Annotated in this window: 52 protein-coding genes, 2 pseudogenes and 2 riboswitches (2 of these 56 only partly in view); of the genes and pseudogenes, 16 read left to right on the forward strand and 38 right to left on the reverse strand. The window is 50.1% G+C overall.

Going from position 1 to position 57,671, the window contains the following annotated elements; translation table 11 throughout:
- The 3 genes from JNE38_RS20075 to JNE38_RS20085 all read right to left on the reverse strand — a co-directional run.
- Positions 1-683: the 5' portion of a hypothetical protein gene (locus JNE38_RS20075; protein WP_203352936.1), read on the reverse strand. The gene continues 202 nt to the left of window position 1, outside the view; only the first 683 of its 885 coding nucleotides appear in the window; its start codon is at positions 681-683; its stop codon lies off the left edge, out of view.
- 267 nt (positions 684-950) lie between these two features.
- Positions 951-1,424, reverse strand: a complete 474-nt coding sequence (locus JNE38_RS20080; protein ID WP_203352937.1) for a DinB family protein — start codon at positions 1,422-1,424, stop codon at positions 951-953.
- 159 nt (positions 1,425-1,583) lie between these two features.
- The gene (locus JNE38_RS20085; protein ID WP_203352938.1) at positions 1,584-2,516 is read right to left on the reverse strand and encodes a manganese-dependent inorganic pyrophosphatase; all 933 of its coding nucleotides are present in this window, start codon (positions 2,514-2,516) and stop codon (positions 1,584-1,586) included.
- A 388-nt stretch (positions 2,517-2,904) separates the two neighbouring features.
- Here JNE38_RS20085 and JNE38_RS20090 point away from each other — a divergent pair, with 388 nt between their 5' ends.
- Complete coding sequence (locus JNE38_RS20090) at positions 2,905-4,194, forward strand: alpha/beta hydrolase family protein (protein WP_203352939.1); 1,290 nt, start codon at positions 2,905-2,907, stop codon at positions 4,192-4,194.
- Positions 4,195-4,301: 107 nt separating this feature from the next.
- Here the strand turns inward: JNE38_RS20090 and JNE38_RS20095 are convergent, their stop codons facing one another.
- The 5 genes from JNE38_RS20095 to JNE38_RS20115 all read right to left on the reverse strand — a co-directional run bounded on the left by JNE38_RS20095 (position 4,302) and on the right by JNE38_RS20115 (position 9,139).
- Positions 4,302-4,838: a GNAT family N-acetyltransferase gene (locus JNE38_RS20095; RefSeq protein ID WP_203352940.1), complete on the reverse strand. Its 537-nt coding sequence runs from the start codon at positions 4,836-4,838 to the stop codon at positions 4,302-4,304.
- A gap of 97 nt (positions 4,839-4,935) precedes the next feature.
- The gene (locus tag JNE38_RS20100) at positions 4,936-5,142 is read right to left on the reverse strand and encodes a CLC_0170 family protein (RefSeq protein ID WP_203352941.1); all 207 of its coding nucleotides are present in this window, start codon (positions 5,140-5,142) and stop codon (positions 4,936-4,938) included.
- A gap of 32 nt (positions 5,143-5,174) precedes the next feature.
- On the reverse strand, positions 5,175-6,413 hold the full coding sequence (locus tag JNE38_RS20105; RefSeq protein WP_203352942.1) for a Ger(x)C family spore germination protein: 1,239 nt from the start codon (positions 6,411-6,413) through the stop codon (positions 5,175-5,177).
- Positions 6,382-7,503 carry a GerAB/ArcD/ProY family transporter gene (locus tag JNE38_RS20110; RefSeq protein WP_203352943.1) on the reverse strand — a complete coding sequence of 374 codons (1,122 nt, stop codon included), beginning with the start codon at positions 7,501-7,503 and terminating at the stop codon, positions 6,382-6,384. The genes JNE38_RS20105 and JNE38_RS20110 overlap by 32 nt, the downstream gene beginning before the upstream one ends.
- Positions 7,451-9,139: a spore germination protein gene (locus tag JNE38_RS20115; protein WP_203352944.1), complete on the reverse strand. Its 1,689-nt coding sequence runs from the start codon at positions 9,137-9,139 to the stop codon at positions 7,451-7,453. The genes JNE38_RS20110 and JNE38_RS20115 overlap by 53 nt, the downstream gene beginning before the upstream one ends.
- A 311-nt stretch (positions 9,140-9,450) precedes the next feature.
- Here JNE38_RS20115 and JNE38_RS20120 point away from each other — a divergent pair.
- Positions 9,451-10,329 (forward strand): annotated as a pseudogene (locus JNE38_RS20120) (S8 family peptidase); the annotation flags it as partial.
- A 65-nt stretch (positions 10,330-10,394) separates the two neighbouring features.
- On the opposite strand, the gene JNE38_RS20125 reads toward JNE38_RS20120, so the two are convergent.
- From JNE38_RS20125 to JNE38_RS20140, 4 genes and pseudogenes are all read right to left on the reverse strand, one after another.
- On the reverse strand, positions 10,395-10,886 hold the full coding sequence (locus tag JNE38_RS20125) for a sigma-54-dependent Fis family transcriptional regulator (RefSeq protein WP_203352946.1): 492 nt from the start codon (positions 10,884-10,886) through the stop codon (positions 10,395-10,397).
- Positions 10,887-11,860: pseudogene (locus JNE38_RS20130) on the reverse strand (sigma 54-interacting transcriptional regulator); the annotation flags it as partial. It abuts the gene before it with no gap.
- Between the two features lie 182 nt (positions 11,861-12,042).
- Positions 12,043-13,248 carry a methionine gamma-lyase gene (gene megL / locus JNE38_RS20135; RefSeq protein WP_203352948.1) on the reverse strand — a complete coding sequence of 402 codons (1,206 nt, stop codon included), beginning with the start codon at positions 13,246-13,248 and terminating at the stop codon, positions 12,043-12,045.
- 277 nt (positions 13,249-13,525) lie between these two features.
- On the reverse strand, positions 13,526-14,845 hold the full coding sequence (locus JNE38_RS20140; RefSeq protein WP_203352949.1) for a hemolysin family protein: 1,320 nt from the start codon (positions 14,843-14,845) through the stop codon (positions 13,526-13,528).
- Between the two features lie 469 nt (positions 14,846-15,314).
- On the opposite strand from JNE38_RS20140, the gene JNE38_RS20145 reads away from it, so the two are divergent.
- Positions 15,315-15,656: an ArsR/SmtB family transcription factor gene (locus JNE38_RS20145; RefSeq protein ID WP_428993668.1), complete on the forward strand. Its 342-nt coding sequence runs from the start codon at positions 15,315-15,317 to the stop codon at positions 15,654-15,656.
- Between the two features lie 12 nt (positions 15,657-15,668).
- Positions 15,669-16,184 carry an SRPBCC family protein gene (locus JNE38_RS20150; protein WP_203352950.1) on the forward strand — a complete coding sequence of 172 codons (516 nt, stop codon included), beginning with the start codon at positions 15,669-15,671 and terminating at the stop codon, positions 16,182-16,184.
- 136 nt (positions 16,185-16,320) lie between these two features.
- Here JNE38_RS20150 and JNE38_RS20155 read toward each other — a convergent pair whose 3' ends face one another.
- From JNE38_RS20155 to JNE38_RS20195, 9 genes are all read right to left on the reverse strand, one after another.
- Complete coding sequence (locus tag JNE38_RS20155) at positions 16,321-17,535, reverse strand: MFS transporter (protein WP_203352951.1); 1,215 nt, start codon at positions 17,533-17,535, stop codon at positions 16,321-16,323.
- Between the two features lie 219 nt (positions 17,536-17,754).
- Positions 17,755-20,985 (reverse strand): UvrD-helicase domain-containing protein, encoded by a 3,231-nt coding sequence (locus JNE38_RS20160; protein WP_203352952.1) that lies wholly within the window; start codon positions 20,983-20,985, stop codon positions 17,755-17,757.
- Complete coding sequence (locus JNE38_RS20165; RefSeq protein WP_203352953.1) at positions 20,978-23,827, reverse strand: PD-(D/E)XK nuclease family protein; 2,850 nt, start codon at positions 23,825-23,827, stop codon at positions 20,978-20,980. Before JNE38_RS20165 ends, JNE38_RS20160 begins: the two co-directional genes overlap by 8 nt.
- A 171-nt stretch (positions 23,828-23,998) precedes the next feature.
- On the reverse strand, positions 23,999-25,180 hold the full coding sequence (locus JNE38_RS20170) for a M24 family metallopeptidase (protein WP_203352954.1): 1,182 nt from the start codon (positions 25,178-25,180) through the stop codon (positions 23,999-24,001).
- Positions 25,181-25,208: 28 nt separating this feature from the next.
- Positions 25,209-26,177 carry an ABC transporter ATP-binding protein gene (locus JNE38_RS20175; protein ID WP_203352955.1) on the reverse strand — a complete coding sequence of 323 codons (969 nt, stop codon included), beginning with the start codon at positions 26,175-26,177 and terminating at the stop codon, positions 25,209-25,211.
- Positions 26,167-27,168, reverse strand: coding sequence for an ABC transporter ATP-binding protein (locus JNE38_RS20180; protein WP_203352956.1), 1,002 nt, complete (start codon positions 27,166-27,168; stop codon positions 26,167-26,169). The genes JNE38_RS20175 and JNE38_RS20180 overlap by 11 nt, the downstream gene beginning before the upstream one ends.
- Positions 27,169-27,182: 14 nt before the next feature.
- Positions 27,183-28,094 carry an ABC transporter permease gene (locus JNE38_RS20185; RefSeq protein WP_203352957.1) on the reverse strand — a complete coding sequence of 304 codons (912 nt, stop codon included), beginning with the start codon at positions 28,092-28,094 and terminating at the stop codon, positions 27,183-27,185.
- Between the two features lie 11 nt (positions 28,095-28,105).
- Positions 28,106-29,023, reverse strand: coding sequence for an ABC transporter permease (locus tag JNE38_RS20190; protein WP_203352958.1), 918 nt, complete (start codon positions 29,021-29,023; stop codon positions 28,106-28,108).
- Positions 29,024-29,053: 30 nt separating this feature from the next.
- Positions 29,054-30,625 carry an ABC transporter substrate-binding protein gene (locus JNE38_RS20195; RefSeq protein ID WP_203352959.1) on the reverse strand — a complete coding sequence of 524 codons (1,572 nt, stop codon included), beginning with the start codon at positions 30,623-30,625 and terminating at the stop codon, positions 29,054-29,056.
- Positions 30,626-30,848: 223 nt separating this feature from the next.
- On the opposite strand from JNE38_RS20195, the gene JNE38_RS20200 reads away from it, so the two are divergent.
- Together JNE38_RS20200 and JNE38_RS20205 are read left to right on the forward strand one after the other, a co-directional pair.
- On the forward strand, positions 30,849-32,741 hold the full coding sequence (locus JNE38_RS20200) for a helix-turn-helix domain-containing protein (protein ID WP_203352960.1): 1,893 nt from the start codon (positions 30,849-30,851) through the stop codon (positions 32,739-32,741).
- A gap of 126 nt (positions 32,742-32,867) precedes the next feature.
- Positions 32,868-33,248, forward strand: a complete 381-nt coding sequence (locus JNE38_RS20205) for a DoxX family protein (protein ID WP_203352961.1) — start codon at positions 32,868-32,870, stop codon at positions 33,246-33,248.
- On the opposite strand, the gene JNE38_RS20210 is transcribed toward JNE38_RS20205, so the two are convergent.
- On the reverse strand, positions 33,236-33,601 hold the full coding sequence (locus JNE38_RS20210) for a PAS domain-containing protein (RefSeq protein WP_203352962.1): 366 nt from the start codon (positions 33,599-33,601) through the stop codon (positions 33,236-33,238). The two genes, JNE38_RS20205 and JNE38_RS20210, sit on opposite strands and share 13 nt — an antisense overlap.
- A 45-nt stretch (positions 33,602-33,646) precedes the next feature.
- Positions 33,647-33,976, reverse strand: a complete 330-nt coding sequence (locus tag JNE38_RS20215) for a PAS domain S-box protein (protein ID WP_203352963.1) — start codon at positions 33,974-33,976, stop codon at positions 33,647-33,649.
- Positions 33,977-34,280: 304 nt separating this feature from the next.
- Here JNE38_RS20215 and JNE38_RS20220 point away from each other — a divergent pair, with 304 nt between their 5' ends.
- The 4 genes from JNE38_RS20220 to JNE38_RS20230 all read left to right on the forward strand — a co-directional run bounded on the left by JNE38_RS20220 (position 34,281) and on the right by JNE38_RS20230 (position 37,439).
- The gene (locus JNE38_RS20220) at positions 34,281-35,525 is read left to right on the forward strand and encodes a hypothetical protein (RefSeq protein WP_238933388.1); all 1,245 of its coding nucleotides are present in this window, start codon (positions 34,281-34,283) and stop codon (positions 35,523-35,525) included.
- A complete protein-coding gene (locus JNE38_RS30745) occupies positions 35,431-35,820 on the forward strand; it encodes a vanadium-dependent haloperoxidase (RefSeq protein WP_238933389.1) in 390 nt (129 codons plus the stop codon). The genes JNE38_RS20220 and JNE38_RS30745 overlap by 95 nt, the downstream gene beginning before the upstream one ends.
- A gap of 184 nt (positions 35,821-36,004) precedes the next feature.
- Complete coding sequence (locus JNE38_RS20225) at positions 36,005-36,496, forward strand: GNAT family N-acetyltransferase (protein WP_203352964.1); 492 nt, start codon at positions 36,005-36,007, stop codon at positions 36,494-36,496.
- 121 nt (positions 36,497-36,617) lie between these two features.
- Positions 36,618-37,439: a DUF92 domain-containing protein gene (locus JNE38_RS20230; RefSeq protein ID WP_203352965.1), complete on the forward strand. Its 822-nt coding sequence runs from the start codon at positions 36,618-36,620 to the stop codon at positions 37,437-37,439.
- Positions 37,440-37,513: 74 nt separating this feature from the next.
- On the opposite strand, the gene JNE38_RS20235 is transcribed toward JNE38_RS20230, so the two are convergent.
- On the reverse strand, positions 37,514-38,404 hold the full coding sequence (locus tag JNE38_RS20235) for a GNAT family N-acetyltransferase (RefSeq protein WP_203357659.1): 891 nt from the start codon (positions 38,402-38,404) through the stop codon (positions 37,514-37,516).
- A gap of 220 nt (positions 38,405-38,624) precedes the next feature.
- On the opposite strand from JNE38_RS20235, the gene JNE38_RS20240 reads away from it, so the two are divergent.
- Positions 38,625-38,870 carry a YolD-like family protein gene (locus JNE38_RS20240; RefSeq protein WP_203352966.1) on the forward strand — a complete coding sequence of 82 codons (246 nt, stop codon included), beginning with the start codon at positions 38,625-38,627 and terminating at the stop codon, positions 38,868-38,870.
- A 152-nt stretch (positions 38,871-39,022) separates the two neighbouring features.
- Here JNE38_RS20240 and JNE38_RS20245 read toward each other — a convergent pair whose 3' ends face one another.
- Positions 39,023-40,231, reverse strand: coding sequence for a macrolide family glycosyltransferase (locus tag JNE38_RS20245; RefSeq protein WP_203352967.1), 1,209 nt, complete (start codon positions 40,229-40,231; stop codon positions 39,023-39,025).
- Between the two features lie 160 nt (positions 40,232-40,391).
- A complete protein-coding gene (locus JNE38_RS20250) occupies positions 40,392-41,360 on the reverse strand; it encodes an NAD(P)-dependent alcohol dehydrogenase (RefSeq protein WP_203352968.1) in 969 nt (322 codons plus the stop codon).
- 350 nt (positions 41,361-41,710) lie between these two features.
- A riboswitch (cyclic di-AMP (ydaO/yuaA leader) is annotated at positions 41,711-41,868 on the forward strand.
- Positions 41,869-41,875: 7 nt separating this feature from the next.
- Here JNE38_RS20250 and JNE38_RS20255 point away from each other — a divergent pair.
- Positions 41,876-42,541 carry a CAP domain-containing protein gene (locus JNE38_RS20255; protein ID WP_203352969.1) on the forward strand — a complete coding sequence of 222 codons (666 nt, stop codon included), beginning with the start codon at positions 41,876-41,878 and terminating at the stop codon, positions 42,539-42,541.
- 224 nt (positions 42,542-42,765) lie between these two features.
- Positions 42,766-42,848: riboswitch (cyclic di-GMP riboswitch) on the forward strand.
- Positions 42,849-42,860: 12 nt separating this feature from the next.
- On the forward strand, positions 42,861-43,055 hold the full coding sequence (locus JNE38_RS20260; RefSeq protein ID WP_203352970.1) for a hypothetical protein: 195 nt from the start codon (positions 42,861-42,863) through the stop codon (positions 43,053-43,055).
- Between the two features lie 140 nt (positions 43,056-43,195).
- Here the strand turns inward: JNE38_RS20260 and JNE38_RS20265 are convergent, their stop codons facing one another.
- On the reverse strand, positions 43,196-43,339 hold the full coding sequence (locus JNE38_RS20265; RefSeq protein ID WP_203352971.1) for a hypothetical protein: 144 nt from the start codon (positions 43,337-43,339) through the stop codon (positions 43,196-43,198).
- Positions 43,340-43,522: 183 nt separating this feature from the next.
- Between JNE38_RS20265 and JNE38_RS20270 the strand changes: the two genes are divergently transcribed.
- The gene (locus tag JNE38_RS20270; RefSeq protein ID WP_203352972.1) at positions 43,523-44,434 is read left to right on the forward strand and encodes an amidoligase family protein; all 912 of its coding nucleotides are present in this window, start codon (positions 43,523-43,525) and stop codon (positions 44,432-44,434) included.
- A gap of 327 nt (positions 44,435-44,761) precedes the next feature.
- On the opposite strand, the gene JNE38_RS20275 is transcribed toward JNE38_RS20270, so the two are convergent.
- Both JNE38_RS20275 and JNE38_RS20280 read right to left on the reverse strand, forming a co-directional pair.
- Positions 44,762-46,129 (reverse strand): DJ-1/PfpI family protein, encoded by a 1,368-nt coding sequence (locus tag JNE38_RS20275; RefSeq protein ID WP_203352973.1) that lies wholly within the window; start codon positions 46,127-46,129, stop codon positions 44,762-44,764.
- A 223-nt stretch (positions 46,130-46,352) separates the two neighbouring features.
- Positions 46,353-47,813: a sensor histidine kinase gene (locus JNE38_RS20280; protein WP_238933390.1), complete on the reverse strand. Its 1,461-nt coding sequence runs from the start codon at positions 47,811-47,813 to the stop codon at positions 46,353-46,355.
- 291 nt (positions 47,814-48,104) lie between these two features.
- Here JNE38_RS20280 and JNE38_RS20285 point away from each other — a divergent pair, with 291 nt between their 5' ends.
- Entirely contained in the window at positions 48,105-48,464 is a 360-nt protein-coding gene (locus JNE38_RS20285; RefSeq protein ID WP_203352974.1) for a hypothetical protein, read from the forward strand.
- Between the two features lie 106 nt (positions 48,465-48,570).
- On the opposite strand, the gene JNE38_RS20290 is transcribed toward JNE38_RS20285, so the two are convergent.
- The 9 genes from JNE38_RS20290 to JNE38_RS20330 all read right to left on the reverse strand — a co-directional run bounded on the left by JNE38_RS20290 (position 48,571) and on the right by JNE38_RS20330 (position 57,244).
- Positions 48,571-49,569: a histidinol phosphate phosphatase domain-containing protein gene (locus JNE38_RS20290; protein WP_203357661.1), complete on the reverse strand. Its 999-nt coding sequence runs from the start codon at positions 49,567-49,569 to the stop codon at positions 48,571-48,573.
- Positions 49,569-50,369: a DeoR/GlpR family DNA-binding transcription regulator gene (locus JNE38_RS20295; protein ID WP_203352975.1), complete on the reverse strand. Its 801-nt coding sequence runs from the start codon at positions 50,367-50,369 to the stop codon at positions 49,569-49,571. Before JNE38_RS20295 ends, JNE38_RS20290 begins: the two co-directional genes overlap by 1 nt.
- Before the next feature lie 13 nt (positions 50,370-50,382).
- Positions 50,383-51,411, reverse strand: coding sequence for an ABC transporter ATP-binding protein (locus tag JNE38_RS20300; RefSeq protein ID WP_203352976.1), 1,029 nt, complete (start codon positions 51,409-51,411; stop codon positions 50,383-50,385).
- Entirely contained in the window at positions 51,408-52,202 is a 795-nt protein-coding gene (locus JNE38_RS20305; protein ID WP_203352977.1) for an ABC transporter permease, read from the reverse strand. Before JNE38_RS20305 ends, JNE38_RS20300 begins: the two co-directional genes overlap by 4 nt.
- Complete coding sequence (locus JNE38_RS20310; RefSeq protein WP_238933392.1) at positions 52,199-53,050, reverse strand: ABC transporter permease; 852 nt, start codon at positions 53,048-53,050, stop codon at positions 52,199-52,201. The genes JNE38_RS20305 and JNE38_RS20310 overlap by 4 nt, the downstream gene beginning before the upstream one ends.
- A gap of 19 nt (positions 53,051-53,069) precedes the next feature.
- Positions 53,070-53,894, reverse strand: coding sequence for an alkaline phosphatase family protein (locus JNE38_RS20315; RefSeq protein ID WP_203352978.1), 825 nt, complete (start codon positions 53,892-53,894; stop codon positions 53,070-53,072).
- 15 nt (positions 53,895-53,909) lie between these two features.
- Entirely contained in the window at positions 53,910-55,007 is a 1,098-nt protein-coding gene (locus tag JNE38_RS20320; RefSeq protein WP_203357663.1) for an ABC transporter substrate-binding protein, read from the reverse strand.
- Positions 55,008-55,274: 267 nt separating this feature from the next.
- Entirely contained in the window at positions 55,275-56,162 is an 888-nt protein-coding gene (locus JNE38_RS20325) for a YitT family protein (protein WP_203352979.1), read from the reverse strand.
- A 242-nt stretch (positions 56,163-56,404) separates the two neighbouring features.
- Positions 56,405-57,244 carry a helix-turn-helix transcriptional regulator gene (locus tag JNE38_RS20330; RefSeq protein ID WP_203352980.1) on the reverse strand — a complete coding sequence of 280 codons (840 nt, stop codon included), beginning with the start codon at positions 57,242-57,244 and terminating at the stop codon, positions 56,405-56,407.
- A gap of 152 nt (positions 57,245-57,396) precedes the next feature.
- Here JNE38_RS20330 and JNE38_RS20335 point away from each other — a divergent pair, with 152 nt between their 5' ends.
- Positions 57,397-57,671, forward strand: the start of a protein-coding gene (locus JNE38_RS20335) for an MFS transporter (protein WP_238933393.1). The gene runs 1,144 nt beyond the window's last position; 275 of the gene's 1,419 nt are visible here — the first part of the coding sequence; its start codon is at positions 57,397-57,399; the stop codon falls past the right edge of the window.

Consider the following 57,671-nt stretch of genomic DNA (forward strand, 5'->3'; position numbering starts at 1 on the left):
CAGCCGAGCTCCTGCGGGACGAGGGAGGAAATACTGTTTGGACCTTCCGCTTGGTCACGGTAGGACATGATGGCCACATGGTCGTGCTGGGAGATGAGCCACTGGCTGAATGCGGTGTTTGGGAGCTTCGGCATCGCATATTTGTCGAGCCAGAAAGGAATGTCACAGCCGACCTCAAGCGCAGGATCCTGGTGGACAAGATCGAGGTACGCTTCTGCATTTTCCCCCCATTGGCGAATGACCGATTCAGGATCCGCTTTCCATTCCGGGAGCAGGTACGGCTCAATGTCCAGATGCACACCACTGAATTTCTCATCTGCCGATACCCTTTGATTGTAGGTGTGTACCCAATCCACCATCGCGAGAACCCTGTTCTGATTGTCCTTCAATCCCCAGGTCGGACTCCCGGCCAATGCATGCACCTGCACTCCGTTTCGACGTGCTTCCCGAATGAAGGACTGATAGTAGGCAGGCTTTTGGGTCATGTCGATCCTCAAATAAAGCAGGTTCACTCCCTGTTCCCTACTAAACGTCAGAATCTCTTCCTGCTCAGAGGCGATCAGATTTGTGTGCCACAACCAGGTTGCTTTTCTCGTTTCTTTCTCAGGTGAAGAAAAACCCGTTACAAGGAAAAATAATGAAAACAGACAAACGTATGCTACTGCGCGTGATGCTACTTTCACTCTGCTTCCTCCTGATGCAATTGAGGCAAAAATAGCACAGCCTCAAGCCACGGTAATTTCCTACTTTACTCATATCGGCTGATTTTCCATTTTTATTAAATGGAAAAGTGGGCATTTGCCATAGGAGCGGATCCATAGGTTCCCAAAACGAAAAGGCTACCCTTTCGATGAACACCATCAGGTAGCCTTTCCGGAATGGATTTATTGGATTCACATGCCATATACAATCTCCTTCACAAACTCTTCCCGCAGAAGAAACGATTGAAGCTACCTGGCCATGTACTGCCGGTACGCTTCCTTCACCCGCTCAATCTGGGCGAGATGATCACGAACGTGCTCGACCCGGTACTCCAGCAATTGCGCAAAGGTGAAACGCCCCGCATCTGCATAGACCCCCACTCGCTCAGCTTGCTCGCTGGTCAGATGCTCCAAAATGGGCTGCATGCTGGCACGCAGTGTTTGAAACAAGAGCAAATGCTGTTCACGATCCAAACGATCATACCCCAGTTCGTCTACCCACGCGTCCTGGTCAAATGAAATCAGCAGCGGCTCGTGCTCAGCCAGCACTTTTCTCAGCCGATGCGTGGACAAGATCTCGGAATCCGCCACATGGATGATAATTTCATGAATGCTCCATTTGCCCAAAGCGGGCTTAAAACGAATCTCCTCCTCGCTCAAGCCCTCAATGGCATCTCGAAGCATCGTGTATCCGCGCCCGTACTCTTCCTTGATTGCTTTCATGGCTTTTCCTCCTTTTCCACTGTCAATCATTTCCTCCCCTAAGTCTTCTCGCAGATGAATCCAAACTCCTCCCACACTGGACGAGACTGCTCTCATGCACCCAACAAAAAAACTGCCGACTCTTTTGCTCGGCAGTTTTTCACCATGATCTATTGGTCCTTACAGGCTCGCAAAGGTGTCTGTCAGGATCGGTACGATTTGCTTTTTGCGGGACACGACGCCTTTGAGGACAGCTTTGTTATCCACCAACGTCACGTTGTACGCTTTTTCAACGGCTTGCGTCGCAGTTCCGATCGCAACCGCCACAGAATCGTTGTTCAGGATGTCCGTCACGACGAATACGAACAGATCGAGACCCTTCTGCGCTACGATAGCGGAGATAGCGGCTTCCAGCTCTGCCTGGCGATCCAACACATCGTTTACGTCCACCGCATTTACTTGGGCGATTTCCACTTTTGCGTTGCCCATTTGGAATTCTTTCGCATCCAGGGACAACAGCTCGGCAATGGTTTTATCGCTCAGATCTGCGCCTGCCTTCAGCATTTCCAGACCGTACTCTTCCAGTTTCACACCAGCGATTTCAGCCAGCTCATGAGCTGCCTTCACGTCTTGTTCGGTGCAAGTCGGGGACTTCAGGAGAAGGGTATCGGAGATGATCGCAGACAGCATCAGGCCCGCGATGTCCTTTGGAATCTCCACGCCGTTTTCCTTGTACAGCTTTTTCAGGATTGTCGTGGTGCAGCCAACTGGCTCTGCACGGAAGTAGAGTGGATTGCTTGTTTCGAAGTTGGCGATGCGGTGGTGGTCGATTACTTCGACCACTCGCACTTGCTCGATGTCGCTCACGCTTTGCTGGCGCTCGTTGTGGTCAACGAGGATGACTTCGTTTACTTCATTCGCTACGGTCTCCACCTGGCGAGGTGCTGCTACTTTGAAGTAGTCCAGTACGAACTGGGTCTCGCTGCTGACAACACCGAGGCGAACAGGCTCTACGTTCGCCCCCAGCCTGGTTTTCAGATCCGCGTATACCAGTGCAGAACAAATGGAATCCGTATCAGGATTTTTATGACCGAAAATGAGCTTTTTTTCCATGATCCATACTCCTTAGACTTGTTTTGGCGACAAAATTATACCATAGGGTTTAGGATATTCCCAAGTAACATTATAGGTTCAAACGCCTTGATTGGAAATAAGAATAGCAGCCTGAACAGAGAAATTGTTCAGGCCCTTATGGCATTGTAATTTTTGGAGGGATTCTATGTATCTCCCGTTGCGAGCTCAGTAATCCGATTCCTGACATTTTCTCTGTATAATCCGCCGTGATAACAAACAACCGATTCGATGGGGAAGGCGGTCAGTTTCGCGATAGAAGCTTGAGCGGTTGCCCTCAATAAACCGTTGGCTGCAATTCATATTGAGTTCATACAGTCGGTTTACTGTATATCCTACCGGCAGAAATAAATGAATTGGAGGAACTCCCATGATGAAGTTAGTCCTTGCGAGCACGATCACCACGCTCGCGATATTCACAAGCGCATTGACAGCCACCGCTCAAGTAAGCCATGCAGCCGCTGAGCAAACACTCCATACCATGATAACGGTTGATTCCAAGGATGCTTTGCCAAAAATGACGGGTTCGTATCAGGTGGGAACGGCAACCTTTGATTGGGTGGATCCAGCTAGGGAGGATTCACTGACTGCGGAGCCTAACGATCACAGAAAACTGAAGATCCAAGCTTGGTATCCAATAGACAGCAGCATCGGACTGCAAACCCAACCGTATATTCCGGCAACGGCAGAAGGAATCGGCAAGATGATAAAAAGTAGGGGAATGGGGAAGGCATTCGCGGATATCAACCAGATCAACACTCACACTTTTAAAAATGGCTTACTGTCCAATAAAATGAAGAAATACCCGATTGTCTTGTTCTCGCATGGTCTAGGTGTGAGCATCTGGAATTACCAATCGATTACTCGTGAACTAGCGAGCCAAGGGTATATCGTGTTTGGTATCGAGCATACTCATTTCAGCTTTGGCACTGAATTCGAAGACGGACACTTTACTCCCATTGCACCAAAAAATGTAACCGGGATCCCCAATCTCAACGAAATGGATGCTGACATCAATCAAGTATGGGTAAAGGACATCCAGTTTGTTCTGAACCAGCTTGATGTGTTGAACAAGACGGACCAGAAACGTAACTTTGGGAATAAGCTCGATTTAGACAAGATTGCTGCGATCGGACATTCGTTTGGAGGAGCGGCTGCAGCTCGGGCCTTACAAGTCGAACCAAGGATTAAAGCTGCAATGAACATGGATGGTGCCTTTGTGGGACTTTTAGATGAAGCAGGTAACATGACCAAGCCATTCACCTTTCTAGTAACCGAAGATAATCAAAAGATATTTAAAGGAGAGGTGGAACAACCCCTTCCGCCTGGACTAGATGAAAAGACGGTCAAGGATCTCAAAGAATCATTCAAAGTTTTTGGCAGCAGATACAAACAGGCAGTAGCTGGGCCCGCTTACGAAATCGTTATCGCAGGGGCCACTCATATGAACTTTACGGATATGCCGTTGTTGCAGCCATATTTAGTCGGGTCACCTTACGCTGCTTTGCCCCCTGCAAAAGCAAAGCCTGAACAGATCCATGCAATGACCAATCGTGTAATCCTGTCTTTTCTGGATAAAACCCTCAAAAACAAACCGAATACGATCTTTGATCTCGATCGAAAAGAATTACTCGCACCTGATTTAACCATTGTTCAGTAAAAGTCTAATGCCCACATCATTTGGTGTGGGCAAGTTATTTTCGCTCAAGTCAAGTTCCTTTTCCATCAGACTACTTGCCGCAAAGGTACATGCGCTGGTATGCACGATCAATGCTTCCACGTCAACACTTCATCTGGATTCGCCACTTCCCTGCCATAAAAGCGATGCGAGCGGAAATTGTGAATTTCCTCGCAGGCCTTGGCCATGTTTTCGAGAATTTCCTTTTGAGGCACATCACCCGGGCTCCAGTAGTAGACTTTCATCTCATACGGCTCGCCGGTGTGATCCTCTCGCTTGTATTCGATCCGGTCTGCTTTCACAAAGCCGTTTTTGTGGTAAAAACGGGCTCTTCTCACCGTATCTTCATCCTCGTGATCGACAGGCTCTACTTCCAAAAGGATGGTTTTCCCTTTTTCCTTGAGCTTGTTCAATACCTTTGACCCGATGCCTTGTCCTCTCGTATTGGGATTGATCAGCAAATAATCGATAAAGAGAAAGGTCGGGAATTCCGCGTACAGCAAAAGGTAGTCCTCTGTTTCCTCTTTGTGATACACGTCTTTATCCTTTATCAAGGCCTGAAACTGCCCGAAATCTTTCATCTCGTGTTCAGGAAAGTAATCGTTGAGACGCTCATACCATTGCATGCTGCGATTCCCCCTCATTGGCAGACTCTCCACTTCCCAAATTAGCTTGTCCTAGAGAGAAGCCTTCCACTCATGAACCAACAAAAGGGGCAGGCGATCACCAATTTTGAAGTACCCAATTCCCGATGAAAATCACCAATCCCAAGATGATGTTGAACCAGCCAAGAAACTGGCTCACTCCCTTTTCCTTCTGCATTCCCACCATCGAGTACTTTTTAACGTCCACTCGCAGCAGAATCAATCCCGTCAATAGCAGCAAGGGGATGACGTAAACGAAAAATCCGATGCTACCTCCAGCAATCATACAGCACTCTCCCATCCTTTCCTTTCCAATACCTATCTCGCCTTCATGCCAACCCGTCTGATTTCGATGTTTACCTGAACATCGACCGTACTATCTTTGTACATTTCTTGCCATCTTTCTTTGCTTTTCACCTGCTGATTCCAAAAACGAGGCTCCTTTCCTCGCACATACTCGCCGAAGCCAAAAATGTCAGAGCCTTTCTCTTGCGTTTTCGCAATCAGGCTTTTATAAAATTTTGTGGCTGCCTGTTCATCTTGGCGTTCCAACTTCTCGATGAGGGCAGGTGTGATAAAGGTATCTCTTTCATTGCTTTTTTCTTCCAGGTTGACCTCGATGAATGCTTTCACAACGAAATGAGGTCGACCGTCCTTGATGGCAACGTTGATTTTGGATCTCCGATAAGTAGCATACAGATTGACCACATTTTGCGTGTCATCGATCCGGACAAAGCTTCGATACCCTGCCGGATTCATCCCTTTGATCGCCATGTAAGCAGCGATTTCAAAAGGCTTGGTGACACCTACCATCTTGTCGCCCTTGAAATAGGCGATTCCCGCGAGTTCTACATTTTGTTCTTTCATGAGCGCAATGTAAGGTAGGTATGCTTCTTTCCCTTTCTTGGAAGAATCGCTCCAAAACAACCCGATGTAATCAGCAGGGAATTTCCCCATTCGGACTGCCTCGTCCAGAGTGGACATCAGGTACAAGGAAGGCACGCGTTCCAATTTGGGTGCCGCTTTCATGATTGGTTCTGCTTTTCCTTTGGAGATCATTATCCAAGCCATTCTTCGCACTTCCGAATTACGCCTGAAAAAGTCATTCAGATTCTCCATTCCTCTTTTCGCCACTTCTTCTGACACCACGATGACGCGCAAATGCCCGAAGAAGAGCCTTCCCGAAATTTGCTGCTGCAAATTCATGAGGGCATCATCGATAGAGTGACCGACCACTTCGATCACCCAGACCGTATTTTGCCCGCCTCCACCTGTCTGTCCTCCGCCTTCCCCCGGACCCAGCGGAATCCTCCCCGGCAAGCCGATTTGCGCTGCGACGCGAATCATCTCTTTTTTCGGGACTGGAAATTTGCCGCGAATATGAGAAACCTCTCGCTCTTGCTTTTCCGCTTCCGGTCCCGCCGCATCCACGGAAATACCCAAGACGACTGCGCGTTCTTCTATTTCCAGGCGGTCCCAGCAGCCGACCAGGAACGGGAGCATGAGCATGATGGCAGCGGCCAGCTTAGCTTGGTTTATCCATTGCTTTATCTTCATTGCGATCCTCTCTTTTCCCGCGGATGACAGCAACGATCAACAGAATACCTGGATAAATAATCGTAATGACGAGACCGGTGCGGCTCACGCTTTCAATGATGTCGTACATTTGCAAGATGTTTTGGGGGATCATTGCCACGATAAAAACAAATGGCAGGAGGAAAAAGGAAAACATTCGATGATCGCGTAAGCGGAACAGTTTGCTCATGGAATGAATCGTCAAATAATAACTGGAAAACAAGGTTGTAAACACAGCCGTCACCCATACGGTCAGGAAGGCAGCGTCCAAGCGTTCCAAAATATTTGCAGGCAAGGATGTGGCTTTAGCCAATTCAAGTGTGGGCCAGAGCAGCTTCTTGATTTCCTCTGCGCCAAACAGGCCTACCGTCGCGACAACAATCGTGACATATAGCCCTCCCGTTATCAGCATCGCCAAAACGCTCGCCTTCATCACTCGATCGGGATTTCGCATGGCGGGGATGACCATGGTCAGAACGAATGAGCCCTGAAACAAGGCGGCTACCGTAAAGACCCCCATCATCAGATCCTTCTGTTCATTGCCCCAAACAGGCAGTAGATTGATGATTTCCGCGTTTTTCAGGGATAGCGATACGATGACAATGACCGGAAAAAGCAGAAATGGAAAATAAAATTGATGGAAATACGCAAAAGTGAAAATATCACTACGGGTGGAGATCGTTGCCAACAGCAGCATGACAATCACCGTGACTTCCACTGGCGTCGATTTGAGCACCGAGGTGACAACCACTTCACCGAACTCACGTGCTGTGAGGGAAGTCAGTACGGCGAAAAAGGCGATCACTAAGAAGCTGCCGATTCTGGCAAGCCACTTTCCGATAATCTCCTCGCTGTAGAGGATAATGGTTTTACTGGGAAACCGTTTGCCCAGCAGAGTGATGACCCATAAGCCGACAAAAGCGAGACAAACTCCGAGCAGAGTCACAAACGGCGCTCCCGAACCCGCTGTCCGTACGGTAAAAAGCGGAAGGGGGAGGACTCCCACACCAATGATCGTACTAACTAATATAGTCACCGCCTGGATCACCGTTATCTTTTGAGGAACCTTCACCGGTAATGTCCCCCTTTCCCACCTGAGAACGTGAAGAGGTATTCAAATGATCGCTCGGGACTTTCAGTTTCTCGACGATTGATTCGTCCAATTTGGTCTGATCCAGCGGCTTCAAGAAAACAGGTCTCTTTCTTAATGACCACAACGGTCCCCGCGTGAACAAGTCCTTCATTCCCTGAAAGCTCCCTGGCACCAACGGACTTAAATAAGGAACACCAAATGATTTCAGCGATAAGAGATGATTCACAATAAGAATCAACCCAACCACGACTCCGTAGAGGCCAAAGATGCCAGCCATCACAATCAGCGGAAAACGGAGAAGCCTGAGTGCCAGCGCAGCATTGTAGGCAGGTGTGGCAAAGGACCCGATCGTCGTCAGCGCAATGATGACGACCGTGATCGGACTTGCAAATCCGGCAGCAACCGCAGCTTGCCCAATGACGAGCACTCCCACAATCGACAGCGCCCCCCCTACTTGCTGCGGCAAACGAATGGTCGCTTCTCGCAAAACCTCCATCGAAATTTCGATGACTAAGACTTCGATCACGGCCGGGAACGGTACACCGGCTCTTCCACCCGCCACAGCAACGGCAAACTCTGTCGGAATCAGCTCTGGGTTAAACGAGATGACCCCCACATAAAGCGATGGAAATACCAATGAGAACATGAGTGCCACCAGCCGCGCCAAACGTATGGCACTCATGAGGAGAAATCGCTCCGTATAATCCTCCACAGCCTGGTAGAACTGGTTGAACACAGTCGGAACTAGCAGGGCTAACGGAGATCCATCGACAAGTATGGCCACTCTGCCTTCCAGCAAGTTGGCTGCTACTTTATCGGGTCGCTCCGTATACTGGACTTGCGGGAATGGGGATATATGATTGTCTTCGATGAACTGCTCCAAATAGCCAGAGTCCAGCACAGCATCTATGTCGATGATGGACAACCGTTGCATGACTTCCTCGATGAGTTCAGGATTTGCAATGCCTTGCATGAAGCAAACCGCTACTTTCGATTTGGTTCTGCTGCCGATTTCCAGCGTCCGGACGCAAAGATCCGGTGTTTGCAATCGATAGCGAAGCAGGGCGATATTCGTTCCCAAAAGCTCGATGAAACCCTCGCGAGGACCTCGGATCACCTGTTCGGTCGCAGGTTGGTCGATGCTTCTCTTTTCAATATTGCGAGTCCCGATCAGGAAAGCATCGTCCAGGCCTTCAACGGCTACTATCGTCTGACCGCGCAAAATTCCTTCAACAAGCTTGGAGAGCCGATTTTCCAGCACTGCTTCACTGTGATAGAGGGTTTCGTTGATCAAGACGTCTTTTAACCGATCAGGATTGAGTTCCCTCCCCTTTCGTTTGGGCGATGTCAGCATCAACGGTTTTAAAATATCTGTATTCAAGTTGTTCTGATCAATCATGTTGGAGTAATAAAACATGACGGCGGAATACTGGCCGAACACATGAAAACGCCGCATGGAAAAATCAGCGTTTTCTCCGAAGATCCGATTGATATACGATATCGTATCCTCCAGATTTCCGTTTATTTTTTGATCAGCCTGCTCTTGATTCAATTGATCGGGCGCTGTGACATAGGTCTGATTGATTTTCTGGCTGAACCATTTGGAAAATGGCATGTTTCCACCGCCGATTCCTCAAGCAAATTTTCCTTGCTCATTCATTTTCCATCATCATTGACATTTCACTTCCTGTTTAAACGAAAAACCCACGGGCACATTCCGTGGGCTTCGCTGGCTGTGGATACATTCCACGGGTGGTACCAGCCCCGTCCCCCGGATCGACCTTGCCGGATGTAATGAGAGAAAGGGATGATGACCCGGTCGCCCTTTTTTAGCTTGGTAGCGACCTGGAGCTCGGCATCTATCAACTCACCTCCAAACGCAAGATGCGGCAGATATGGAGGCACTATCAGGATCTGGATGAAATCGAATTTGCAGAGCCCAACTATCGTTTCAAAGCATTTGCGAATTCGAACGACCCTTACTTTACAAGCTATCAATATGGCCCGCAAAGGATCCAAGCCCCTTCTGCATGGGATGTGACCCAAGGGAGCGCGTCTGTCAAAATTGCCGTCGTCGATACAGGTGTACAACTGGATCATCCTGAGCTGCAATCCAAAGTCATCCAAGGATACGATTACGTAAACAATGACGCCAATCCCATGGATGGAAACGGTCACGGAACCCATGTAGCAGGTATCGCCACCGCCGTGACCAACAATGCTTATGGAATGGCCGGGGTATGTCCGATCGCTTCGATTTTACCCGTGCGAGTATTGGATGAATCGGGGAGTGGTGATCTGCTGAACGTGGCGAGAGGAATCATCTTTGCCGCCTCGCAGGGAGCGCAAGTAATCAACCTCAGCCTGGGCTCTCCGGCACCAGCTTCAACCCTGCAAACGGCAATCGATTATGCCTGGCGGAAAGGCTCCGTCATCGTAGCGGCTGCAGGCAATGACGGGTCATCCGTGCCAAACTATCCAGCCAATTACCCAAATGTCCTATCAGTCGCATCTACCAACGCCAATGACGTGAAATCCGGATTCTCCAACTTTGGCCGCTGGGTGGATGTAACGGCACCTGGGGAAAATATCTTATCGACCTACCCCGGGAATCACTACGCCTACCTAAGCGGCACTTCGATGGCTGCGCCCCACGTTGCCGGCGTCGCTGCACTCCTGGCCTCCCAGGGAAGAACCAACGCTCAGATCCAGAGCATCATCCAGACGACTTCTGATCCCATTCCTGGGACAGGTACTTACTGGCTGAATGGACGAGTGAATGCCGCACGAGCTGTGCGATCCTGACATATAAAAACAGCGGCCGACTAAAATCCTAGGGCAGCCGCTGTTTTTTCATGGTCAACTGGAATTTACAGACCATACTTTTTCCTTTTTTGCAAAACCGCCGTATGGCTGATCCCCAAATAAGCCGCCGCTTGCCTGATGGAGGTATGCTCTTTCAAGGCACGCTTCAAGATGTTTTTTTCATAGGCATCCATTTGTTCCTTGAGAAGATTCGTTGACGGCACGGGAGGCAGGAGATCCTTCCCTGATGAATCCTGCTGCATATCCAAGTACAAATTCTGCTCTTGAATTTCATTCCCTGGGCAAAGATATACGGCTCGCTCCATTACATTTTGCAGCTCACGTACGTTTCCTGGCCAATGATGGGCTTGCAGGGCACGTATGGCCGAGTGCGTGAGAGGGATCATCGCCTGATTTGTCGCACGGCATATTTTTTGAATGAAGTATTGAGCCAGCATGGGGATGTCACTTTTGCGCTCTCGCAGTGGGGGAATCACGATGGGAATGACGTGCAGGCGATAATACAAATCCTCTCGGAACAGCCCTTTGCTCGTCATGTCTGCCAGATTTCGATTGGTGGCTGCAATAATTCTAAGATCGATCGGAATGGTTTTGCTTCCCCCACTCTGCGTACCCTTCTCTCTTCCAAGACGCGCAGGAGCTTTGCTTGCAAATGAAGGGGAATATCCCCAATCTCATCCAGGAAAAGAGTGCCTCCCTCGGCAATCTCAAACAGTCCTGATTTTCCCCCTTTGAGCGCGCCTGTAAACGCCCCCTCTTCGTACCCAAACAGCTCGCTTTCCAGCAACGCATCTGGAATGGCGGCGCAATTGATCGGAACGAAGGGGCCAGCCGAGCGATTGCTTTCAAAATGGATGGCTCTTGCAAACAGTTCTTTTCCCGTGCCGCTTTCGCCTTGCAAGAAGACGGTCGCTTCACTTTTGGCGACACGCTTGGCAGTCTCAATGCACTGCCTCATATTGGTGCTTTGCTGAACAATTTCATCAAAAGAAAAGATTTCATTTCTCTGAACGGTTAAGAGCAATTCCTGGATCTGTTTATGGTCCCGAAGCACGATCACGACGCCTTGTCGTTCGCCATATTCAGCAGGGATAATGGGGTGGTAGCTGCAGATGTACGTCTTGAATTTTTTGTGTCCGGTTAACAATCTGACTTGGACGCTTGGCAGTTCGATGCCTTCGTACAGGCAGCGTTTCACCTCGCTCGACCCGTCCCCCCACAGCTTTTCGATGGAGTCATGCAAAAGCTGTTCAGGCTCCATATTCAGCATGGTCCGAGCGGCCCGATTAACGGTGGTGACCCGTAATTGATCGTCCAACAAGAGAATACCTTCTGATACCGTTGTGAGAATCGTATGTATGCGATTTTCGCGTTCTTCGGCTGGGAGACATGGAATTGTCTTTGCCTGCTCGATTCCCTCCACCCGCTTGATCCTTTTTATGATCGTCTGGATCTCTCCAGGAGGTATCAGAGGGATTTTGACATAAATATAATGAGGCTTTACTTCCATTCCGATGATGTCAAGCTGGTTGGCAGCCAAACAGGCAATGACTTCATGGGTGATTCCGACCCGGTTCACGCCTTTGATCTCCAAGGTAATCCCCACCAACGCACTTCCCCCTCACCCGCTCTATTTCTGTTTCCATCTTAGCAAAGAAAAGCCCGGTGCGAAATGCACACGGGCTCGAATGCTTATGCAAATGAAAGAGCGGAATCCAAATCCTCTAAAATATCTTCGATGTCCTCAATCCCCACAGACAAGCGTATCAATCCATCCGTAATCCCCATTTTTTCCCTTTCCTCGGCTGGAATGACAGAATGAGTCATCGAGGCTGGGTGTTGAATGAGCGAGTCAACATCCCCCAGGCTGACGGCTCGCTTGCACAATTGCACGTTGTTCATCATGCGAATTCCTGCTTCCTTCCCGCCTTTCAGCTCAAAGGAAAGCAGCCCACCAAAGCCATCCATTTGATTGCGAGCCAATTCATATTGGGGAAACTGTGGCAGACCGGGGTAATGCACCTTTGCCACTTTTGGATGTTGGTGTAAAAACTCTGCCACCCTCTGACCGTTTTCACAATGGCGATCCATACGTACACCGAGCGTCTTCAGTCCTCGAATCAATAAGTAAGCGTCAAAGGGTGCAATGATGCCCCCTATATCTTTTTGCGAGGTCATGCGAATCGTGTCCATGATCGCCTTTGGCCCTGCAGCGACACCTGCAATGACATCCCCGTGCCCACCGATGAATTTTGTCGCGCTATGGATGACAATGTCACACCCATGCTCAATCGGCCGCTGCAAATAGGGGGACATAAACGTGTTGTCTACGACGACGTAAGCACCGATCTCTCTGGCAATTTTTGCGACCAGCTTCAAGTCGACGAGCTCCATGGTTGGATTGATCGGTGTTTCTACATAAATCACGCGAGTCGTCGGCTGAAGGTTTTGGCGAATGGAAGCCTCATCGGTCATGTCAGACAGCGAGTATTGGACTTGAAACCGGTCTTTCATGAAATGAAGCAACCCGTAGGTGCATCCGTACAACCCTTTGGTACCAACAATGTGATCGCCAGTCCTCACCAGAGCCATGAGAACGGCTGAAACGGCTGCCATGCCCGATGCAAAAGCGAGACCTGCTTCCGCTTTTTCCAATGCGGCTATCTTATCCTCCAGGACCGTGACGGTCGGATTTCCCAGTCGAGAATAGATGTAGCCATCCTCTTCCCCCGCAAATCGCCTTGCTCCTTCTTCCGTGGAGGAAAATACAAAGGTTGAGGTTTGATAGATCGGTGTGGCTAATGATCCCGTTTGCGGATCGGAATGATAGCCGGCATGGATGGCCGTGGTGGATCTCCCCTGCTTTTTCTCCCTTTTCAGCACATGGTTGTTGTTCATGCAAGAATCACCTCATGGATTCGTTTGTAAAGCGCTTTCATGCATGCTTTATGCCAACCGAAAAAGCAGGATGATACGGAGGAGAATCTGCAACCAACCGAAGAAAAACGGAACGATTCATTTCCAAATGGAAAGAAAACTTTCCAGAAAGAAACGTAAATTTCCCCCTTTCCTGTGCATCTGATCACGAGTAAAAGAAGAGGGATGCTCCACGATAGGTGGTAACATCCCTCCTCCAACATGTCTTGGCGCTACGCCGTGCAAATCGCTTGCAATCTTATTCGGCTACTCCCACTTCAAGGCGCTCCGGCAAGCTGACCCGCACTTTTACGATCCGTTTTTCATTTACGACCTCGGCTTGAAAGACCACTCCATCATATTCGATAACAGGCCTTTCTCCCGCATCGGGAATAGCCCCGAGCTGGCCAACCATAAAACCGCTTAACGTATCGAACTCCCGCAAAGGCAGGCTTACATTCAATAGATCCTGGATCGTACGCAAGGATAAATCGCCTTTCATGAGTAACGTACGCTCGTCGATTCTCTCAAAGTCTTTATCCTCTTCATCGTGCTCGTCGAAAATGTTGCCTACGATCTCTTCCAGCAAATCTTCAATCGTAACGATCCCTGCCAAACCGCCATATTCATCGATGGCAATGGCCATATGAACTTTTTCCTTCTGTAAATTGTTAAACAAAACGTCGATTCGCTTGGATGCTGGAACGAAATACGGCTTGTGCAACATTTTCTTCAGGTCAAATTCTGAAGCATCCGAATGGATATAGGGAATCAAGTCCTTCGTATGCAAGATCCCGACGATATTGTCTATTTCATCATCATACACCGGGAATCGGGTGTATTTTTCAAGCTGCGCAAGATCGGTGATCTCTCGCAGTGTCGCGTGAATCGAAACAAAAACAACTTGGGTCCGGTGCGTGAGAATATCGGAAACCGCTTTGTCGTCAAATTCAAAGATGTTGTTGATCATCATCTTTTCATCTTCGTCAATGGCTCCGTTTTCTTCCCCAATGTCTACCATCATGCGAATCTCTTCCTCTGTCACTTGCTCCTTATTCGCATTCGGATCGATCCCCATCATACGGACGAGCACATTCGTGGACAAGGTGAGGAACTTTACGAAAGGAGCCGTAATCTTAGACAGTAAGGTTAACGGAACCGCTGCAAACATGGCGATTGATTCCGCCTTCTGCATAGCTACCCGCTTGGGGACCAGTTCGCCTAAGACTAAGGTAAAATACGACAGGATCAGTGTGATTGCAAATAGAGAAATCGTCTCCAAAATGTTTTGGGGAAGCGGTATTCCTGCCGTTGCCAGAACGGCCGACAACTCTCCTGCAAATCGTTCCGCAGCGAACGCACTGGCCAGAAACCCCGCTAATGTAATCCCAATCTGAATGGTCGCCAAGAAACGGCTCGGCTCAGAGAGCAGGTTATGCAACAGCTTAGCTTTGCGATGGCCCGATTCAGCCATACTTTTCATCTTGTTATCGTTCAACGATATCAATGCGATTTCAGATGCCGCAAAGAATGCATTCAGAACAATGAGCAAGAGAAGTACAATGATTTCAATATACATGGATTCATCCTCCGTAATGATTTTCCCAGCATGGCCATTTTTCAGAGGATGAATTAGATCCGAAGATAGTAATGGATATTGATGGACCTTCCTTTTTTATTGAGATGGGGCGTACTGCCGCCCTCTTCCGCAGGACCGTCTTCCAAATTCATTTCACTCCTATTTGCAAGAATTCCACCATATTTTATGCTCTTTACTAACTCCTACGAAAAAGCGCCGGATTAGTTTCACAATTTGCTTCAAAATCGTACGATTCACTTACCTGGCCCCCCTTCCTCCCTTCGTTCTAAAGGAGCGACAGCATTTACGGAAAAACGATACCATTTTCTATAATATCCCTTTACAGGAATATTCCCTGTAGTGTATATTTAAATCAACAGGGAGATGGCCATAGTGATGAAGGAGGATGAGATTATTCCGAAGACCACCCCTTAATGAGGTGAGCAACATAGCAGAGAAAAATCCGGACATGGACATGACGACGCTGAGCGCACTTGCCGAGCCGAATCGCATGAAGATTATCGAGCTCTTGCGCGACGGTCCCTTGACCGTGGGGGAAATCGCCGATCGGCTGGGGCTTCGCCAGCCACAAGCCTCGAAGCATCTGAAGGTTCTAAGCGACAACGGAATTTTGGAGGTGCGAGCCGAAGCCAACCGCAGGATTTACAAGCTCCGGCCAGAACCATTCCAAGCGCTTGATTCATGGGTGAAGTCCTTTCGGCGCGTCATGGAAGAAAGATTCGATAATCTGGACCATTACTTGCGAGAGATGCAGAGCAAGGAAAAATCACAAGATCCTTCAAACGAATAAGGAGGAATTACAATGTCTAACCATGCAATGGTTTCAAGGGTAGAGAATGAGCGGGTGCTGGTGCTGGAGCGCGTATTCGATGCTCCTCGCGATCTCGTGTTCCGTATGTTTAAAGAGCCAGAGCATCTCAAGCAATGGTGGGGACCGAGAGGCTGGGAGGTACCTGTTTGCAACATCGATTTCAGGCCAGGAGGCATTTGGCATTACTGCATGAAATGTGTCGACCAGAACCAAGGAGATTTTTTCGGCATGGAGTCTTGGGGCAAAGGGGTTTATAAAGAGATTGTCGAGCCGGAGAAGATCGTCTACGTCGATTACTTCTCGGATGCGGAAGGTAAAATAGACGATAGCCTGCCATCTACAGAGGTCACGCTGGAATTCATCGATCTTGGCGGCAAGACGAAGCTGGTCAATCGCGGTGAATATGTGTCCGCGGATGCCCTCAAAACCGTCATGGACATGGGCATGCTCCAAGGCATCACTGAAACTTGGGACCGCTTGGAAGAGCATCTGAACGAGGTCAAGTAAAGACCTCCCCCATCTCAACAAGCAGTGTGGCATCCGAGCAAAAATAAGGGGCAGGAAATAGGGATTACGAATAAATAGCAAGAAGCTCTCTACTGAAAGCGTAGAGAGCTTCTTCTTGTTTATTGCTGGCGTGCATTTATTTTGCTGGCGTTTCGCTTACCCTCGCTGTTCCGCTTTTTTGGATCAATGGCAGGAGCAACAGTGCCCCCACCAGGAACAGAGCGCCGCTTCCCGAAAAAACGATAGACAGTGAAAGGACATCCGATGCAATCCCCGCCGTCGACATTCCTACGACCATCATCCCCATAAAGATCGGAGAGAGCGCTCCGCCGACACGCCCTACAAAATCAACTTCGGTATTTTGCATGATCATCGTATTGATCCCCACATGAATACATGGGTAAAACAAACCGCTGAGCGCCTCGAGGATCAGTGTCAGCACTACAGAATGCGACCACCCGATCCCGATCGTAGATACCATGCTCACGAGAAGCCCTACTGCGAGCAAGGTCTGCGGCTTCACCTTTTTCGCTGCACTCATGATGAGACCTCCACCGACGAGCATGGCCGCTCCATTGGCCATGAGCAGCCAACGCAAAAACTCTTTTCCCATGGCCAGATTTTCAATGGTCACGAAGAGAATGAGCGGCTGGATAAGTCCTACTGCCAATCCAGCTGCGGCAAATGTACCGCCAAGCGTTCGCAGTACGCGATTGTCCCAGACATAGCGCAGCCCTTCCATCAGCTCCTGCTTGAAATTCGTTTTCTTGGTTGATGCCCCCTCCGCGTGGGCATCCCGTGGAAGCAACACCAGTACCAATGCGGAGGCAAAGAACAGGAAGCCTGTCAATGCAATCGAGATCTCAATTCCGTACTGCTGATAGATGTACGTACCCACCACCGGACCGATGACCATGAAGACGGCCATCATGGATTGAAACATCGCCATGACGCCTTGGAGCTGCTCAGGTGCCACATGCTGCTTGAACAGCTTCATGGACGAGGGCTGAGAGAACTGGGACATGATCGCGGAAAACAGAGTCGACACCAGAAGTGCGTGCCAGGAGCCGTACACAAGCGCGATCAAAACAGCGAAAAGCGAAAGACCTGATAGTAGGTCGCAGCTGATCATCGTGCGCCTCGGCCTCCAACGATCGGCGAATGTCCCTCCGATAATGGCGAACAAGAAAATTGGTGCGTACTCGACGACAGAAATGAGTGACACGTACAAAGGATCGTTGTTGGTTAAATCCGTCACGTACAAAAGAATGGCAAAATTTCGGATCCAGACACCGAGCTGCAATAACGTGCGGGACAAAATGATGGTGCGGACGTAGCGATTGTGCAACAAAAGAATGTGCTCCTCTCTTTTAACTAACGAAAACGAATTCCATTTGTTTATGTATAGATAATTTAAACTTTTGTCTATAAACATGTCAATTGTCATTTGAACAACCGGCTCATTTTTATTTTCTGGCGATAGACAACAAAAAAACCTGTCTAGAATCCGACAGGCCTGTCGTGATAGGAATGAAAGGAATAGACGTCCTCATTTTCATCTATTTCATGGTCACTCAATCGCATATCCTCCCTGCCAAGAAACATACCGATCCTGGGAAACAAAGTACAGACCGGCTTCCTTTACCCGATACCCCAAGCACTCCCACTCCTCGGCATACGCCGTGACTTGCGGGCGGTAATACTCGATGAAAGCTTTCTCGTGCTCCTGTTCGTATGTATCGTTTTTAAAGTCCACCAACACCCAGCCGTCCTCTTCCTCGAACAGGAAGTCGATGACGCCCTTTACCGTGGTGCTTTCACGGGAAACGATCAGGGAGAACTCGTGAAAGGTCTGTTTTGCCTGAAGACTCCGAGTCCAGAGCGGGCTGCTCACCACCTGCAGGACTGCCTGCCTCGATGCTTCCATCCACCCTCCGTCCAGACCTTCCTGCTCGGCTGTCATGCGGATAAACGATTCCAACCTTTCTGGTTCCAAACCGTTTCCGAGCGCCTCGATACCGCGGTGAACGACAGTCCCGAATGCCATTCCTCTCCCCTGTGTGGGCCTGGGGAGCTCCCCAACAAACTGTCCCTTTGCCATTTGGGTGACAAGCTGCCGCGCAAATGTAGGCTGTGCAGCATCCCTTTTCCAGGTATCCCACAAGTCGCCAGATGAGGCTTCGCGGGCTTCCCGTAGCGGAATGGGTTGTTCCGGTTCCAGGTGGGGGACTTCCAATTCCGGCTGTCGCTTCAGACGATCCTCCAGCATGCTCCAAGGGTCAATCGTTGGTTTGGCAGGGTATTGGCTGATGACCAGCATCTGTCTGGCTCGAGTCGTTGCGACGTAGAGGAGCCGCTCCTCTTCCGCACGTAAGAAGATCTGTTCCTTTCGCGCCTTTTCCTCCCATCCGATCGGCTCTGCGATGATTTCTGCCGGATAGGGGTCCTTTTGACGGCTGATCGTGAAATACCCGACGGCAGGGTCCGTTTCCCGGTCGACATGCTCGGCAGCCTTGTGCTCTTTTTGACCGCATGGACCTGCCATGAATACCACGGGTGCTTCAAGCCCCTTTGCCTTATGCACATTCATGATGCGCACCGCCTTCCCTGATCCTGCAAACAAGCTGCAGCTCGCAAGCTCTTTCTCGTCAGCCTGGCGCTGCAAACATTTTGTCAGCGCAAGCCAGCTAGCCGAAACAGCTGGTGTAAGCTGGAGCATCTCCAGCAGCTTCACGAGCGTGCCGGAGCGAAGCGAGCCCGTCGGCAGAGTCGCTGCATAGGGGAGCAGTCCCAAGTCATCCACAATCCGGGTAAAAGCAGCAGCAGCAGGCAGCAAACGGACCCATTCCTGAAATTGCTGAATGCGCAGGAGCGCTTGGTGCACAGGCATCGCGACCGCAGAAAAGCTCGTCCCCCTCTCCACTGGCGCTGCGTTCAGAGAGCCCGCCTCCAACCGATAATGATACAAGGCCTCATCACTCAGACCGAAAAGCATGCCTCGCAAAACAGCGAGCAAGGGAATCGGATCACCTGGGTCATTCAAGCATGTGACTAAAGCCAGCAGTGCCGCAAGCTCCGGATAGTCTGCCTGGCTGCCCGTCGTATCCGCAGAAATTCCGTATTTCTCCAGCTTCTCCGCATATCGTCCGAGGGACTGGCGATGCTTGAGCAGGATGAGAAAATCACCAGGCTCCGCTGCCCGAAGGATCATTCCATCTCCCCTTTTTTCCTGAATGAGCAGATTCCCCCGGCAAGCCCAAGCGATGTATCGGGCAATCCGTTCGGCATCTTCATTCACGATGTCCTCTTTTCGATCCCGCTCCTGCTTTGGAATCGTTAGGGAAAAGACTCCGTGCGCTTGATTTCTTGGTGGATTCTCCTGCACCGTGACCATTTCCACGAATGCCGCCTGATGCTCATTCCCTTCCCCTATCGTGGGAAAGTGCTCGCGGAACGCCTCATTCACAAAATCACCGATCGCATGAATGGAGCGAAAGTTTTTCGTCAGCTGCAGCACGGCACCCTTTTCTGCCACCCGCTCTTTGACAAAGTTGTAGGTGGAAATGTCCGCCCGCCTGAAGCGATAAATCGACTGCTTGGGATCACCGACGATGAACAGCGATCCAGGGCGTGGAACCTGGAGGCGCCAGTCATCCTGCTCAGGGTCTTCTCCCGTCAGAAGCAGCATCATTTCAGCCTGGATCGGATCGGTATCCTGAAATTCATCCACCAGCAAATGGGTGTAGCGTTTCGCAAAGTAAGTCCGCACGTCTGCATGCCCACGCAAGAGCTCTGCCGTCCGCATCAGCAGATCCTGAAAATCCAACATGCCTGCCTCCATCCGCTTCTGCCGGCTGAATGCAATGGCTGGACGCACAAAATCGATCAGCTGCGGATGCAAGTACTCCCGCCAAGCAGTCAGAAACGGTGTCAGCACGGTTTCCTTCCAGTGGAGAAAGCGGTCGCGCTGCTCTTTGGCCATCGCAGGTGCCGTCCAGCGGTTTTGCACGATATCGAGAGCACGGTCGAACATTTTGGCCAGCACGACAACATTCCGTCCTTCTTGAAGATTCGTATGTTCGAGAAAGCGGCTTGCATGGAGAACAGCCTCCTGCAGCTTGTCCCAGCCTTTTTCCGGAGCCGAGGTCGGGATGTAGTTCCTCGCGGCAGCCAGCATATCCGGCAGGGACAGCCGAATAAGATCGTACTCGGGCTCTGCCGCTCTTTGGGTGTAGATCGCTACATCCGCGTACTGGGAAACGCGGAGGTAAACCACACGCAGATCCTCCACTGTGACGCCCAATGACAGCAGATCCTCCAACGTGGCGCGTCGACCTGATTCGCCCAGCATCTCGATGTAGTGATCCCAACAAATGTTTTGCCACTCTTCCGCAGTTCCCTCGTCCATTTCCGTAAATCCCGGGTCAACGCCTGCCTCGATCGGTCGCTCCCGCAGCAGCCTGCCACAAAACGAATGAATGGTGCCGATCATGGACTCATTCATTTGCAGCAAGGCCCGGTCCAATCGCTCCCGTTCTTTATCTTGTACAGCCCGCTCCCTCTCCAGCTCCAGGCGGTGGCGAAATCGTCCACGCAGCTCAGACGCAGCTTTATTGGTGAACGTAATTGCGGCGATCTGTCTCATCTCTGCCTTGCCCGTCCTCACCAGATTCAGCATTCGACCTACGAGAGAGGTCGTTTTCCCTGAGCCTGCCCCAGCCTCCACCAGCAATGTCGTATCCAGATCGTGCAGAATGCGCTCTCGTGCGATTTGATCGTCTATCGCAGCCTGATTAGGCATAATCCTCTACCTCCAATAATGGGGACAACCGCTGTTGATTGACTGCCGCCTCGCGCTTCTCCTTGACGTTTTCGGCCTGCTTACGGCAAGCAACTCCGTATGCGCACGACGTGCAGTTGGCAGGCTCCCGTGTCGGAGGAAAGATACCCTGCGAGATCGACTCGATCAACCGTGAAACCAAGGCGGCCGTTTCTTTCCGTCGATCTTGCGTGCGAATGATCTGGTGGCCCTGACCTTTTGACGTCGGAAAAGAATAGACGGCATCCACTACCTGTGCCGAAGGGTCTGCGCCTGTTTTTTGCAGCCATTGCTCCACGGCTGCCGCGTAGACAGCATGCTGCAATTGTGTTCCTTTGGAAAAGAACTCCGACTCTTTGTACTTGCGTGGCGAACCCGTCTTGTAATCGATGATCCGGTACCTGCCAGATTCCACTTCCTCCACACGGTCAACGTACCCTCTAAGCGGAAGGATGAGTTCTTCGCTCAGCTCTACCTGAAACATCTCCTCCGGCTGATGCAGGGGCAGTTCCAGATAACAGGGGGAACTTCCCAGCTTCTTTTCTGCTGCGTAAAACACCTCGACATCCCTCCGGATTTCCTCGGATTCCTTCTGCAGGATGTGGATGCTGGGAGCGGCCACCTCTCTCCTCATGCGGGAGAGTTCTTCTTCTGTAATGGTCTGGAGACGTGCCAGATCGTGGGTCCCGCCTTCCTGTCTCGTGTGGGCTGCATAGCGGTAAAAGATCGCGTGCAGCAAGCTGCCCCGCTGCGTGTGGCTGAGCCACTTCGTTCGGTCGAAAGCGGCGACCTCCTTTGGCCGGACACGAAGAACCTCCTGGTAAAAAAATTGCATCGGGCAGCGGGCGTACATCTCCAGCTTGCTCACGCTGGTCACAGGAGTAGGTTCGAATGGCGTTATCACTCCCTCGTAGGCGCCAATCAGAAGGTCCGCCCTCGCTCTCGCTGCTTTTTCACCCTCAGCCAAATTTTCATAAGCAGACAGGATCTCCTCAGTCCCCTGATAGAGCTGATCGGACGGAGAAGTGAGTCGCTTCATCCATCTCTCCTGCTGATCCAGCACAACGGGGTTTGCCGAGTGAACGTACCCCACAGGCCGACCTAGCTGCTCTACCATCTCCTCGATGCTTGCTCCCAGCCGGTCTCGATCGCGGCGAAACGCAACCAGCATCTCATTGGCAGGATTACTGGACTTGCTGTCAGAGATTCGAAACGAGGAAAAGCTGCACGTGCAAGCCCCGTTGATCTGCTGCAATCGGCTGCTTCGCTTTGCGATGCGCCGCGTTCCCTTTTCAACGCTCGTGCGTAAATGCGGACTTAATTTCGTGCGTTCTTCATCGAGCAAGACCGGATCCTGCCCCTCTTTCCCAGCCCAGCTGTCCTCATCCATTCCGATCAGGAAGGTGACCTTGCGCCCGCTCTGCCCGCCGTCCTGCAGCGAGCTGATCATCAACTTTCCGGGAGCAGGCGTACCTTCTGCCCCCACAGCAAGGCCCTCCACCATTTCTCTGCCAAAGCGGATTACCTCTGCGCGGCTCATGCCCGCGAAATGATGGATGTCTGCCAGGAGCTTCTCCCACTGCTTTACTTGCTGCTTTACCTGACTATCGTAGGCGGTGCGATTGGGAGCCGCCTCCAAAAACAGGAGCCAACCACGAAGCAGATCCCGCATCGACCAAGGAGCTTTATCGTCCGGCAATTGGTCCAATACTCCTGCGAAAAAGCGATGGCATTGCTGCGCGGCTCGCAGGTCGCGTTCCTGATGGGTCGCATGCATCTGGGAGGCCAGCCTCGGATATCTGTCCCTTCCCCATCCGATGCCTGAACGCTCCAAAATCCGTATGCTCTCTCGCTCTTCTTCTGAAAAACACAAGATCCCTTTCTGTATGGCATGCGTGATCAAAGCCAGCCGGTAGTCGGATTCCAGCCAGTCCAGAAACAGGACGGCAGCTTGCCCCGCTTTTGAGAAAATCGCCGGTAAGCCTTGGGCAAACGTACACGGTATCGAGGCGTTCATCGTAAATGACTGTATGATGGGCGCGTAGGTCCGATAGTCAGAAGCGATGATTTCTACCTCGTCCCACCGAATCCCCCGCTCCGCCATCCTGCGAAAGATCTCCCGGGTCTCCGCCACGGGACCAAGCGCGTGAAAAAACTCGATCCTCGCTTGCGGAAGCTCGATGTCACTGTCATAGGCAGATCCCTTTTCCTGCAAATCGCACAGTTCGCTCGGTGCCAGCGCTTTGAGAGCGGCTAGCTGGACGGGGGTAAGCTCCCCCACATCCTCGATGATCAGCATGCAGGGAATACGTATTGGGCGAACATATTGCGGCAAATCGGCATCGTCTACACGAGCATGCTCCTGCAAATAGTGCTCGTAGCGTTCCAGAAGCTGCTGCACATACCTGCCTTTTTGCTCATTTTCGAAGTGTGAGGCCACCATTTGCTCGGAGCGCAAGCCTGCATGCCGAATCTCCAAGATGGCTTTGTGAAAGGAACGCAGGATTCCCGGCGAAAGCTTTGAGCTGGGCAGGTACGCGTCCTCCTTCTCACCCAGCTCATGCATCAGCGCATGGATGATCCAGAAGCGTTCGTTTTCATTCGTGTAGGTCAGTCCCTTTTCAAACAAGTCCAGACGGGCCTGCTCCAGCAAAAATGCCTGTGGAGTACGGACGTGCAGATTGAGGGCATGCCCTCCTTTCATTCGCCCCAATTGCTCCGCCCACTGATTTCCAATAGCAAAGCGATCGGTCAGCAAGACTTTCTTTTGCAATGGATTCGCTTCCATCATCAAACGCAGCTTTTCCAAAAGAGAATGGCTCATTTTCTCACCTCTTCTCATCGATTCGGACTCTATTAAAAAGATCGCCAAGAAAGAGTGTGAATATCCGTCTCAGCTTGATGATTTGGAAAATTGCATGAGAAAAAAGAGGGCATCCCCTCTGATCTCGGTGATCATGAGGCGATGACCCTCTCGTTTTTTCACTCTCCATGTTTACACGCAAATCATGGAGGCCAAGTCCCGTGGATAATAGGTGAGCATCTCCATGCCGTCCTCAGTAACGACAACGGTATCGGAATGGCGGAATCCGCCAAGTCCCCGCACGTAAATTCCCGGCTCCACCGTCATGACCATCCCAGGCTGCATCATGGTATGATCGCCAAGGTCAAAGAATGGCGCTTCGTGTCCCAAGAGTCCGATCGCATGACCGGTATGATGGGAGGTCAGATGTTGAATTTCATTTTCTTTAAAGAAGGCTTGAACCGCTTCCTCGACGTACGACATCGGTTTCCCCGGCTTGATATGTGCAAAGGCGATGTCTTGCGCCTGCAGCATAAAGTGAAAGTACTTCTCCTGCTCAGAACTTACCTCTTGGACAAACATGGTTCGCTCCAGCTCGCTATGATAGCCCCACACTTCCCCTGCCGCTCCTGTCACCAGCGTGTCCCCTTTTTTCAGCACCAGGTTCTGCGTGACAGCATGGGGGAAAGCGGACATCGGGCCGATCTGACCGCGGAAAATGGCATAGGCGGTATTTCCGTGCGGCTTGTAATCGGGTCCCAAGGTCTCGATCATGGCCATCGTCGCCTCGGTGGAAGCCCTTGACGTAATTTCAATTTCACTAAGCCCTGGCTTCGTATACTTTTGCAGCAGCCGATGAGCGAGATTGCCCCAACGGCATGACTCCTTGATCAATTCAATTTCTGCCGCCGATTTGATGACCCGCATCTCTTCGACCCAGCCGTAGATGGAGGAGAAATCTTTTGCCTCCAGGAATTGACTGACCTTTTGACCACGGTATCCCATCGAGGAGCCATAGCCATCTGCATCAAAGCCGACTCGCTTCCCCGCAAACTGGGCTTCTGCCAGTGCATCCTTCAAATATTCCATGGGATGGCGAAGACCCGGATATTCCGGATAAGAATGAACGTGGTCGACGCAAGCAAACTCCTCGGCATGCTCGTGCTCCAGGGCGGGAACAAACAGATGGGACTTCTGCTGCGGGTCGATGAAATAGCAGATTGGCCTTTCGGTCGGATGAAAATGAAAGCCGGTCAGATAAAAAATATCGACGACGCTAAACAAAATGGCACAATCGAGCTGACTTGCCTGCAGCTTGTCGATGAGCTTTTTTTGACGCCCGACGAGTTCATTCTTTGAAATCGCAAGTAACATGTTGATCTCCTCTTTCCCTTTGCGTTTTTTATTTGGAGTACAAGTGGCAAGCAACGACATGATCTCCCACCTCTACGACAGGCGGCTTTTCCGTTTTGCAGATTTGCATGCAGTCTGGGCAGCGCGGATGGAAATGGCACCCTTCTGGCGGGTTGAGCGGACTTGGGACATCCCCCTTTAAAACAATCCTCTCTTTTACCTCATCCGGGTGGTGTATAGGCACTGCGGACAAGAGCGCTCTCGTATACGGGTGCTTGGGGTTTGCAAAGAGCTCCTCCGTCTTTGCCTGTTCAACCAGCTTCCCCAGGTACATCACACCGACTCGATCCGTGATGTGGCGAACAACTCCCAAATCATGAGAGATGAAGATATAGGTAAGGTGAAAGTCGCGCTGCAGCTGCAAAAGAAGATTGATCACCTGCGACTGAATGGACACATCCAGGGCCGATACGGGCTCATCTGCGATAATCAGCTCAGGCTGCAGAATGACGGCGCGTGCGATTCCGATCCGTTGCCGCTGACCGCCCGAAAATTCGTGCGGATAGGATGGAAGATGGTATTCAGAGAGTCCGACGATCTCCAGGATTTCAATCGCCTTTTGGACTCGCTCTTCGGGAGTGAACAGCCCGTGTACGCGCAGCGGCTCCGTCAAAATCTGCTCGATCGTCTTTTTCGGATTCAACGAAGCGTATGGGTCCTGGAAGACCATTTGCATTTTTCTTCGCAGCTTCCTCATTTCTTCATAGGGGAGTCTGGAGATGTCTCTTCCCGCAAAATGGATCTCTCCCGACGTATGCTCCTGCAGCTTTAGAATCGTCCGACCCGTGGTGGATTTTCCGCAGCCACTCTCTCCTACCAGTCCAAATGTCTCGCCTTTGTACACGGTAAACGTCACGCCATCAACTGCACGTACCTGCTGGTGCTGCTGAAACCATCCTTTTTTGATGTCGTAGTATTTTTTCAGCTGTTTGATTTCGAGTAAAGGCTCAGGTAGCATGTGTCACCTCCTGAGGCGTACGGATGGGAAACCAGCAACGGCACAGCTGCTTGTCAAGTGCTATCAATGGGGGACGCTCTTCGCGGCAACGGTCCACGGCCTGTTGACAACGCGGAGCAAAGGCACACCCATGCGGGACATCGTCTGGTCGCGGTACACTGCCCGGGATCGATGACAGCTTTCCTTTTCGCTCGTTGGAGGTAGGAAGAGAGGCGAGCAAACCTTGTGTGTACGGATGAGTCGGGTGGTTAAAAATCGTGCGAACGTCTGCACTCTCCACTACCTGACCGGCGTACATGACAGTCACCCTGTCACACATTTCGGCTACGACTCCCAGATCGTGCGTGATCAGCATCATCGCCATGTTTGTCCGTGCCTTGATTTCTTTCATCAGCTCCAGGATCTGCGCCTGAATGGTCACATCCAAGGCTGTAGTCGGTTCGTCGGCAATCAGCAGCTTCGGTTGACACAGCATCGCGAGCGAGATCATCACTCTCTGCCGCATTCCGCCAGAGAGCTGGTGCGGATACTCGTCGATCATTCTCTCTGCCCCCGGTATCCCAACCGACTGCAGCATCGCGACGACAGCTTGCCGAATCTCTTTTTTGCCGAGGCGTGTATGCTGCTTGAGCGGCTCACTGAGCTGTTGTCCGATGGTAAACACGGGATTGAGCGAAGTCATCGGCTCCTGAAAAATCATGGAGATTTCGTTGCCTCGCAGCTTGCGCATCTCTCGTTCGGACAGCTTGGTCAAATCACGTCCTGTGAAGAGAATGGATCCTTGCTCGATGTACGCCATCGGCTTCGGGAGCAATCCCATTACGGACAAGGAGGTGACACTCTTTCCGCAGCCCGACTCCCCTACAATGCCGACTGTCTCCCCTTCATAAACGGCTAGATCCACTCCATCGACCGCTTTCACGATGCCATTTGCCGTCTTGAAATACGTCTTCAGCTGCTTCACTTCCAAAATCGGGGTCTTTTCTCTCACGTCCCATCCCCCTTTCAATTGCCCTTCAGCTCGGGATCGAGAACATCACGCATCCAATCCCCGAACAGATTGACCCCCAGCGCCGTCACGACGATGGCGATGCCTGGGAATGTAATCAGCCACCAGGCACTGAATATGTAGTCCTTTCCTTCGCTCAGCATGTTGCCCCAGGCAGGCTGAGGAGGCTGGACCCCGAATCCCAGAAAGCTGATGGATGCCTCTGCGATGATGTAGGTTGCAATCTGCAGCGACGAGAGCACGATAATGGGCGTAAACAGATTGGGAATCATGTGCCGAGCGATGATTTCCCAGCGAGGTACCCCGGTAGCCACGCAGGAGAGGATGAATTCCTTTTCCCGCAAAGCCAATACCTCACTGCGCACGACCCGTGCATACACGACCCAGCCGGCTACCGCCAATGAAATAATGATATTTTTCAGTCCCGTCCCAATTACGGCATTGATCACGAGGACGAGCAGAATAAAGGGAAAGCTGAGTACCACGTCCACGATTCGCATGATGATGAGATCGACCCATCCGCGAAAGTAACCGGCAATCACCCCCAGCGCGGTCCCCACGAATCCAGCCACTGCCACCGCGCAGCACCCGATGAGTAACGATACACTCGTTCCGTGAATGAGTCTGGATAAGATGTCTCTCCCCAGCTGGTCGGTACCGAGAACATGCCCGTCTGACAGCGGAGGAAGCAGCTTTTTACTGAGCTGTGCCAGATTGGGATCATAGGGCGCCACCCACGAACCGAAAATCCCGAGGAACAGCACCGCCAGAATGATTGCGAAACCGGCCATGCCCGACGGACTCTTCTTCAGCTGCCGGAAATAGAAGCTGACTTTCAGCTGACTTTTCCTGCGATTTCGCGTAAGGCTCGGATCGATGCCAGCTCCCGTAACGGTTGTTTGATTCATTCGCTGCCCCCCTACTTGAATCGGATTTGTGGATTGACGTAGGCGTAGAGCACATCCACCACAAAATTAATCACGGAATAGATGAAGGCGATGAAAAACACGCCTGCCATGACTACCGGAAAATCACGCCCCAAGAGAGACTGCATCAGGAGCCGCCCAAGTCCCGGCCAGGCAAAGACTACCTCCACGATGACCGCGCCGCCGAGCAGCACACCCAGATCGAGAGCTACCAGTGTAATGATCGGGATGAGCGTGTTCTTCAAGGCGTACATCGAAAGGATCTTGTACATCGGGACGCCGGAGGCTTTGGCTGTCCGTATGTAGTCCTTTCGCAGAACATCCAGCATCGTCGAACGGGTGAACCGTGCGAACCGTGCGACACTGTACGCCGCCAATGTCAGGGCAGGCAATATCAGATGAACGGCCGAACCCCCGCCCCCGGTGGGAAGCCACTTGAACTGGACGGCAAACACGTAAATCAAGAGCAATCCGAGCCAAAAGCTGGGCAAGGCTTGCCCCAATACCGTGAAGGCTACTCCCGTCTGGTCAAACCAGGTATTTCGTTTGTACGCCGAGTGGATACCGATCGGAATCGAGATCAAGAGCGAAAGCCCCAGCGCGGTAAAAGCCAGCTGAAAGGTTGCCGGAATCCGACTGAGCACAGTCTGCAAGGCGTCCTCCCGCGTACGTAAAGAGGTCCCGAAATCACCCTGGACCGCATTCGTCATGAATTCCGTATATTGCACGAGCAGCGGTCGATCAAAACCAAGCGCTTTGCGAAATTCCTCCAGCTGCTCGCGCGGAGCATCCGGCGGCAAAAACAGCGCCGTCGGATCTCCCGAGAGGCGGATCAAGAAAAAGACAGTCGTCAGAGCCAAGAAGAGAACGACCAGCACTTGCACGGTCCGTTTTATGAGATAGTCCAGCATAGAGTCCTCCTCCCTACGTCTTTTCTCCTTCTATTTGGCCCACTTCATTTCAAACACGGCGAATTTTTCATCCGCACGGGGAGTGAACTCCAAATTTTTGTCTACCGCGTACAGGTCACCTTGCTGCCAGAGCGGTACCCAAGCAGCCTCCTCTACCAACCGGTGCTGCAGCTCGTCGAATCCTTTTTTGCGCTCTGCGGGATCAAACACCGGCAGCGCTTTCTGGATCATCGCCTCTACCTCTTTATCATGGAAACCGCTGTAAGGGGCTTTTTCCGTGAACAGGTTCTCGATCGTGCCTTGGGCATCAAAGGCAGGGCCCCAGCCGAGAATGAACATATCCTTCATTTCATGCTGGCGGATCTTGGCGAGGTGATTACCCCATTCGTTTGCTTGCACCGTGACGGTGATCCCGATCTTTTGCAGCTGGGATGCAATCGCTTGGGCGACGTGCGTGTCCATCGGGTATCGGCCATTCGGTGTGTCCAGCTGCAGCTTCAAGGTCTTCGGATCGATGTTCGCCTCTTTGAGCAGCGCGATTGCTTTGTCCGGGTCATAGCCGTAATCTTTGGTCTCCGTGTAATCCGCGTTCACTTTGGACAATGGTCCCGTCATTTTTGTGCCGTAACCGTTCAATACCGACTTCAGCAGTTCGTCCACGTCGATCGCGTAGTTGATAGCCTGGCGCACCCGCTTGTCTTTTAGCGGACCATCATAGAACGTATTGAGCGCCACATAGTTGATCCTCGACGAACCGACCATCTCGATCTTGCCGTTGTCGCTGTTTTTCACTCGTTCGACCGAGTCTACGGGGACGTTTTTAAACAGGTGTATTTCTCCACTCAGAAATGCAGACAGACGCGCGCTGAATTCCGGGATGATTTTGAACGTCAGCTTCTTGATCGTCGGCGCTCCCTGCCAGTACTCGTCATTGGCAACCAGCTGCAAGGATTCATCTCTCGTCCATTTTTCAAATTTGTATGGGCCGGTTCCCACTGGATCGGTCGCCGCTTTTTCCAGCCCCACCTCTTGGGTGTGCTTCGGTGCCATGATCAAGAGGTCGTCTGCGATCCTCAGCAGCAACGTAGGGAACGGCTGGACAGTGATGATCTGCACGGTATTTTCATCGACGACCTTCACTTCCTTGATGTCTTTCCATCTCGAACGATAGAACGAGTTGTTCTTTTCATCCAAAATGTAGTCGATGTTGTATTTCACCGCATCAGCATGAAACGGCTCTCCATTCGTGAACTTCACACCCTGGCGCAGCTTGAACTCCCATGTGAGAGGATCGAGGTTCTTCCATTCCGTCGCCAGCACCGGGATGAGAGCGCCATTCTTGTCACGATCGATGAGAGGGTCGTAGATGTTGCGAATTTGCACGTCTGTCACGTAGTTCACATCCGTATTGGCCAGCATCGTTGCCGCGTCTGCCTCGAAACCGATGACCAAGTCTTTGGAGGGGGCGTTGTTGTCGCCCGCGGATTGAATCTGTGGCGGCGGAGTGGTCGGAGCCGTTCCTGCTGTTTCAGGGGTGCATGCCGCTAAAAGTACAGCCACTAGCAAAAACAGGTATAGGAGCGCATGATTTTTCCGTAACATTTCCATCCCCCTCTGATCTTTCGTAACGAAATTTTCTGAATACATTTATTTTTATCGAAGAGACGGCTTGTTTCTACGTATGTTTCCATGAATTTCGCTGACAAAACTTGTGTGATTCCACCAAAAACAAAAGAGGATTCTCGCTTTCTTTTTCTAATAGAGGATGGGTATACCTACCATTTTGAACCTGCTTCTCACATCCTCTACTCGTAAAGGTGGGCCCATGAAAAGTGAGCTGAGTCACGGACAGTTGCAAATGCTGATTCAAGTTTCCAACGCCATCAATTCCACACTCGATCTGGACGTTGTATTCAATACCATCATGAAAGAGACGCTCTCCGTAATCGAAGCAGCCGACGAAGGGTATTTGTTTCTGTACGACCCGACAGACGATTATCTCGTGGCGAAAAGCATTTTTCTGCGCAGCAATGACGTACTCTCGGTCGTTCGCCTCAAGCCTGGCGAATCCATGACCGGCATTACCTTTCTCAATAAAGCGTGCACGCACTTTCCAGATCGACAGAGTGTGTACCGCGCGACCCGGACGATGTCTACTCCCAATCAGGAGCGTTTGCGTGCAGCGGACCCTATCTTCCCCTATTCCGCAGCCTGCGCCCCCATCATGTCAAACGGCGAGTGCATCGGCGTTATCACGCTTGACTGCTTCCGCTCTGATGCTTCCTTCAAGCCTGAGGACCTACAGCTTATGGAGGCCATCTCCCATCAAGCGGCGATCGCTTTGGAAAAAGCCAATTTGTATCGGGACAAAGAAAAATCGGTTCAGCTTCTGGAAGCGATGAATACGCAGATGAAGCAGCAGAACCAGCTGCTGAATCGCTCCCTGGAAATCCACAAGCATTTGGCAGAGCTGGTGCTGCACGGAGACGGCGTACAAGACATCCTGCATTACGTTCACCAGCTCATGGATAAACCGATCGTCCTCATGGATCAAATGGGTGAGATCCTGTCCTCCTCCCCGGCTCTCTCATGCCTGGGCCATCAGACGGTGAGAAAGCTGGAGGATATGCAGCGCTCGATCCATGCTTCTCTGACGCATGTGGCTGCGAATCCGCTCTTTGGCACAAGAAAAACATCTAACGGCATTACCGTATTTCCCATTGGAGCCAAGCCCCATTTGCTGGGATATCTTGCGCTGCTTACAGATCAACCCCTGGACGAAGTGGACATGGCAGCACTCGAACACGTCAGCACCGTCATTTCTTTCGAGCTGGTCAAGGAACAAGCTGTCTTTGAAACCGAACAAAACCTGAAGGGCCAATTTATCGAACAGCTGTTTACGGGACATATCAGCACCCGACTCATTGATCAGGCCAGACATTTGCAGATGGATCCCCAGCGATTCTACCAGGTGCTCACGATCAATTTCGAAAACGATCTCAGGGAATCTCCCGACTATTACCATCGCTTGGTTGCGGCCCGAAGGAATCTCATTCAGATCGCTACGGACTCTTTTTTGCACTCTTTTACGCCCGGTATGATCGTAGCCAAACAGGAGCATCTGGTCGTCTTGCTCTCTTATTCCAGCAATCATTCTCGGAAAGACCTGCACGTCACCCTCATTGAGCAGTGCCAACGCTTCACGTCCGCCATCCAAAGAAAGAGGTGGGGGCTTCGCACAGTGATAGGAATAGGAGGGGTAAAAACTGGTTTGAAGGAAGTCTACAAATCCTCCGAGGAAGCCATGAAGTGTCTTTGCTTCATGAAAAACTATCGCATGGAGCATTCCTATTTGAGCTATGCCGAGCTTGGCGGCCAACGCTTGCTGCTGCAAAACACGACTGAGGAACTGTTGGACTACGTCTTCGAAACGCTGGGCCCCCTTTTCAGCTACGAGAAAAGCCGAAAAAGAGAGTTTTTACAAACCCTCACGTCTTTTCTCGATCACAGGCTCCGTATGAAAGAGACTGCTTTGAATATGAATATCCACATGAATACGCTGATTTATCGAATCAAGAGAATCGAAGAAATTTTGGGGATCTCGCTGAACAATCAAAAGCAAATTCTCGATGTCAGCATGGCTGTTCAAATCTATCAGCTGATGGAGGGAGAGATAGAAGCTCGATTGAAGGAGGGCGCTGACAAATCAAAATTGTAAAAACAGAAGGCTGGCATCCCAGAAAATGAACTCCCCATTGCTATCACACATTAATTCCTCCTATTTAGGGACAATAACTACAAACAAAATAACTCGCTTGCACCTGAGAAAGGAGCTAGTCATTTTATGGAGGACCTAGGAATTCTTATCATTCGTCTTGTTTTAGGGTTGACCTTTGTTGGACATGGCAGCCAAAAATTATTCGGGTGGTTTGGTGGACATGGAATAAAGGGAACTGGGGGGTGGATGGAATCTGTCGGAATCAAACCAGGTGTCTTGATGGCAGTGGTTGCTGGAGTCCTTGAATTTGTTGGTGGTCTTTTATATGCCACAGGGTTTTGGTTCACACTGGGCGCAGCAATGATCGTCCTCGCCATGTTGGGAGCGATGAAAGTTCACTTACCCAATGGTTATTGGGCGGATAAAGGTGGCATTGAATATCCGTTTGTAATCATTGCAATCGCGATTGGTCTCGCTCTGATCGGGCCAGGTATCTATTCCCTGTAGCTCGCAGACGAACCAACATAGAAAAACGGATGCCGCAGCATCCGTTTTTTTTGCATGATTTCTCCAGATCGATCGCGGATAAATTCCACCGTAGTCTCATACCAGCGATATCCTCCATTTTTATGCCGAACACGACCGGTAAATCGGACGGTGTCTTGGTCGATCCTTACCGAGCTGCGAGACTCTAGTAATTTTTTATTGTCGTCCGGGTGGTTGAAAGCGACTGCTGGCTTCCCAATGACCTCTTCTGGCGTATACCCGAGCAGTGTCCTCACAGTTGGGGAGATATACGTGAAAACACCGTCTGCTGAAAAAGAAGAGATGATGTTTTGGGATTTCTCGGAAATGAACAAAAACATTTCTTGAATATTGGATAAAGACTCGCTTTGCTCCCGTTGCTAGCTGATATCTTCAAACGTGATGAACCTTCCTAGTTCCTGCCCGCCACTGACAAGTGGTATACACGTTACTCTCACATAAACGAAGAAGCCCCTTTTATGTGGAATGGCTAGTTCCAATCGGGCTTCACCAGAGCCACCAGACCAATCAAACAGTTGGGGCAATGTTATTTGTAGCAATTCTTCTCGTGTGTAGCCAAACATACGCAATGCCGAAGCATTTACATGTAAGAGATGGCCATCGACATCTACTACACATATACCGTCCGGATGATTTTCAAAAAAATTCTGAAACGCACCAGGTTGTTCGAGTACATTATTACGCAACATGATTCATGTATCCACCTTTTAAAACATGAGTTTTCAGGTCATCTCGCATTTCAGCTATATTCAGCTCTACTGATATCCTCTCTTATTAAAATGCAAAAAGCAACGAATTTTATCATTTCTGCTTTTGCTGCTCTATCCAGACCTCACTGCCCGTTCGTATAGCAAGTGGATTCATGCACGTAACGGACTGACACACTCCCTTTCACCAAATGGAAGCTGATGAGGATGAGCACCCATTACCAAAGCAAGCAAAAAAAATATACTACATCGAGGTCATTGCCATACGTAGGAGAAGATGCCGCTTATGAAAAAAGATGAACTGAAATCGTGTGAAATCGGTCCTGTAAACGCAAAGAGCCGTCGCAAACAAGCTGCTTCCATTCGTGAAGACGCTGCGGAGTTTCAGGAGGATCGTCCTCTCCCCCCTCATCCCTGCAACGGTGACGAGGAGAAATATGCTAATAAAATCGGCAGCTATTCCAAAGGGTTACCTCATCATTCCCTCGGCGAAGTTGACCGAACTGCCTATAAGTCCTTGATCAAGGCGCTTGAGTCTGGTGATCCGGTAGACTTTGAATCAATCGCTTTAGGCGGTGCGGCAAAGCTTACGAATCCCCAGGGAGCGTATGCATTCGATCTCGCTGGTCCTGATTCCCATCATCTGGGCATGATTGCCCCTCCAGCCTTCAGCAGCGCCTGGCAGGCCAGCGAGATGGCAGAGCTTTACTGGCAAGCATTGACTCGCGATGTCCCTTTTGCAGAATTCAGCACGAACCCGCTCACGATGGCTGCTGCATCCGATTTAACGAGCTTCACGGATTTTCGCGGTCCAAAAGACAGTGGAAAGGTAACCACCTCGACCTTGTTCCGGGGGAGTACTCCTGGAGACCTTGTAGGGCCGTATATCTCGCAATTCCTGTGGAAAGACATCCCTTACGGAGGAACAGCGATCGTCCAAAAATATCGGACAACGGTGGCGGGCGATGACCACATGACCACTTATCAGGACTGGCTGGACATCCAAAACGGAGGGGCTCCTGCTTCGCAAAATGAATACGACCCAACGCCCCGCTATATCCGCAATGGTCGAGATCTGAGTGAATGGGTTCACCGCGACTTCACCTTCCAAAGCTTTTTAGCTGGTTGTCTCATTCTTCTTGGGTTCGGACAGGGCGCACTGGATGCAGCCAACCCTTATCTGCATTCTGCGACACAGGTCGGTTACGTTTGGAGGACCGCATCTTTTGGACTTTGTGGTACGGTCGGCACGGTCCGCCCTCGAGGCCTCCTGGTTCCAGAAATGGCTGATCCATCGCCGGGTCAGGCCGGAAGAGTTCGGGGGGCGCGTCCACAACCAGTTGACGGGAGCTGCCCGTTACCCGATCCATTCGGAGCTGCTTCAGTCGCAAGCAGTTTCCGAGGTCTTCAGCAGGTTTGGAAGCTACCTTCTCCCCATGGCCTATCCAGAAGGCTGTCCTACTCATCCTTCCTATCCAGCTGGCCACGCTTGCATTGCCGGGGCTGGCATCACGATGCTGAAGGCGTTTAGCAACGAATCGTTCGTGATTCCGAATCCTGTCGAAGCCAGTCCTGATGGTCTCTCTTTGCTGCCTTACTCGGGAGCCCCCTTGACTCTCGGCAATGAATTGAACAAACTTGCTGCCAATATAGCCCTTGGCCGAGATACGGCTGGTGTACACTGGCGATCAGACGGAATCGAGGGGCTAAAGCTGGGTGAAGCAGTTGCCATTGGGATCTTGCAGGATTACAGCAACACCTATCATGAAAAATTCAGCGGCTTCTCCCTGACAACGTTTGATGGGAAAACCATCACGATCGGATAGGAAAGTTCAAACGAAAAAGGCCGCGGCAGCTTGGGTCACATATGTTTTAGAATGTTCCAATAAAAGAAAAAGCGGTAGTTTAAGACCTTGATAATAAGTCTTAGGCTGCCGCTCTACATGTCATGCTATCATGAAAGAAGATGTAAGGACATACATCCCATTTCGCGATGTGGAGGTCAGATATATGTTAATTATACGAAATGCAAGGATAGAAGATTTGCCTAAACTTGCAGCCATTGAACAGCTTTGCTTTTCAAAAGAAGAGGCTGCAACGGTAGAAGCCATTGAACAGCGCATCGAGTTAATTCCGGATAGCTTTTATGTAGCTGAAGAGGATGGTGAAATTGCGGGTTTCGTGAATGGACCAGTGATTGAAACAGCGTTCATAACGGATGATTTGTTTCATGCTATAAAGGAAAATCCAGCGACTGACTGGCATCAAAGCATTTTAGGATTAGCAGTTGCTCCACATTTTCAAAATCGTGGAGTGGCATCAAGGTTGCTTACGCATCTAGAAAAGGAAGCAAGAGCGAAAAAGCGTGAAAGCATCACACTTACTTGTAAAGAGAACTTAGTTCCCTTCTACGAAAGACATGGGTATGTCAATAATGGCGTCTCAAGTTCTGAACATGCTGGAGCAACATGGTACAACATGAGGAAAGAATTGCGGTCATAGTTCGCGTCAAATACATAAGCCCATGCGCTTCCACAACGACGCTTCATCATTGCCTTTTCATATTCGAATGCTTGCTGCGTTGAGGTATAATAGTTTCCATGCAAAGGGGGCGGAAACAGCGGTGGAGTGGTTAATAGGTCTGGCCTGCAGCGCTGCGATTGCAGGGACGGCTTATGCAAAACGGTCGCTGTCCGGTTCTGGATTTTTAGCGGCGGTGATGCTGGGCACGGTGATGTACGCGCTCGGAAGCGCAATCTGGTTCGGCTCCCTCATCGCTTTCTTCGTATCGTCAACCCTATGGTCCAAGTGGAAAAAGCATGCGAAGGAAGATGCAGAGAGCGGTTATGAGAAAGACGGGAGGCGCGATGCCGGCCAGGTCCTCGCTAACGGAGGGCTGGGGCTGCTGTTATGCACGGCAAATGGGGTGTCTCCACATCCGCTTTGGTGGTACGCTTTCCTCGGCGTTATGGCTGCGGTGACAGCAGATACTTGGGCTACAGAAATCGGCGGCTTGAGCAGGACGCCTCCGATATCGATCAAAACGGGTCGACGCGTTCCTCCTGGCACGTCGGGGGGCATTACTGGCCTCGGCTTGGGGGCTTCACTGTCTGGCGGCCTGTTTATCGGAGCCATAGCGTGGATGCTGCTTGCGTTGTCCGGGCAATCTGCTTTGGATGCCGTTCGTTTGGCTGCCTGGGTCGGAATAGCCGGACTGGCAGGCATTCTAAGCTCACTGGCCGATTCGTGGATCGGGGCGACCTGGCAGGAAATGTACCGTTGCGGCGCTTGCGGTCGGGAAATCGAGCAATCCCGCCACTGCGGCAGTCCTGCTGTAAGGATCCGCGGCCGCGCCGGCTGGAACAACGATGCCGTCAATGTCGCCGGCTCACTCGCAGGCGGTGTTGCAGCAGCGTTGCTGGCGCTGGCATTCGGCTTATCTTGATTCTAAAAACCGGAAAGACTTCGTATCGCCAAAACGATGCCGAGTCTTTCCGGTTATTTCAGCTTTTGGCAGTTTTACGCATGAGACGTTAACGGAAATAAGAAATGCTTCTCTACACCTTTTAAAAATGGACGTACGAATAAAACATCATCCGTCCCGGTGATCAACGCTGTCCGCATGTTCTGATTGTCACGATCAGGCACAAAGTGAAAATGAATCGTCTCCATCTCATCAGTCAGCAAATGATTGACAACGGCTTCCATATCCATTGTTCTTTTGCTTACGATATCGAAAACATGCAGCTGATCCTCTTCTTGTGCAAATAAGACAATCGCATCCGCATCTTCGACATAATAAATCACATCGTGAAAGACTAGCAGAAAGTAAAACATGAGTAGATGCTCGTCACCCTTCACGCCCAGTCTCGACGACACAGGGACTCTTTCCGACGCAAATTCCTTCATCAATGCAAAATCATCTGGGTTGTTCACATTCAGCTTGCGCAAGGCGGATTTCGAAGCCGCATGCTCTCTCATATCTGACACCCTCAAGCTGAAACTGCTTTCCTGAACCTTCTCAAAACCAAACTTGGGATAAAAATCGAGCACAGTATGGTTAGCAAACAAATAGAGATAATCGTAGTCCTTTTCATATTTATCAATGATATGGTTCATCAGCTTCGCCGATAACCCTTGATTACGATAATCTGGATGGGTCATCACGGTGCCCAATTGAAGCGCCTTACATTCCGAGCCATTGGACGTCACGACCATTTTATTGACAGAAACATTAGCAATGACCTGTTCCCCGTCCCAATAGGAATAACAGATGTAATTGTCATTCCAGCAGCCTTTGCTATACCATTCTGTAAAATCAAGCTTGAAAATGCGCTTTGCAAGCTCATTGAAGCTCTCCCTGTATTCTTCGACGTGCTTGTAGTCACAGATCAACTGAAGTTCATTCATCATGAATCCCCCATGTTTTGCTTGTATTCTCGCGTTTTCCACATTGTACCATCCTCCCATTTTTAAAAGAATAGCATTTGCACGTTCGCATTTCGTTCGTATATAATATAAGAACAAACGTTCCACTTCTCTTTCAGGACGAAGGTGTTAAGGAGCTGCAACGGCTATTACATAATTGAAAATCTTTCAAATAGGTTGATGAAAGCTGGGGGGAACCAACATGGTAAAAGCATCTGTACCAAAAAGACCCACACGGGATGAATTTGAATTGGAGGACTTGGGAAGCCAGCTTGAAGAAGCAAGGGAGGATGGCGACGAAAGAGCTCTGTCGGTTTGGGGTGAAACTGAAAAGGTTCGTGGACGGATCATGGTCCTTGACTCACGCACCAGACTCGTTCACGTTGAAAGCGAAGGAACAACAAGGAAGATCCCTTTCCTGGATATCATGAGGGTAAGCTACGAATAGAGCGGCAAAGGAAAACGAGGACATGATGAGGGCAATGGCTGACAAATGACAAACTAGCGGCAGCCAGGAAGACCATCATTACCTGGAATGCCGCTTCGTTCGAGGAAGGCTTCAGTGTCCATCCTGCTGCTACGACTGAGCTCAATCAACATTTATTTTGAGAAAGGATACTGATCTTTCCATTCGAATATCTCATCAACAGCTTGGCGATACCCACCTGACTGTTGAAAGGATTCCTTTATTTTTGCCACAGCCTGATTGAAAGTTGGGTCGTTCAACACATGATCCACGGATTCACGCAGTTGATTTGCAGTCAAGTTTTGCATTTGCAGCTTCATGCCTGCTCCGATATTGACGACTTGCCCGGCGATGATTGGCTGATCCGCGCTTTGTGGGATTACAATGAGCGGAACCCCGTGATAGAGACCTTCATTGGTGCTGTTCATTCCACCATGCGTAATAAATAATTTCGCATATTTGAGGACCTCAAGTTGCGGAACATAACTTTTCACAATGAAGTTTTTGGGGATTTCCCCCAAATCAGAGGTTTGAACGTTACTCCCGATCGACATGACGATGGTATGATCCGTGTTCCCAAGTGCCGTCATACATAGCTTATAGAAATCGATCGATCGGTTAACGATCGTACCCAATGAAATGTAAATGGGGCTTTTCCCCTCGATTTCAGTGAGGTCGAAGTTTTCCTGCGTGTATCGTGAAGAGATGGATGGACCTACAAATTTGTAAGTTTGGTCGAATGCTTCTCCAAAAGGTTGAAACTCCTTGGTTGTATAAACGATAGTAAGTGGTGCAGGATTACAAAAAACCTCATAAGGAGAATGGATCTCCACATCATATTTTTCCTTCACCCTATTCGTCAGGCGGTGATATTCCTCTTGGATGGGTGTAAGGATTTCCACAGGTATTTTGTCAGAAAGCTGTTCCAGCATGTTCTCGAATGATTCTTTTGTCTGCGCAAAAGAAGTACACGAATTCATTGCAGGAAGCTTTAGGATCTGCGCCAGTAACCGTCCGCATCCAAACATGGAATCGTGGATGATGTAATCAAAATGCTCTCCTTTGATCTGCTCAAGAACGCTAGGGATGACGATATCTGCCGTATGTAAAAGACCGTTGACTCTTTCAAGCAAATAATTTCTTCCACCCGAGATAAACGCTTCTATAAATTTTTGACCGTCAATTGTTCGTACAGTAGCTCCCGTCTTCTCCATACGCTCTCGAAAAGCTTCTACCGTAAAGTACACTACCTCTTCTCCGCGAGAGATAAGCTCCTGCACCACTCCAATCGTTGGATTGATATGTCCTTCTGATCCACTATTGATAAATAAAACACGTGCCATATCTACCGCTCCTTACGCATTACGCATTTCCCTACTTTGTGCAAGAATAATGGGCACTGCCCCAAACGATCGCTCCACTCAAATAATGGAATCAAGTTTATCATAGCCATCCATACTGCGCAAAACCACCTTGTTTTTCACTTCGGAACGAACAGAATGTTCAGTCTCCCCGAACGGTTAGTACCACGTTACCTTTCTTATGTCCCAGATCCACATAGCTGTGAGCCTCCGGTGCTTGCTCCAGCGGAAAGCGGCGATCGATTACAGAACGCAGCTTTCCTGCCTCGATCAGCTCCTTCAGATACATTAAGTCTTCTGCGGATTCCTTCGACGATCCGCCGATTACCTTCTTGCTGCTCGTCGCATTGACCCATAGTCCGCCAATGATCGGCAGAAAGTCCACATGGTACGCACGCAAATAGAAGCCATTCGGTGTCAGACGCTTGACGCAAGCTTGGAATGGACTCTTCCCGACCGTATCAAAAATGATATCGTAAGACGGACCTTCCTCTGCGAACTTCTCTTTTGTATAATCAATGACTCGGTCGGCTCCCAGCGATTTCACCAATTCCACATTAGACGTGCTGCACAATCCGGTTACTTCCGCGCCGAAATACTTGGAGAGCTGGACGGCATATGTCCCGACGCTGCCAGAAGCTCCGTAAACGAGCACCCGACTGCCGCTTTGGATGTTGGCCTTCCGGAGAAATTGCAGGGCCGTATAGGCGCCTACCGGTACCGCAGCTGCCTCCTCGAACGTCATGTTTGCAGGTTTGAGTGCGACACCGCCATTCTCGGGCAGACATTTGTATTCCGCATACGCGCCGAAGCTGATTCCGCAGGCAGCATATACGGAATCTCCCGGCTTGAACCGTGTAACGCGGCTACCCGCCGATTCGACCACGCCCGCCAGTTCGAATCCGAGAATCCTGATACGCTTTGGTCTCCAAAGGCCGTTGAATAGGCGCGCGAGGAAAGGATCTGCTTTGCGTAACCGGCAATCCCCAGCAGCAACGGTTGTAGCATAGACCTTAATCATGATTTCGTCGTCATTTGGTACGGGCTTGGCGACCTCCCGCAGCTGCAGCACATTCGGCGGTCCGTACCGCTCGTATACAATCGCTTTCATACTTCCTCCCCTTCTCTCCCCTTCGTAATCTTTCTCCATATTTATATACAGTTCACCGCTTACAAAAGTTTCCGTTCTTTAGCCACGGTGCATTATATGGCCTGATTCATAGAAATATCATTTCGCGAAGTTCTGCAAACAAAAACGAATGCCGCAGCATCCGTTTATGACCCGATCAAATCCGTTCGTTGAAAAAGAAGTCGTTGCCTCCATCCCCGCCGTTCCTTTTGATATTCGGACACCGCTCCCAGAGAAGTCGCTGTTTCTGCCACTTTCTCTAATATCCCATTAATCCTACCAAATTTTATACCTTTCATTTGACCGCGAATGTCTGTTATTCTAGGTCATGCCAAACAAAACAGCCGAAACTTCCTCACGAATGGAAGTGCGGGGGAACTTTTTTTCTTGCAGATGAGAGATCTGCATGGGGTGAATCGCCAATGTGCGTAGGGTTGTTTCCTCAATCCGAACCCGTCAACTAACCTCGTAGGCTAAAAAAAGGAGACGATGTGAATATGAAACGCCTAGGTACGATTGCAATCGCGACATTGGGATTGGGATTTGCTCTTTCCGGCTTTTCTAACACAGCTTCTGCCGCGGCTGCTTATCCTTGCCCATTGAATGCAGGGGCGACCAAGCAAGTGCAACAACAGCAACAAGCCCAAGGCTTCCCATATATGGTACAACCGCAATATGCATATCAACCAGTAATGCAACAGCCGGTTCAACAGCAATACAAGCAACAGCCTGTACAACAGCAGCCTGTACAACAGCCCGTTCAACAGCAGCCTGCAAAGCAACATCAAGTGGATGCATCCTCTGTTATGAAGCAAGTGGCGGATCTGGTAAACCAGGAACGTGCAAAAGCAGGCCTGAAACCGGTAGTACTGGACGCTTCCTTGAACAAGGTCGCTCAAGCGAAGGCAGCTGACATGTCCAACAACCATTACTTCGACCATACAAGCCCTACGTATGGTTCTCCCTTTGACATGATGAAACAGTTCGGGGTGTCGTTTATGACCGCAGGTGAGAACATTGCTATGGGTCAACGCACGGCTGATGAAGTCATGACTCAGTGGATGAACAGTGAAGGTCACCGCCAAAACATCATGAATCCTTCCTTCACCAAAATCGGAGTAGGCTTTGTGAATGGATACTGGGTGCAAGAATTCATCGGATAATGATAGGGTATGGGAAAGCCGCGTCCTCAAGCGAGGGGCCGGCTTTTTTGTTTTTTCTCAGAAAGGCAGAAACCTATGGCCGGGCAACTCGTCCCCGCTTTGCTGTCTTATTATTTACCTAGCTGGTGCGCTCATTCGTCGAAAAAAGGGGAGGGTTTTCAAAACCAAAGACCTATTTCCAAATGCCTATTGATGTTATAATTTCATCAATACCTTTTTTCCAATCCAGATAAAGGCAAATCATGCGAAAGTATGAGACGCAAAGCTAAAGGGGCCTCGTGGTAACACAAGCCAGCCAGCTACCAAAGGAGAATGCTTCATGACTCGTCAGCGTCTAGAGAAATGGATTCAAGAGAATACATTATTAAAAATTCAATTTAGAAACTCATCCGACGTTATTCTAGGACGAATATTGAAGGTGGAGAAAGTGACAATCCTTGTTTATCACGATGATAGCAAGCAACTGTTGAACTTGGCATTACAGGATATAAAAAGCATCGAAGTAACCGGATAAAGGAGTGCTGCCACAAGTAACAACGGCAGCCTTTTTTTGTATGGATGGTGAGTTACGTCCATTTTCGTCATTTGGTATGCTTTTACTGGTAAAAACTGTTATAATTATGGTAAGCATTCCGAAAGGTGGTGTAACCGTTGTTATATTTCCTTGGTGCCTTGGTAGCCGTAATCGGTGCGGGATTCTTCTTGGCTGGAACAAACAGCCTGACAAGAAAAGATGAGCATGCCGTAAACCATTCCATCGATGACGCGATTGCCCATCATCAGCTCAGTCAAATGCATCAGAATCAACATCACAATTTTTGAAGTTTGGTGCCCGGAAAGGGCCTTTTTTATGACAAAGACTGTTCGGGAGGCGTTTCCCTTGCCAAGAAAAAAAGTCCCTCGTTAATCCCGTGCTCCGCCGCCCCCTCCCCTAGTTAGAATTTTTTAGGCTAACAATCAAACCTGGGAGGAAGGCGAACCATGAAGCCCTTTGCTATGAACTGGAAAGCCCTTCATTTTGGCGTAGAAATTGAATTTGTTGGAGGTAAACCCGAGGTTGTTGAACTCTTGCCAGGCTGGACTATGGCGTTGGATGAACGGCAAATTGATGATACCGGCGAAGAGTCCGGCAGCGAACTTCAAACGCCCCCCATTCTCTGGAAAGATCGCGAACAAATCCGCGAGATGCTCCTAAGGCTCCATGCGACAGGAGCTAGGGTGAACTGGAATTGCGGACTTCACATCCATGTTAGTTTGGAGCCTTGGGGAGAAGAAGCCATTCCCGATTTTATCGAGGCTGCCTTGCAACATCAAGAATCAGTCAAAAACTTATTCAACACCAGTGAAGATCGGCTCGTATACTGCCCCCCTGTCACCAGGGAAATGCGGGATCGGTTTATTTCCGCCCCTGGGGATGCGGCGCTTCGACATACAGGACGCCCTCAATCCCATCGATGTGGCATCAACCTTGCTGCATGGTACGATAACCGAACAGTGGAAATTCGTTATGCAAACGGCACTTTGAATTACGGTGAAGTAATCCGTACTGTAGAATTTTGCCTTCGCTTCATTGCAGCCATCGGTGCACGACGAAAGCTCCCATGCAATCCCGAGCAAATGGCAGCTGAACTCGGAGTGCCTCTCTCTGGATATCCCCGGCCCATACCTGCCCCGCTTTGGTATCGAGAGAGAATATGGCTGGAAAACATGCTAGTGCCGATAGTAACCCCTATAGTCAACAGCCTTGTCCGTCATAGCGAAATCCTTCAAATACTGCCTAGACCAGATGGTTTATTGGTTGTGGTCGAAAATTCCGACGGCGAGATATTCAGATACCTTTTCCATTTATCTGCAGATGGCTGGAAAATGGTTCGTAAGCTCCCAGATAAATAAATGCTTCCGGTCAAATGCTTACGACCTCCACTTGGTAATAATTTACTGACATTTCACCCTCACCTCAAACATAAATAGGTAATGGGTAACGGGTTTGGCGACCCACGTTACCCAAGGGCACTTGATTCTCTGTTGGATGTGGGGCCGCTTCGGATTGGCGACCTGGCGGCCCACATCTTGTTCCCCTAATTATTGGTAAAGGATGGCTACGAAAATACAATATGCCATTACTTACACAGCGATACATTTTTTTTCACATGATCGTCCTTCTGGCTCAGCCAAACTTCCCCTTAAGCTCAGTGCCACTTCCGGCAGTTACCATTTTACTCACATTGATTGATGACGCCCTCTTTTCCCTTTTCGAATGTATTGCCTATCCAGAAAGAATGCAGCCAGCCATGCTGCTCCCCCAAGCAAAACGGGTACACCGAAAGCCTCATAGGAAAACGGACTGCCTTCGAAGTGCAGCGTGGTGGCACGGTATTCCAATCGCTTGGCACCATATTTAGCAGTTAGGACGTCCTCCTGCTTCGCTAAATCTTCAAGCGGAGCATCAAAGATAAATCGGTTCGCGGAGCCGCTGTGAATGAACTCTGGCACTACGTTGTTCCCCTTTTCGTTCCACTGCTTGACCTCATCCGCAGCTATAGTCTCCGCCTCTACTCCTGGAACGAACATGCGATCCAGCATCGGCGCATTCGACATTTGATATCGGGAGACCAAGTTGAGGTGATACTTCGTGACAATAGGCTGCTTGGCGTCTGAGATGGTGTGCACCTTTGCTGTTCCCGAGGCAGCATACGTATCAAAAATCGTCGCAAGTGCTCCGTCATCCATCCCGTTGTACAGCAACACCCCTGCGTTTTTTTTGTCCCATTGGAATGCTTGGTTGAGCACAAAGATCACTTCGGTATGATCAAGATGATAAGAATCTACCTTCGGGTTTTTTACGAATTGATAAAAAGGGTAATTCATCTCTTTCGCTATTTTCTCCGCCATCGGCTCGCCTACTTGCTGCGAGATCACGTAGAGGACAGCATCGATACCTGAAGTGAGAGCTGCGGAAGAGACGATGTTCCCGTCTGCAACGTAACGCAGATCCCTTCTCCATTTCGTTTCAGGATCGTTATTGATTTCATGATAATCAAAGCTTTTCCAGTCTGTAGTCGCTTCTTTCCCTTTTAATAGACCTGTGTCTGCGAGATTCACCCCTCCAGCGCAAATGCTTAGCAGCTTCGTATCCGCATGTTTTCGTATCCATTCCCGTACAGGTTTATATTTGGCTTCGTCAACCCTAGGCATGGCCGGGATCACAATAAGATCGGGACTTTTACCTAACAATCGATCGAGTTCATCAAAAGAATAGTGCGGCATCAGATCCAAACCGCCAGAGAGAGTCTTCACATTTTTGTCCGGGGCGACTGCATAGACGTTGTAAGCCCCCGTCATGGCGAACATTTCATATGGAACCATAAAATCAAACACTTCTGTCGTCGGATTGGATAACATGACAGCTACTGTAGGTTTTTCCGGTTGATGTTCAGGGACGCTCACGACTTGCAAAGCAGGCAACGGTGTCTGCCGAGTGGGGATCCAATATCCTTGATTGGAGCGAATATAGCCAAACGCACCGACCCCTCCGAAAAGGATAACGAACGTCATGGCATAGATAACGATGCGAACGAATTTCTTCATCTTTGATTCTCCTCTGATCAATTTTTTGATCATTTCCTCATTTACCTCTTACCGAAAAATTACCTACGAACCTCTGAGTATTTTTGCACTGCCCGCCCCCCGAGAGGCCCTGGGATTACGATAAACCGGCAGTATGAACTCAATATGAACGGACAGGAATGATCAAAAAAATACCGCCCACGCGGGGCGATATCGATCATTCATAGCATTGTGTTTTGCTTTGCTAGTTTTCACGCGGTAGTGTGACTGTAAAAGTTGTTCCGCTGCCAAGGCTGCTAGACACCTGAATTTCTCCGTTGTGCATTTCGACGATTTGCTTGACGATGGATAAGCCAAGCCCATTTCCCTTTACAGAACTGCTACGGGCTTTGTCCACTTTATGAAAAGGTTTAAAAATATGGACGAGTTCTTCTTCAGGGATCCCGATCCCGCTGTCTGTTATCGAAACGATATTTTGATGCGCTTTCCCTATCGATTGGATGCGTATCGTACCGTGAGGCGCAGTGAATTTGATTGCATTGCTGAGCAAGTTGATCCATACCTGATCCAGTTGATCTTTGTCTGCATGAACGGTTATCGCCTCGAGATCAACATCCATGTTGATTTCTTTTACAGTCCAAAGGGGCTCTAAAGTAATGACAACCCTCCGCAGTTGCTCATCCAATCGGTATGCAGCAGCCTTTAATGGATGCTTCTCCTGCTGCAAATAAGAGAGCTGAAGCAAATTTTGCCCCAAGCGAGACAACCTCTCGCTCTCCTCCTCGATAATCGTCAAATAACGCAGACGGCTCTCGTCGCTCATTTGCTTCTGCTTTAAAGCCTTCGAAAACCCGGAAATGGAGGTTAAAGGTGATTGAATCTCATGAGAGACACTGGATACAAAATCTTGCCGCATTTGATCCAGCTTCGCAAGCTCTTTTGCCATATCATGAAAGCTCACACTTAATTGACCAATCTCGTCCCTACGATTCGTAGGAAGGGTCGTAAAATCAAAGGTCCCTTTTGCCATCTTCTTCGTCGCTTCCGTTAACCGCGTGATCGGATTCACTACATAGCGGGCGGCAATCAGAATTAGAAAGCTGCCAATAAACAGAACTAGAATATATAGAGCGTGAATCCAAGGCATATTTTCTTGCTCTTCCTCCACCGTATTCTTATCCAGTGTGAGAAATAATGCGTAGGGATCACCTTTCACCGTAAATGGAACTCCTACCATTGGAAGACCATGTGTTTCCGTATCGAGAGTGCGCGCAATGCTGCCGCCAAGCACCTGCTTAATATGACTCTGCTGCACATGCATGGGCTCTTTATCTTCTAGCAGCGGCGCCCCCTCCTTGTTGTACAGTTGGATGCTGTACAGAGAAAGACCAGAGAAACTCTGCACGAACGATCCCAACTCGGCAGAAGGGTTCGATTGATAAGCTTCGATGATGGTATTGGCGTCTTTCACTAACGTCTCTTCTATAAAATGATGAGTCCGCCCTTCAAACATCCAGGTACTGAAAATAAAAGCCGCGAACAAGCTCAACATCACAATGCAGATAAAGACCAATACGACGCGGGTATACAGCGATTTAATCCGAATACACCTCCAGACGATAACCATCTCCCCGGATAGAGACGATGCGAAAATCAGAGTCAAAGTCATCTGTTCCGGGTGCAAGTGGTAATACTTCTCGTTCATTCACTGGATTTCCCGCCTAGTCATTATGGAAATCATGAATTCTTTTTCAGAAACCGATTACTCCTGTGAAATCCTATTTACCGGCATAGCGACACTGTATAACACCTTTGTGAACTCAAAATGAACAGCTCGGAGGCGACGGGCCTATTGGGCAACGACCATCATCGTCAGACGTTTGTGCACGGTTCATTGTTCGATGAGCCGTTCATCTTGCGTTCATATTGAATTCATCATTCTGAATTTTTGTGGCTTAGGAAAGCTACTTTCGAAAATGTGAAGGAGGAAATGGTGATGAAGTTTTGCTGTGCGAAGGGAAAAAATAATCAAGAAGCGTCGAAGTTGGGCAATTCAAAAAAAATATTACCCTTTTTACCTGTAATCATTACTTTTTTGGCTACCCAACATTGGCTTCATGGCCTTGTTTTTATCATGCTCGGTGGAACGGCTGGCGAGTTAATGAGTATGGGGCCGGAAGCGATGCAAACATTCCAGCGAGTGATGATCGTGTTAACCCTTATAACTGTCCTCTGGTCGGTTTATCAGCTAATGCAGAATGGATTTAGACAAAAAGCATCGATGGTGATGACCTCTATTTCATCCACCATTGGGATCGGCTATGTGATTGTCACTTTAATGAAATCCGGCTGGTAATCCTACACGAGAACCCCGATTCGTATCGCATAAAAAGCCGGCGTTACAGATGAACGCCGGCTGACCGGTAACGAGCGTATGGGGTGTTACTACTGATGGATCAGTTTCATGTCAGCGAAACCGTTTTGCGTTTGCGCCGTTCAAAAGTCGCTATTTCCTGATACCCTGCGTATCTCAAGTTGTTCCGTGCCTCGTCCAAATAGCTGCCCAAGTGGTCGGGAAAGTGGGAGTCGGAGGAAGTCGTAATCGGTACACCATGCTCACACAGGATTTGCAAAAAGCTGAGGCTGGGGCACATTTCCTTTACGGGATAGCGATAGAACAGCCCGGTGTTGATCTCTGTCGCGGTATCGTGCTTGCGCAGCAGCCCCGCGATCTTCTGGTAGAGAGGGATCAGCTCTTCTTCAGGAGGTCGGTGACCGAACACCTTGAGATTGTCCAGATGCGCGACGATGTCGAAAAGCCCGCTCTCGATGGCTCTCTCCACTACAGAAAATGTCTCCCGATAGAGTGCCAGCAAGTCTCTTTGTTCAAAGAGCTCTTGCGTTTCCGGATTGTCAAATCCCCAGCCTCCGGCAAAATGGACGGAACCGATGACGTGGTCCCACGGATAGTGCCTGATCATCGGAGCAAGCACGGTTTCTCCACCTACAAAATAATCAGCCTCAAGCCCCAGCCGCAAAGAAATCCCATCCGCTTCCCAGACAGGCTGCTGCGATTGAATGAAAGCAACGAATTCCTCCATGGAAGTCGTGCACACTTGGTCGAGCCAGATACGCTGTAGCCGCCCAAGCTCATCATCCCCCAGATGCATGTGCTCCTCGAAATACGGTTTGAACTCCCGGAATCGGTAGAGATGGTCGACGATCCCCACTTCCTGGAGCCCCAGCTCCCTGGCCCGCAAGCGATAGAGATTCAACCACTCCGGTGAGTAAGCTCCCTGACGGATTCGCATGGCCATGAATTCGGACAGCTCTTCCATCCACTCCCGCGTGTGCCTCTGTTGATCGAGTCTGTGGACAGAAAGCAGCGCCTCTGCCGTGCGTGTCCACCAGCCCAATGAATACGGCCCTTCCTCCAAATGAACGTGATAATCGACTTTCATCATCGTCCCTCCCCAGTATCCACCGTCATCCATGTTACCCCTTTGATCCCCAGCTCATTTTCCCAGGACGCGGGGCTATCGTGGTCCGAGATAACGACATCGACAGAATCCAGAGACGTTATCTTGCAAAACGCTTGCACGCCGATTTTGCTTTGATCGGCTAGAACAAAGACGGACTTGGACACTCGCGCCATCACAATAGACATCATCGACTCATTGATATCGTAATCGCTGATGCCCGTAGACAGCGAGATCCCGCCAACAGAGATGAACGCTTTATCCACATGAAATGTCTCCAGCATTTTTTCGCACAGGGGGCCGCTGATGGACTGCTGCTCCGTGTTGATTTCCCCGCCCAGCAGAATCACTTTTCCCGTAAATAATTGCTGGTTCAAGGAGTCAGCCAAAAGAGAAGCAACCGGTAGCGAATTCGTCAGGACCGTCAGCCGCCTCCTTCCCTGGATGGCTCGGGCAAATTCCAGCATGGTCGTTCCCGTATCGATCACGACGGTGTCCCCATCGGATAAAAGCTCGGCTGCCCGCTGACCAATCGCCCGCTTCGCCGACAGATTGATGTCCTGCCGCTGGTGATAAGGCGGCTCCCCTTCTGTGTAATTCTGCTTGACGGCTCCTCCGTACACACGCTTGAGCTTCCCTAACTGCTCCAGCGCATCCAAGTCACGGCGGATCGTCTCGCTTGATACTTCCAGCCTTTCTGCCAGCGAGAGGACATTTACCTTTCCGTACAAATTCAATTCCTCAATGATTGCTTTTTTTCTTTCTTCCGCTAAGATGGACATGGACTACGCTCCCTTATTGTAACGGGATGCACTCGTCTGCCGGGATCCACATGTTCACAGAGGTCCCCGAACGAATCCATTGATTGCCTGACGTATTGAGCGCATCCACTTGCAGGTATTGATTTTTCGCTTCGACCTCGTACCGCACTACATTTCCTTTCATCGTCAAATTGCGGACGACACCTTCCACCCGCCATCCCCGCTCCGATCCCGGAGTGAGGCTTGCCCCCATAGGCGTCAGGGTAATCACTTCCGGCCGAATCGCAACAGAAGTTCCGGACAATGAGCCATCCCCTATCAGCTGGTCTAGCTGCGTATGACTCAGCACATTGTAGTTCCCGATAAAGCGCGCGACAAATTCACTCGCAGGGCGGGAATAGATTTCTTCCGGGGAGCCGGTCTGGACGATGTTCCCGTGATCCATGACAAAGATCCGGTCGGAAACGGTCAAAGCCTCTTCCTGGTCGTGCGTGACAAACACGGTCGTAATGGAAAGCTCCTGCTGGATTCTCCTGATTTCCGTCTGCAGGTTTTTGCGAATCTTCGCATCCAAGGCACTCAGAGGCTCATCCAGCAGCAGGATTTTCGGTTCCACCACGAGCGAACGCGCCAACGCCACCCGCTGCTGCTGCCCGCCGGAGAGCTGGTGGGGGAAGGAAGCCTCCCTGCCTTTCAGATCCACGAGTCTGATCATCCGCTCGACCTGGGACTGGTATTGTTCCTTTCGCAGGCCATGCATTTTCAAGCCAAAAGATACGTTGTCAAACACGTTCATATTGGGAAACAGCGCGTAGGATTGAAACACCATGCCCACTCCTCTGTCTTTGGGGGCAAGCGTTGTGATGTCCGTCTCTCCCACGATGATTTTCCCATCCTCCGCTTCAGTCAAACCGGCGATGCAGCGCAGCAATGTGCTTTTCCCACAACCGCTCGGACCGAGCAGCGTGATCAATTCGCCCTTTTCGATCGAGAGGGAAACCTGGTTCAACACTGTGGCATCCTTGTATCGTTTGGTCAGTTTGTCAATGTGGACATAGCTCATCTGCTTCCCTCCTTGGACGATTTCCCCAATCTCATCACGACTCCCGACAGGACGAAGAGCAGAATGAAATAGGTGACCACTATCGCACTTGTGAGATGACCGCTCTCTTCCATGCGGCGGATCAAGTAAATTTGCATCGTTTCGTAGTGCCCGCCCACCAATAGATTAGCCAGAACAAATTCTCCGAACAGCGTGGAAAAGGATAGTAATGTGGATACAATGATTCCCGTGAGGATATTGGGAAAAATCACTTTCCAAAAAGCCTGCATCCTGCTAGCCCCTAATAGCTCTGCCGCTTCCACCAGCCGGATGGCGTCAATGGTGCGCATGCTGTTCCGGATTCCTTGGTACATGTACGGAAGAACGATGACAAAATAAGCGCCTACCAAAAGCCAGATGCTTCCGGACAATACGATCGGACCGGAAGAGTACAGCTTGATCAGACCGACGGCCGCCACGACGCCGGGAATGGCGTAAGGCAGCATGACCAATCCTTGAAGAACGCGATCCCACTTGGAGAAGTAAACCGTGACGATGAATATCGTCGGGACCATCACGCCGACGCTGATGAAGATCGCGATCAGGCAGACTACGAGCGTGCGCTGCAAGGCTTGCAAGAAGCGCGGATCTGTAAACAGCTCCTGGTACCACGCGAGCGTATACCCTTCCGGCAGGATCGTCCGGTACCAGTCTGTCGCAATGGAATATAAGAACGTGGCGATGAGTGGGACGAACAGATAGAACATGACAAGCGTGGCTACGGAGCCGTGAAATGCCTTGTTGGGTTTCATCCCAGCTCCCTCCTCACTCGGCGCATCATCCACTCGTTGATCAGCATTGCGCCCACCATGGTGATGGCCAAAAGGACGGCTAGCGCTCCAGCCAGTTCCGGTCTGGCAGCTACATCACCCGCGACCAAAGCGCCGATGCGGATGGCAATCAAATTGTAGTTGCTGCCCACCAAGGCGTAGGCTGTCGCGTAAGCACCCATTGCATTGGCAAACAAGATGCTGAATGTTCCCACCACTCCCGGCAAGATCACCGGAAGCCCGATAAACCGCCAAAACTGCGCCGTGGAAGCGCCCAAGAGAGCTGCAGACTCCCTCCACTGTTCGGAGATCCCGTAATAGGTCGGATACAAAAGCAAAATGGCAAGCGGAACTTGAAAGTAGACGTATACGCACACCAAGCCAAACCAGCTGAACAGATCGATCGATGCCAAGGTCGTCCAGCCTAATTGTTTGAATAATAGAGTGAATAGTCCGTTGCTGCCCAATATGATGATATAGGCGAATGCAAGCGGGACCCCCGAGAAATTCGAGGTCATGTTGGAGAGCATCAGCAGAAAATCTCGCACCCGCCTGGAAAAACGTGTGATCGAATAGGCAGCGAACAGCGCCACCACAATTCCTACCGCGCTTGAGCAAAGCGAGATCACCAAACTGTTTTTCAAACCGATCAGGTAGTATTTGCTCGTCAACGCCTTGGTGTATTGATCCAGGCCCCAGCCGACTCCCCCATCCCCCCGAAAGCTTTCCGCAACCATGGTGAAGAGCGGTAGAATCTGAAAACAAATGACGAGAAGGGCAAAGGGCAGCAGGGAAAACAGTAGCCAAAGATGCCTTTTCCGGCTTTTCAAACGTATCCCCCCACTCGCTTTAGATTTTCACGCCGGGGAACGTGTGCGGAATCATCGCTTCCGATGCGGGAATGCCCAGCAGACGGCAGATCAAGGGAGCGACGGCCAACTGCGGGACAGCCTCTTCATACACACCAGGAGCAAAAGCAGAGCCGATCCCGTACATCGGAACATTCCGCTCGTCATCCCCCGTGCCGCCATGGTTTCCGTCCGGATTCATGCCGTGATCGGACGTCACGATGATCTGGTAGCCTTCCTCCATCCAAATCGGCAGCATCTGCGCCAAGATCGTGTCCACCGCAATCACTGAACCTCTGTACTGTTTGGAATCAGAGCCATACAGATGCCCCGCATTGTCCACCCCCATGGAGTGAATGTAGAGAAAATCGGGGTCGAATTCGCGCCGCAGCGTCTCCCCATCGATGATCAGATGAGAATCGGGATAGTTGTCGTCGAAGTAAAATCGTCCGTGCTGAATCGGTTTTTCCACATCATTTTGGAAGCGGTCTTCCACGTAGTGAAACGGAGCCCTGTTGTACAGCTCGCTCACCCAATAGTAGGCAGCTGCCGCATTGATCCGTCCATGCTCCTTCGTCAAATGAAAGATGCTTTTCTGCCCTGACAGCCGGACGGTGTGATTGGACGTGATTCCGTTTACGGAGCTTGGGGTTCCCGTCAACAGAACTTCATACAACGGCCGGGAGAGGCTGGGCAGCTCGGATTTGACCAGGTATCGCGCTGCCTTGCCAACTTCCACGAGATGGTTGACGAAGCCCATTTGCGTGATGGCCGCCTGATATTGCATCCCATCCACTACCACCACGATCACCTTGTTACTCTTCATCTTTGGTTCCCCCTGTTATTTGGCGTGGATCAAGACTTGCTCTTCCCACATCTGCGGCAATTTTTTGGCTGTCTCTTCCCACGCTTTTTGGTCTTTGACAGGTTTGGCATCTTTGTACTGGTCAGCCGGAATCATTTTCTTTGCGACCTCGTCCGGCAGTTTCACGCTTTCCCGGATCGGACGCGCGTAGCCTTTTGCAAGATTGATCTGACCGGCATCGCTCAGAATATACTCACGGGTCAGCATGGCAGCATGTGGGTGCGGCGCGTATTTGTTGATGATGGTGGCATAGCCGCTCACGACGGTGCCTCCGTTCGGAATGCTCACTTCAAAGCGGGAGGGATCAATCTGGTCACGGTAGGAGAGGGCATTGAAGTCCCACAGCAAGGCTACCGTCACTTCCCCTTTTTCAAGCGTCGCCACGTTCATTTCACCCAAAGAGAGTCGTCCTTGTTTGGCCAATTCCGCAAAAAAGTCGATCCCCGGCTGAATATTCGTCTCATCCCCACCGTGAGCGATTGCGGCTGCCAGAACGGACATTTGAGACTGGGCAGCTTTCGTCACGTCGCCAATCGCTACCTTGTAATCGCCGTTTTTGATGTCATCCCACGATTTTGGCGGGTTTTTTACCAACTCTTTGTTGGTCATGACGGCGATCGACCCCTGATAGCCCACGATCCAGTGACCATCCTTGTCTTTCGCCCATTCGAGAATCTCGTCCCAGTAAGAGGTTTTGTACGGCTGGGTGACTCCTTTGTCCACAGCTACGGGTCCAAAAGCGATCCCAACGTCGCCGATGTCCGCTGTCGGATTGTTTTTTTCCGCTTCATATTTGGCGATTTCCTCGGAGCTGCTCATGTCCGTGTCGGTGTGCTTCATGCCGTACTTGCTCTCCAAGTCCTTCCAGGTGCCAACCCAGTTCGCCCAAGAGTCCGGCATTCCCACGCTTACGACGGTTCCTTCTTCCTTTGCCTTCTTTTCAATGTCCGCCAGTGTCAGCTGCTGAGTCGGGGCTGCTTCTTGCTGCCCGCCTGCTGGTTGCTGATTCGTGCTGCCCGATCCTGTTGTATTGGTCGAACAACCTGTCATGACGGCAGCTGCCAAGAGAACCATGGATGCACCTGCGAAAAACGTACGTCTTTTCAACAATTCGATTTGTTTCAAGATGAGCGCCTCCCAAAGAAATGTGTTTTTTTCTTTCCTGACATCTGTGGACTTGATAATTCTTGTTGTTTGTTGACTGTTGTTACCTAGATTATATGTGCAAGGAAAATAGGCATACAATTGTTTTCGTTTAAACATTTTGTAAATTGATCGTGAAGGAACAAAAAAACTGGCGTTCGGGAAGAACACCAGTCTGAAAGGGATGGAGCTGTGCTGTTAATGAATGTCTTTTTTCTTAAATCGACCGCCATGCACGGCGGATACATCTGTGGCAATGGTAAATGCTTGCGGGTCTAATTCTCTAATAATATCCTTCAGCTTCGTTTCCTCTAACCTGGTAAAGACACACAAGATCACGCGCTTATCTTCCCCACTATAAGAACCTTCACCGTGCAAATAGGTTACCCCGCGACCCAACCGCTCGGTAATCGCATCCGCAATCTCCGTGGTATTATCACTGATGATATACACGGATTTCATGTCATCCATCCCTTTAACGACGATATCAATCGTTTTAAAGGCTACATAATAAGTGATCATTGAAAACAATGCATTTTCCAAAGAGAACACGAAAGCTGCAATGGCGAAAATAATCACATTCACAAACATGATGATTTCACCGACAGAAAACGGCAGCCTCTTCTCCACTAAGATCGCTAATGTTTCCGTTCCATCCAAGACACCACCGTTTCTGATGGTCAAGCCTACGCCTGCTCCCAGTATCAAGCCGCCGAAAACAACGGCAAGCAGCTCATTGTTCACGATCGGTTCAACATGATGCATGAAGGAAGTAGACACAGAAAGAGCTACGATTCCATAAAGCATACTGATCGCAAAGGTTTTCCCTATTTGCTTGTATCCTAGAAAGAAGAACGGCAAGTTTAAAATGACTAAGAACAAGCTCAGATTGATAGACGTCACATGGCTTAATATCATGGACAGACCCGTCACTCCACCGTCAATGATATTGTTCGGGATGAGCACCGCTTCCAACCCGTACGCCATAATGATGGCACCAATCGTAATAAAGATACCCCTTTTGACAATATTTCTTATGGTCAATTTTTTATGACTTGTTTTCTTTTTTTCTTCGAATTCATTCATTCATTTTTTCCTCCTGTTTTGTTTTCTCCCTATCCTATTTTAGCACATCAAGTAGATGGAGCGTTTTTCCTGTATATTCTGGGAACAAATGCCCATCCTGCGACCCCTCTCAATTACCCGTCTATTTTTTCGGAATGTTTTTTCTGCGCTGGCATTTATCCTTTATTCGATCGAATCGTTCCGTCAACTAGAACAGTACAGAAATAAAGAATCAGCCCCCATAAGGTCAGGCTGATTCTTTTTTATTTTGATAGAAGTCTGTTCATCTTCGAGAGGGTATCGTCATCGGAGGAAGGTAGATTGATGGTGACTGTAAGGTGGGGAGAATCCGTCACCCGAAATGAAACTTGATCGAATACGAGCAGTCCAGCTGTCGGATGATGATTGACTTTCCTACCCTCAGGGCCATTGAGCACATCATGCTGCGGCCACCACTCCCTAAATTCTGGGCTGACCTCGTTCAAGTCTCCGATGAGCTCATGCCACCAAGGGTCATCCGTATAGGCAGCGTAGCTGCTGCGAAAGTGTGCCAACCGGTGACGAGCATGGTTTTCCCAGTTTTCCTGAAGCAGCTCTCGAACATAGGGCGATGTGAACGTGCGCCAGATGCTGTTGCGTTCTCTTGTCGACATTTGCTCATAATTCCCATAAATCATATTCGCCGCCTTGTTCCAAGCGACAATATTCAAACGCTGATCGGCAACATAGGCAGGGCTCGTCAACTGAAGATCGAGGAAGCGTTGCAACGACGGACTAATCGTCGTTTCGGCTGGGATCTGATCCGCTGGCAGCTGCTGGATGGCCAGCAAAAATAAATGCTTCCGCTCGATGGCATCCAGTTGAAGCGCCAGCGCAATGTTCTCCAACACTTGTGCGGATACCTGAATATTCCGAGCTTGTTCTAGCCAGGTATACCAGTCGATGCTGATACCTGCGAGCGCCGCCACTTCACTGCGTCGAAGACCGGGCGTCCGCCGCCGACCTTCGCCTGGCAGCCCAACCTGATCAGGCGAAATCCTCGCGCGCCGTGTGCGTAAAAATTGAGCTAACTCATGAAGACGTGAATGGTCCGATTGTTGCACTTTTCACACCTCCTCCCCTTTTCTGCCTCCATTCATGGGAGAAAAACTCCTATGATAAACGCTCATCTTACTCTCGTTCTCGCTCCATTATACACTTTCAAAGGAAATGACGAATCCAACCAAATGATTAGATGAAAGGGGACTAGACTTTCTTGGAAAAGGCAGAACAAATACGCTCCAGCAACAGTAGCAGCAAGCTGGCAAAAGCCCTGCTGCTTCTGGGACTTTCACTCGGATACTTCATGGTGCTCTTGGACACGACGGTCGTGAGCATCGCCCTGCCAGCGATCCGTACTGACTTGGGAGGGGGGATCGAAGGCCTTCAATGGGTAGTAAACGCTTATACCATTGTTTTCTCCGGTTTCCTGCTATCGATGGGCGGATTGGCTGACAAGTTCGGAGCAAAACGACTCTATTTGGGCGGGTT

Source organism: Brevibacillus choshinensis (genome assembly GCF_016811915.1).
Classification (GTDB): domain Bacteria; phylum Bacillota; class Bacilli; order Brevibacillales; family Brevibacillaceae; genus Brevibacillus; species Brevibacillus choshinensis_A.

Excerpts from the sequence above, each read along its gene's own strand:
- JNE38_RS20080 (WP_203352937.1), bottom strand. The coding sequence starts at position 1,424 with ATGAAAGCAATCAAGGAAGAGTACGGGCGCGGATACACGATGCTTCGA.
- JNE38_RS20085 (WP_203352938.1), bottom strand. The coding sequence starts at position 2,516 with ATGGAAAAAAAGCTCATTTTCGGTCATAAAAATCCTGATACGGATTCC.
- JNE38_RS20090 (WP_203352939.1), top strand. The coding sequence starts at position 2,905 with ATGATGAAGTTAGTCCTTGCGAGCACGATCACCACGCTCGCGATATTC.
- JNE38_RS20095 (WP_203352940.1), bottom strand. The coding sequence starts at position 4,838 with ATGCAATGGTATGAGCGTCTCAACGATTACTTTCCTGAACACGAGATG.
- JNE38_RS20100 (WP_203352941.1), bottom strand. The coding sequence starts at position 5,142 with ATGATTGCTGGAGGTAGCATCGGATTTTTCGTTTACGTCATCCCCTTG.
- JNE38_RS20105 (WP_203352942.1), bottom strand. The coding sequence starts at position 6,413 with ATGAAGATAAAGCAATGGATAAACCAAGCTAAGCTGGCCGCTGCCATC.
- JNE38_RS20115 (WP_203352944.1), bottom strand. The coding sequence starts at position 9,139 with ATGCCATTTTCCAAATGGTTCAGCCAGAAAATCAATCAGACCTATGTC.
- JNE38_RS20125 (WP_203352946.1), bottom strand. The coding sequence starts at position 10,886 with ATGACGAGCAAAGGGCTGTTCCGAGAGGATTTGTATTATCGCCTGCAC.
- megL (WP_203352948.1), bottom strand. The coding sequence starts at position 13,248 with ATGAACAACAACCATGTGCTGAAAAGGGAGAAAAAGCAGGGGAGATCC.
- JNE38_RS20140 (WP_203352949.1), bottom strand. The coding sequence starts at position 14,845 with ATGTATATTGAAATCATTGTACTTCTCTTGCTCATTGTTCTGAATGCA.
- JNE38_RS20145 (WP_428993668.1), top strand. The coding sequence starts at position 15,315 with ATGGACATGACGACGCTGAGCGCACTTGCCGAGCCGAATCGCATGAAG.
- JNE38_RS20150 (WP_203352950.1), top strand. The coding sequence starts at position 15,669 with ATGTCTAACCATGCAATGGTTTCAAGGGTAGAGAATGAGCGGGTGCTG.
- JNE38_RS20160 (WP_203352952.1), bottom strand. The coding sequence starts at position 20,985 with ATGCCTAATCAGGCTGCGATAGACGATCAAATCGCACGAGAGCGCATT.
- JNE38_RS20165 (WP_203352953.1), bottom strand. The coding sequence starts at position 23,827 with ATGAGCCATTCTCTTTTGGAAAAGCTGCGTTTGATGATGGAAGCGAAT.
- JNE38_RS20170 (WP_203352954.1), bottom strand. The coding sequence starts at position 25,180 with ATGTTACTTGCGATTTCAAAGAATGAACTCGTCGGGCGTCAAAAAAAG.
- JNE38_RS20175 (WP_203352955.1), bottom strand. The coding sequence starts at position 26,177 with ATGCTACCTGAGCCTTTACTCGAAATCAAACAGCTGAAAAAATACTAC.
- JNE38_RS20185 (WP_203352957.1), bottom strand. The coding sequence starts at position 28,094 with ATGAATCAAACAACCGTTACGGGAGCTGGCATCGATCCGAGCCTTACG.
- JNE38_RS20190 (WP_203352958.1), bottom strand. The coding sequence starts at position 29,023 with ATGCTGGACTATCTCATAAAACGGACCGTGCAAGTGCTGGTCGTTCTC.
- JNE38_RS20195 (WP_203352959.1), bottom strand. The coding sequence starts at position 30,625 with ATGTTACGGAAAAATCATGCGCTCCTATACCTGTTTTTGCTAGTGGCT.
- JNE38_RS20200 (WP_203352960.1), top strand. The coding sequence starts at position 30,849 with ATGAAAAGTGAGCTGAGTCACGGACAGTTGCAAATGCTGATTCAAGTT.
- JNE38_RS20205 (WP_203352961.1), top strand. The coding sequence starts at position 32,868 with ATGGAGGACCTAGGAATTCTTATCATTCGTCTTGTTTTAGGGTTGACC.
- JNE38_RS20215 (WP_203352963.1), bottom strand. The coding sequence starts at position 33,976 with ATGTTGCGTAATAATGTACTCGAACAACCTGGTGCGTTTCAGAATTTT.
- JNE38_RS20220 (WP_238933388.1), top strand. The coding sequence starts at position 34,281 with ATGAAAAAAGATGAACTGAAATCGTGTGAAATCGGTCCTGTAAACGCA.
- JNE38_RS30745 (WP_238933389.1), top strand. The coding sequence starts at position 35,431 with ATGGCCTATCCAGAAGGCTGTCCTACTCATCCTTCCTATCCAGCTGGC.
- JNE38_RS20225 (WP_203352964.1), top strand. The coding sequence starts at position 36,005 with ATGTTAATTATACGAAATGCAAGGATAGAAGATTTGCCTAAACTTGCA.
- JNE38_RS20235 (WP_203357659.1), bottom strand. The coding sequence starts at position 38,404 with ATGAATGAACTTCAGTTGATCTGTGACTACAAGCACGTCGAAGAATAC.
- JNE38_RS20240 (WP_203352966.1), top strand. The coding sequence starts at position 38,625 with ATGGTAAAAGCATCTGTACCAAAAAGACCCACACGGGATGAATTTGAA.
- JNE38_RS20245 (WP_203352967.1), bottom strand. The coding sequence starts at position 40,231 with ATGGCACGTGTTTTATTTATCAATAGTGGATCAGAAGGACATATCAAT.
- JNE38_RS20250 (WP_203352968.1), bottom strand. The coding sequence starts at position 41,360 with ATGAAAGCGATTGTATACGAGCGGTACGGACCGCCGAATGTGCTGCAG.
- JNE38_RS20255 (WP_203352969.1), top strand. The coding sequence starts at position 41,876 with ATGAAACGCCTAGGTACGATTGCAATCGCGACATTGGGATTGGGATTT.
- JNE38_RS20260 (WP_203352970.1), top strand. The coding sequence starts at position 42,861 with ATGACTCGTCAGCGTCTAGAGAAATGGATTCAAGAGAATACATTATTA.
- JNE38_RS20265 (WP_203352971.1), bottom strand. The coding sequence starts at position 43,339 with ATGCATTTGACTGAGCTGATGATGGGCAATCGCGTCATCGATGGAATG.
- JNE38_RS20270 (WP_203352972.1), top strand. The coding sequence starts at position 43,523 with ATGAAGCCCTTTGCTATGAACTGGAAAGCCCTTCATTTTGGCGTAGAA.
- JNE38_RS20275 (WP_203352973.1), bottom strand. The coding sequence starts at position 46,129 with ATGAAGAAATTCGTTCGCATCGTTATCTATGCCATGACGTTCGTTATC.
- JNE38_RS20280 (WP_238933390.1), bottom strand. The coding sequence starts at position 47,813 with ATGAACGAGAAGTATTACCACTTGCACCCGGAACAGATGACTTTGACT.
- JNE38_RS20285 (WP_203352974.1), top strand. The coding sequence starts at position 48,105 with ATGAAGTTTTGCTGTGCGAAGGGAAAAAATAATCAAGAAGCGTCGAAG.
- JNE38_RS20290 (WP_203357661.1), bottom strand. The coding sequence starts at position 49,569 with ATGAAAGTCGATTATCACGTTCATTTGGAGGAAGGGCCGTATTCATTG.
- JNE38_RS20295 (WP_203352975.1), bottom strand. The coding sequence starts at position 50,369 with ATGTCCATCTTAGCGGAAGAAAGAAAAAAAGCAATCATTGAGGAATTG.
- JNE38_RS20300 (WP_203352976.1), bottom strand. The coding sequence starts at position 51,411 with ATGAGCTATGTCCACATTGACAAACTGACCAAACGATACAAGGATGCC.
- JNE38_RS20305 (WP_203352977.1), bottom strand. The coding sequence starts at position 52,202 with ATGAAACCCAACAAGGCATTTCACGGCTCCGTAGCCACGCTTGTCATG.
- JNE38_RS20315 (WP_203352978.1), bottom strand. The coding sequence starts at position 53,894 with ATGAAGAGTAACAAGGTGATCGTGGTGGTAGTGGATGGGATGCAATAT.
- JNE38_RS20320 (WP_203357663.1), bottom strand. The coding sequence starts at position 55,007 with ATGGTTCTCTTGGCAGCTGCCGTCATGACAGGTTGTTCGACCAATACA.
- JNE38_RS20325 (WP_203352979.1), bottom strand. The coding sequence starts at position 56,162 with ATGAATGAATTCGAAGAAAAAAAGAAAACAAGTCATAAAAAATTGACC.